The sequence below is a fragment of the Bacteroides stercoris ATCC 43183 genome (assembly GCF_025147325.1).
Classification (GTDB): Bacteria; Bacteroidota; Bacteroidia; order Bacteroidales; family Bacteroidaceae; genus Bacteroides; species Bacteroides stercoris.
This window is the reverse complement of sequence record NZ_CP102262.1, coordinates 1,613,995-1,671,665: the sequence shown is the minus strand read 5'-3', so window position 1 is coordinate 1,671,665 and position 57,671 is coordinate 1,613,995. Positions and strand designations below refer to the sequence as shown.

General features: G+C 44.6%; 49 protein-coding genes, 2 tRNA genes and 1 pseudogene (2 of these 52 only partly in view). 29 read left to right on the top strand and 23 right to left on the bottom strand.

All coding sequences use genetic code 11. The features are described 5' to 3' along the window. On the bottom strand, nt 1–757 hold the 5' portion of the coding sequence (locus tag NQ565_RS06860; protein ID WP_005657889.1) for a FecR family protein. 254 nt of this gene lie to the left of the window's left edge; the window shows 757 of its 1,011 coding nt (coding positions 1–757); its start codon is at nt 755–757; its stop codon lies beyond the left edge, outside the window. A gap of 101 nt (nt 758–858) precedes the next feature. Continuing rightward, on the bottom strand, nt 859–2,283 hold the full coding sequence (locus NQ565_RS06855) for a BT_3987 domain-containing protein (protein ID WP_016661502.1): 1,425 nt from the start codon (nt 2,281–2,283) through the stop codon (nt 859–861). 125 nt (nt 2,284–2,408) lie between these two features. On the opposite strand from NQ565_RS06855, the gene NQ565_RS06850 reads away from it, so the two are divergent. Further along, a complete protein-coding gene (locus tag NQ565_RS06850) occupies nt 2,409–3,572 on the top strand; it encodes an IS4 family transposase (protein ID WP_016660807.1) in 1,164 nt (387 codons plus the stop codon). A 171-nt stretch (nt 3,573–3,743) separates the two neighbouring features. Here NQ565_RS06850 and NQ565_RS06845 read toward each other — a convergent pair whose 3' ends face one another. From NQ565_RS06845 to NQ565_RS06830, 4 genes are all read right to left on the bottom strand, one after another. Beyond that, a complete protein-coding gene (locus NQ565_RS06845) occupies nt 3,744–5,576 on the bottom strand; it encodes a SusD/RagB family nutrient-binding outer membrane lipoprotein (protein ID WP_005657891.1) in 1,833 nt (610 codons plus the stop codon). A gap of 47 nt (nt 5,577–5,623) precedes the next feature. Then, complete coding sequence (locus NQ565_RS06840) at nt 5,624–9,025, bottom strand: SusC/RagA family TonB-linked outer membrane protein (RefSeq protein ID WP_005657892.1); 3,402 nt, start codon at nt 9,023–9,025, stop codon at nt 5,624–5,626. A gap of 147 nt (nt 9,026–9,172) precedes the next feature. Next, on the bottom strand, nt 9,173–9,709 hold the full coding sequence (locus tag NQ565_RS06835; protein ID WP_005657893.1) for an RNA polymerase sigma-70 factor: 537 nt from the start codon (nt 9,707–9,709) through the stop codon (nt 9,173–9,175). A gap of 19 nt (nt 9,710–9,728) precedes the next feature. Next, complete coding sequence (locus NQ565_RS06830; RefSeq protein WP_040316311.1) at nt 9,729–11,954, bottom strand: GH92 family glycosyl hydrolase; 2,226 nt, start codon at nt 11,952–11,954, stop codon at nt 9,729–9,731. A 225-nt stretch (nt 11,955–12,179) separates the two neighbouring features. On the opposite strand from NQ565_RS06830, the pseudogene NQ565_RS06825 reads away from it, so the two are divergent. The 5 genes and pseudogenes from NQ565_RS06825 to NQ565_RS06805 all read left to right on the top strand — a co-directional run. Next, nucleotides 12,180–12,890, top strand: a pseudogene (locus NQ565_RS06825) (HAD family hydrolase); the annotation flags it as partial. Between the two features lie 394 nt (nt 12,891–13,284). Then, nucleotides 13,285–13,602: a 50S ribosomal protein L21 gene (rplU, locus tag NQ565_RS06820; RefSeq protein WP_005657896.1), complete on the top strand. Its 318-nt coding sequence runs from the start codon at nt 13,285–13,287 to the stop codon at nt 13,600–13,602. Between the two features lie 23 nt (nt 13,603–13,625). After that, nucleotides 13,626–13,895 (top strand): 50S ribosomal protein L27, encoded by a 270-nt coding sequence (gene rpmA, locus NQ565_RS06815; RefSeq protein ID WP_005657898.1) that lies wholly within the window; start codon nt 13,626–13,628, stop codon nt 13,893–13,895. A 158-nt stretch (nt 13,896–14,053) separates the two neighbouring features. Then, complete coding sequence (gene serS / locus NQ565_RS06810) at nt 14,054–15,328, top strand: serine--tRNA ligase (RefSeq protein ID WP_005657900.1); 1,275 nt, start codon at nt 14,054–14,056, stop codon at nt 15,326–15,328. A gap of 332 nt (nt 15,329–15,660) precedes the next feature. Beyond that, nucleotides 15,661–17,967, top strand: a complete 2,307-nt coding sequence (locus NQ565_RS06805) for a bifunctional dihydroorotate dehydrogenase B NAD binding subunit/NADPH-dependent glutamate synthase (RefSeq protein WP_005657902.1) — start codon at nt 15,661–15,663, stop codon at nt 17,965–17,967. A gap of 79 nt (nt 17,968–18,046) precedes the next feature. Here the strand turns inward: NQ565_RS06805 and panD are convergent, their stop codons facing one another. Together panD and panC are read right to left on the bottom strand one after the other, a co-directional pair. Continuing rightward, on the bottom strand, nt 18,047–18,400 hold the full coding sequence (gene panD, locus NQ565_RS06800) for an aspartate 1-decarboxylase (RefSeq protein ID WP_005657904.1): 354 nt from the start codon (nt 18,398–18,400) through the stop codon (nt 18,047–18,049). A 22-nt stretch (nt 18,401–18,422) separates the two neighbouring features. Continuing rightward, on the bottom strand, nt 18,423–19,268 hold the full coding sequence (gene panC, locus NQ565_RS06795) for a pantoate--beta-alanine ligase (RefSeq protein WP_005657906.1): 846 nt from the start codon (nt 19,266–19,268) through the stop codon (nt 18,423–18,425). A gap of 245 nt (nt 19,269–19,513) precedes the next feature. Between panC and NQ565_RS06790 the strand changes: the two genes are divergently transcribed. The 3 genes from NQ565_RS06790 (at nt 19,514) to NQ565_RS06780 (ending at nt 23,735) form a co-directional block, all read left to right on the top strand. Next, the gene (locus NQ565_RS06790; protein WP_005657908.1) at nt 19,514–20,332 is read left to right on the top strand and encodes a glycogen/starch synthase; all 819 of its coding nucleotides are present in this window, start codon (nt 19,514–19,516) and stop codon (nt 20,330–20,332) included. 25 nt (nt 20,333–20,357) lie between these two features. Then, on the top strand, nt 20,358–21,932 hold the full coding sequence (locus NQ565_RS06785; RefSeq protein WP_005657910.1) for a DUF4270 domain-containing protein: 1,575 nt from the start codon (nt 20,358–20,360) through the stop codon (nt 21,930–21,932). Between the two features lie 147 nt (nt 21,933–22,079). Next, nucleotides 22,080–23,735: an IS1182 family transposase gene (locus NQ565_RS06780; RefSeq protein WP_005656266.1), complete on the top strand. Its 1,656-nt coding sequence runs from the start codon at nt 22,080–22,082 to the stop codon at nt 23,733–23,735. 194 nt (nt 23,736–23,929) lie between these two features. Here the strand turns inward: NQ565_RS06780 and NQ565_RS06775 are convergent, their stop codons facing one another. The 4 genes from NQ565_RS06775 to NQ565_RS06760 form a co-directional block, all read right to left on the bottom strand. Then, nucleotides 23,930–25,330 carry a glycoside hydrolase family 57 protein gene (locus NQ565_RS06775; RefSeq protein ID WP_005657911.1) on the bottom strand — a complete coding sequence of 467 codons (1,401 nt, stop codon included), beginning with the start codon at nt 25,328–25,330 and terminating at the stop codon, nt 23,930–23,932. Nucleotides 25,331–25,347: 17 nt separating this feature from the next. Beyond that, a complete protein-coding gene (locus tag NQ565_RS06770; protein WP_005657914.1) occupies nt 25,348–26,613 on the bottom strand; it encodes a glycosyltransferase family 4 protein in 1,266 nt (421 codons plus the stop codon). A 14-nt stretch (nt 26,614–26,627) separates the two neighbouring features. Next, on the bottom strand, nt 26,628–28,568 hold the full coding sequence (locus tag NQ565_RS06765; protein ID WP_005657916.1) for a glycogen debranching enzyme N-terminal domain-containing protein: 1,941 nt from the start codon (nt 28,566–28,568) through the stop codon (nt 26,628–26,630). A 375-nt stretch (nt 28,569–28,943) separates the two neighbouring features. After that, entirely contained in the window at nt 28,944–29,540 is a 597-nt protein-coding gene (locus NQ565_RS06760; protein WP_005657918.1) for a MarC family protein, read from the bottom strand. A 176-nt stretch (nt 29,541–29,716) separates the two neighbouring features. Here NQ565_RS06760 and NQ565_RS06755 point away from each other — a divergent pair, with 176 nt between their 5' ends. Beyond that, nucleotides 29,717–30,382: a Crp/Fnr family transcriptional regulator gene (locus NQ565_RS06755; protein WP_005657919.1), complete on the top strand. Its 666-nt coding sequence runs from the start codon at nt 29,717–29,719 to the stop codon at nt 30,380–30,382. Nucleotides 30,383–30,504: 122 nt separating this feature from the next. Here the strand turns inward: NQ565_RS06755 and guaA are convergent, their stop codons facing one another. Beyond that, nucleotides 30,505–32,058, bottom strand: a complete 1,554-nt coding sequence (gene guaA, locus NQ565_RS06750) for a glutamine-hydrolyzing GMP synthase (RefSeq protein WP_005657920.1) — start codon at nt 32,056–32,058, stop codon at nt 30,505–30,507. A 224-nt stretch (nt 32,059–32,282) separates the two neighbouring features. Here guaA and NQ565_RS06745 point away from each other — a divergent pair, with 224 nt between their 5' ends. Beyond that, nucleotides 32,283–32,996 (top strand): DUF5039 family protein, encoded by a 714-nt coding sequence (locus tag NQ565_RS06745; protein ID WP_005657924.1) that lies wholly within the window; start codon nt 32,283–32,285, stop codon nt 32,994–32,996. A gap of 111 nt (nt 32,997–33,107) precedes the next feature. Here the strand turns inward: NQ565_RS06745 and mscL are convergent, their stop codons facing one another. Beyond that, nucleotides 33,108–33,542 carry a large-conductance mechanosensitive channel protein MscL gene (gene mscL, locus NQ565_RS06740; protein ID WP_005657926.1) on the bottom strand — a complete coding sequence of 145 codons (435 nt, stop codon included), beginning with the start codon at nt 33,540–33,542 and terminating at the stop codon, nt 33,108–33,110. 141 nt (nt 33,543–33,683) lie between these two features. Between mscL and gap the strand changes: the two genes are divergently transcribed. The 7 genes from gap (at nt 33,684) to NQ565_RS06705 (ending at nt 40,886) form a co-directional block, all read left to right on the top strand. Beyond that, nucleotides 33,684–34,694 carry a type I glyceraldehyde-3-phosphate dehydrogenase gene (gap, locus tag NQ565_RS06735; protein WP_005657928.1) on the top strand — a complete coding sequence of 337 codons (1,011 nt, stop codon included), beginning with the start codon at nt 33,684–33,686 and terminating at the stop codon, nt 34,692–34,694. 141 nt (nt 34,695–34,835) lie between these two features. Further along, complete coding sequence (locus tag NQ565_RS06730; protein WP_005657932.1) at nt 34,836–36,893, top strand: M3 family metallopeptidase; 2,058 nt, start codon at nt 34,836–34,838, stop codon at nt 36,891–36,893. Beyond that, nucleotides 36,890–37,414 (top strand): DUF4847 family protein, encoded by a 525-nt coding sequence (locus NQ565_RS06725; RefSeq protein ID WP_005657934.1) that lies wholly within the window; start codon nt 36,890–36,892, stop codon nt 37,412–37,414. Before NQ565_RS06730 ends, NQ565_RS06725 begins: the two co-directional genes overlap by 4 nt. Before the next feature lie 13 nt (nt 37,415–37,427). Next, nucleotides 37,428–37,865, top strand: a complete 438-nt coding sequence (locus tag NQ565_RS06720; RefSeq protein WP_005657936.1) for a dCMP deaminase family protein — start codon at nt 37,428–37,430, stop codon at nt 37,863–37,865. A gap of 51 nt (nt 37,866–37,916) precedes the next feature. Beyond that, nucleotides 37,917–39,653 (top strand): S41 family peptidase, encoded by a 1,737-nt coding sequence (locus NQ565_RS06715; RefSeq protein WP_005657938.1) that lies wholly within the window; start codon nt 37,917–37,919, stop codon nt 39,651–39,653. Then, nucleotides 39,571–40,104 carry a 5-formyltetrahydrofolate cyclo-ligase gene (locus NQ565_RS06710; RefSeq protein ID WP_050759569.1) on the top strand — a complete coding sequence of 178 codons (534 nt, stop codon included), beginning with the start codon at nt 39,571–39,573 and terminating at the stop codon, nt 40,102–40,104. The genes NQ565_RS06715 and NQ565_RS06710 overlap by 83 nt, the downstream gene beginning before the upstream one ends. Continuing rightward, on the top strand, nt 40,101–40,886 hold the full coding sequence (locus tag NQ565_RS06705) for a histidinol-phosphatase (RefSeq protein WP_040316314.1): 786 nt from the start codon (nt 40,101–40,103) through the stop codon (nt 40,884–40,886). The genes NQ565_RS06710 and NQ565_RS06705 overlap by 4 nt, the downstream gene beginning before the upstream one ends. A gap of 23 nt (nt 40,887–40,909) precedes the next feature. On the opposite strand, the gene NQ565_RS06700 is transcribed toward NQ565_RS06705, so the two are convergent. Beyond that, nucleotides 40,910–41,200: a DciA family protein gene (locus tag NQ565_RS06700; RefSeq protein ID WP_005657944.1), complete on the bottom strand. Its 291-nt coding sequence runs from the start codon at nt 41,198–41,200 to the stop codon at nt 40,910–40,912. Continuing rightward, the gene (gene recF, locus NQ565_RS06695) at nt 41,197–42,333 is read right to left on the bottom strand and encodes a DNA replication/repair protein RecF (protein ID WP_005657946.1); all 1,137 of its coding nucleotides are present in this window, start codon (nt 42,331–42,333) and stop codon (nt 41,197–41,199) included. Before recF ends, NQ565_RS06700 begins: the two co-directional genes overlap by 4 nt. A gap of 259 nt (nt 42,334–42,592) precedes the next feature. On the opposite strand from recF, the gene NQ565_RS06690 reads away from it, so the two are divergent. From NQ565_RS06690 to NQ565_RS06675, 4 genes are all read left to right on the top strand, one after another. Beyond that, the gene (locus NQ565_RS06690) at nt 42,593–43,276 is read left to right on the top strand and encodes a tetratricopeptide repeat protein (RefSeq protein ID WP_005657948.1); all 684 of its coding nucleotides are present in this window, start codon (nt 42,593–42,595) and stop codon (nt 43,274–43,276) included. A gap of 135 nt (nt 43,277–43,411) precedes the next feature. Continuing rightward, nucleotides 43,412–43,906, top strand: coding sequence for a 6,7-dimethyl-8-ribityllumazine synthase (gene ribH, locus NQ565_RS06685; protein WP_005657950.1), 495 nt, complete (start codon nt 43,412–43,414; stop codon nt 43,904–43,906). A gap of 72 nt (nt 43,907–43,978) precedes the next feature. Beyond that, nucleotides 43,979–44,061, top strand: a tRNA-Tyr gene (locus NQ565_RS06680). Nucleotides 44,062–44,069: 8 nt separating this feature from the next. After that, nucleotides 44,070–44,142 (top strand) — tRNA-Gly (locus NQ565_RS06675). Nucleotides 44,143–44,652: 510 nt separating this feature from the next. Here NQ565_RS06675 and NQ565_RS06670 read toward each other — a convergent pair. Beyond that, nucleotides 44,653–45,804 (bottom strand): IS110 family RNA-guided transposase, encoded by a 1,152-nt coding sequence (locus NQ565_RS06670; protein ID WP_005654610.1) that lies wholly within the window; start codon nt 45,802–45,804, stop codon nt 44,653–44,655. A 169-nt stretch (nt 45,805–45,973) separates the two neighbouring features. Between NQ565_RS06670 and NQ565_RS06665 the strand changes: the two genes are divergently transcribed. Then, on the top strand, nt 45,974–46,858 hold the full coding sequence (locus NQ565_RS06665; RefSeq protein WP_005657952.1) for a YitT family protein: 885 nt from the start codon (nt 45,974–45,976) through the stop codon (nt 46,856–46,858). 108 nt (nt 46,859–46,966) lie between these two features. Here the strand turns inward: NQ565_RS06665 and NQ565_RS06660 are convergent, their stop codons facing one another. The 4 genes from NQ565_RS06660 to truA all read right to left on the bottom strand — a co-directional run bounded on the left by NQ565_RS06660 (nt 46,967) and on the right by truA (nt 49,895). Then, entirely contained in the window at nt 46,967–47,611 is a 645-nt protein-coding gene (locus NQ565_RS06660; RefSeq protein WP_005657954.1) for a DUF3256 family protein, read from the bottom strand. A gap of 51 nt (nt 47,612–47,662) precedes the next feature. Beyond that, nucleotides 47,663–48,133, bottom strand: a complete 471-nt coding sequence (locus NQ565_RS06655) for a GAF domain-containing protein (RefSeq protein WP_005657955.1) — start codon at nt 48,131–48,133, stop codon at nt 47,663–47,665. Between the two features lie 16 nt (nt 48,134–48,149). Beyond that, a complete protein-coding gene (locus NQ565_RS06650; protein ID WP_005657957.1) occupies nt 48,150–49,049 on the bottom strand; it encodes a DMT family transporter in 900 nt (299 codons plus the stop codon). A gap of 90 nt (nt 49,050–49,139) precedes the next feature. Then, nucleotides 49,140–49,895, bottom strand: a complete 756-nt coding sequence (gene truA, locus NQ565_RS06645) for a tRNA pseudouridine(38-40) synthase TruA (RefSeq protein ID WP_005657959.1) — start codon at nt 49,893–49,895, stop codon at nt 49,140–49,142. Nucleotides 49,896–50,042: 147 nt separating this feature from the next. On the opposite strand from truA, the gene NQ565_RS06640 reads away from it, so the two are divergent. Further along, nucleotides 50,043–50,723: a DUF5715 family protein gene (locus NQ565_RS06640; RefSeq protein WP_005657961.1), complete on the top strand. Its 681-nt coding sequence runs from the start codon at nt 50,043–50,045 to the stop codon at nt 50,721–50,723. A 62-nt stretch (nt 50,724–50,785) separates the two neighbouring features. Here NQ565_RS06640 and NQ565_RS06635 read toward each other — a convergent pair whose 3' ends face one another. Next, the gene (locus NQ565_RS06635; protein ID WP_040316362.1) at nt 50,786–52,303 is read right to left on the bottom strand and encodes a bifunctional ADP-dependent NAD(P)H-hydrate dehydratase/NAD(P)H-hydrate epimerase; all 1,518 of its coding nucleotides are present in this window, start codon (nt 52,301–52,303) and stop codon (nt 50,786–50,788) included. A 96-nt stretch (nt 52,304–52,399) separates the two neighbouring features. Between NQ565_RS06635 and NQ565_RS06630 the strand changes: the two genes are divergently transcribed. From NQ565_RS06630 to NQ565_RS06620, 3 genes are all read left to right on the top strand, one after another. Beyond that, nucleotides 52,400–53,938, top strand: a complete 1,539-nt coding sequence (locus NQ565_RS06630) for a peptide MFS transporter (protein WP_005657965.1) — start codon at nt 52,400–52,402, stop codon at nt 53,936–53,938. Nucleotides 53,939–53,978: 40 nt separating this feature from the next. Then, the gene (hpt, locus tag NQ565_RS06625; RefSeq protein ID WP_005657966.1) at nt 53,979–54,515 is read left to right on the top strand and encodes a hypoxanthine phosphoribosyltransferase; all 537 of its coding nucleotides are present in this window, start codon (nt 53,979–53,981) and stop codon (nt 54,513–54,515) included. A 62-nt stretch (nt 54,516–54,577) separates the two neighbouring features. Then, nucleotides 54,578–55,150 (top strand): adenylate kinase, encoded by a 573-nt coding sequence (locus NQ565_RS06620; RefSeq protein ID WP_005657968.1) that lies wholly within the window; start codon nt 54,578–54,580, stop codon nt 55,148–55,150. Between the two features lie 57 nt (nt 55,151–55,207). On the opposite strand, the gene NQ565_RS06615 is transcribed toward NQ565_RS06620, so the two are convergent. After that, the gene (locus tag NQ565_RS06615) at nt 55,208–55,771 is read right to left on the bottom strand and encodes a helix-hairpin-helix domain-containing protein (protein ID WP_005657970.1); all 564 of its coding nucleotides are present in this window, start codon (nt 55,769–55,771) and stop codon (nt 55,208–55,210) included. 164 nt (nt 55,772–55,935) lie between these two features. Here NQ565_RS06615 and obgE point away from each other — a divergent pair, with 164 nt between their 5' ends. Then, nucleotides 55,936–57,117: a GTPase ObgE gene (gene obgE / locus NQ565_RS06610; protein WP_005657972.1), complete on the top strand. Its 1,182-nt coding sequence runs from the start codon at nt 55,936–55,938 to the stop codon at nt 57,115–57,117. Then, nucleotides 57,114–57,671, top strand: partial view of a peptidoglycan editing factor PgeF gene (gene pgeF / locus NQ565_RS06605; protein ID WP_005657974.1) — the 5' portion only. 276 nt of this gene lie beyond the right edge of the window; 558 of the gene's 834 nt are visible here — the first part of the coding sequence; it begins with the start codon at nt 57,114–57,116; the stop codon falls past the right edge of the window. Before obgE ends, pgeF begins: the two co-directional genes overlap by 4 nt.

Genomic DNA, 57,671 nt, shown 5'->3' with positions numbered 1-57,671 from the left:
CCGGTTCTGCAGGTTTCACCGTCAGTCGTCGGGTCATTCCGTCCAATTCGGCCTGTTGCCCCGGCGAAAGCACTATCATGCCTTCACCATGATTGCCCTTTACTTCTACCTCACCTTTCAATAAGGTGGCTACCGCCCTTTGTCCGTTTTCCCCGGACTTCAAATTAAAGGTTGTTCCCAATACCCTCACTTGCATGGCATGGCTTTGTACGATAAAAGGCTTGGCTGTATTTCTCTTCACATCAAAGAAACCTTCTCCGTTCAGATACACATGTCTCTCGCCACCTTCAAAATTACGGGGATATTGCAAAATCGTGTTTTTATTCAACCATACTTTGGTTCCATCCGGAAGCATCAGCTCCTTTATGGTTTCATTGGCCGTAACAGTGACCAAAGATTCGGAACTACGGCTACCCGCCTGATAGAACCAGTAGCCCATACCTCCTATAAAAAAAGCACCGACTGCAATAGCTGCATATTGCATCCACCGGTGAAACAGTTTACGCTTCAACTTACGCTTCCGCTCCTCTCCGAGCCTCTGCGACAATTGTTTTTCAGCCTTCGCAAGAAGTGCTTCCTCAGAAACCACATCGGATTTTCCCAAATGGTACAGTTCCTCTAATGTAAATAATTCATGAGCATTCTCTTCCGACTCCTCCAACCAGACATTCAACGAGCGAAGTTCCTCTTCCGAACATTCACCCGCTAAAAACTTTACTATTATTTTTTCATCCAATTTGCCCATTTTCCTGTTCATGTTACAATATTAGAACAATCCTATCTTTAAAAACACTTACTAATCCGACCGATAATTAAAGAGAAAATGCCTATTTGCACATCGGAGTGGCAACCTTTCGGTTACCACCCGGTACGTTCATACTGCTTTCCGCTCCACTCTACTTCATCGTCGTACAACAATCGGGATATACGGCTGAATTCTTTTTCATACGAACGTTCGTTGTTCAAATCGTAAACAGCAAAATAGCCCCAACCGTTCTGACGGATGTTTTTCAAGCAGTCATCATCTATCTTTACATCTCCTCTGGCTGTGGTGACTTCAATAGCATACGGGCATTGTTTGGCTATGCTTACCGTATCGGCAGGAATGGCCTTCCACTTACCGTAATATCCGTAAATGGAATAATCGATCAATTCATCCACTGTTTTTCCTTCTACCGTACCGACCGGATAGTCGTATCCTGCATACCAGTAAATCCCTATTGTCTTGTCCGGCATTAACTTACGGCTTTCATACACCAAATCGGCATAACGCTGCGAAGTACATTCTTCAATACTTGGCGCTACTGCATCCGAAGGAATATAGGGCTCCACAGCCTGGTCGGTGGCATAGGTGGAATACTCATCATCAAAGTCTATGCCGTCAAATCCATAAATATCGATATACGCTTTCAAATCCTTTGCAAAGGCGCGGGCGGCATCTTTCGAAAGACTACGCATACCGGCAGCAGTGTGGTCTCCCAAGATGGAGAGATGAACTCTTATGCCTTTTGCCTGTAACGGGCGTACAGTCTGCTCGATATTATCAAGTACAAATCTGGTTTGCTCGTTACACGAAACATAAGGAACATCATCCGCGCTCAAACGGATATTGGCTGCAAATACACTGGCTATGTCAAAGAAAGGAGACTTATCGCTCTTCATCGTGTACTCACCCGCATTCAACATACTTTCACGATTGACTTCCACATAACATAAATTCTTTACCTTGCGTCCCGCATTGACTTCCGGCATGGCTGCAAGCGGTTTTACCAAATAAATAAAAGCCTTGTTGTCCGTATGTTTTTCCGTTCCCGCAGTAGCTACCGCCGATACAGCCACAGCATAGGTAGCCCCTTCCGTTCCACCCGGCAGTATATCCAGTGCAAGTGTGGCAGACTTACTTTTACCGGCTTCAACAACCACGTTGCCATTGTTTTCCAGCAACAGTTTGTCTGCCGGATACATCGTATACCCCGTACCATTCAACTGGTTATAAGCATCCAATATCCTGGAATCCAGTTTGAAAGTAACGGCAACCTCCTGTTCTGCCGGTTCACTCAATTCAAAAAACAAATGTCCCGTAGCTTTTTTATCTCCTCTGAGCGCAATGGGAGTCAACATTTTTGCACCGGCGGCAGACTTCACTTCCCCGAAAATCGCTCCGGGATTTTCCGTAGTCTGTTTTCTGCCATTACCCACTTCGGAGCAACCGGAATTCAATATCATTGATGACAGCATTAAAACACCTGCCGATATAAGCGTTCCTATTTTCATATATCTCATCACTACTGTCCCGTAAAAGTGGATAAATAGTTCTTTGAAATTATTGAAATATAGTCAATTACACGGTTTTTTGAAATGAAACGGACTTGATTTTGCAACTTTGCAGTCTAATACAAATGGCTGCTATGTTCCAAGACAAATACGTATTCTCTCAATTAACCGCTTTTCTGAACAGGACTCAGTTCAACAACTATGTTCGCAAGTATGATGGCAACAGATATGTGAAACATTTCACTTGCTGGAATCAGATGCTCGCGATGATGTTTGGACAACTGAGTAACCGTGAGAGCCTGCGAGACTTAGTCGTTGCTTTCGAGGCGCATAGGGCCAAGCAATATCATCTTGGTTTAGGTCGTGAACCGATAGCCAAGACAACTCTTGCGACAGCGAACCAGAACCGTGATTACAGAATCTTCGAAGACTTTGCATTCTATATGATGAAGGAAGCCTGCGAGAAGCGGACGACCAACATCCTTGACATTTCCGGAAAGAAATATGCGTTTGATTCAACAACGATTCCGTTGTGTCTTGCAACATTCCCATGGGCAAAGTTCCGAAGCAAGAAAGGAGGGGTGAAAGCTCATGTCTTATACGACATTGAAGCACAAGTTCCTGCCTTCTATACTGTAACTACTGCATCAAAGCATGATTCCACAGCAATGTCTTCAATCCATTATGAACCAAATGCTTATTATATATTCGACAGGGCTTATGACTCCTTTAAAGAACTCTATAGGATACATCTTACAGACTCTTTCTTTGTTGTCAGAGCCAAGACGAACTTAAAGTATAAGACAGTCAGATGGAAGCGAAGAATGCCAAAGAACATAATGACAGATGCGGAAGTGAAACTGACCGGATATCTCTCCGAGAAAAAATATCCTGAGTCATTCAGACTCGTCCGATATTACGACGAAGAGGATGACCGTGAGTTCACTTTTTTGACGAATGCAAAACAACTTTCTGCACTGGATGTCGCCGATCTTTATAAGAAAAGATGGTTAATCGAGCTGTTCTTCAAATGGCTCAAGCAGCATCTCAAGATAAAGAAATTCTGGGGCACAACAGAGAACGCTGTTCGCATACAAATCAGTGTGGCTATTATCACGTACTGTCTTGTGGCTATTGTCCAACATGATATGAAGTTGAAACGTTCAACCTATGAAGTTTTACAAATTCTCAGCATATCATTGACTGACAAAACCCACTTGCGTGACCTGTTCGACAAGACTAATTTCAATGATGTCAAAGATCTAAATGATCCCCTGATTCCGGGGCTTTTTGATTAATTGTTTAACTCGTCCCATTTTAACGGGACACTAATGATATCTCATATATTATTATTCATTTAGATTAAAAACAAAAACTAACCTAAGAGAGATATCCGCAATCATACTTAGGTTAGTTTTCCATATAGGAAAACGGCAATGCACCGTTTTCCTATCATAACTTAAAACGGATTATCTGAAGTTATCCGGTGTTTTCCATTTACCGGTTTCATCCATCGTATCTGCCACATCCCACCATACTTTAGTACCTTGCGTATAAGCAGGCTTGTTCGGATTTCTGGATTCACTGTTCGGATAGCTTACACGCTTAATCAGTTTGGTATTCTCTACCTCACCGCTTGAGTTGTTGCCATAACGCGGCAGCAACAAATAACGGGGATAATCTGTGCGGCGAACCTCAGCCCAACCTTCGTTACCGTTAGGATAGACAGCCAGCCATTTTTGTGTAATGATTTGTTCCAGTTGTTCTTCTCTTGAACCACCTGCTTCGAAAGCCTCTTTACCTTTCAAATGGTCGATATATTCCTCTGCTTTATCTGAAGCAATACCATAATAGTTCATAGAAGCACGTACACCATCTTCATACAATCTTCCGGCAACCGCAGTTCCTGTTTCATTGCCCCAACCACGCAATGCAGCCTCAGCTCTCAGGAAAAGAGATTCAGAGTAACCGAGCCAAATAATTTCACGAGCCTGATTCCACCAACAATCGGGAAGCATTTCATCGCTCTTCAGATTAGTCTTCATAGGTGAATACTTCACTGTATACTTAGAACCGACTTCTTTTGCTCCATTTCTGTATCCGCCGTATTCAGCATTGGGGTCCTCTGCTTTATAATCGTCCTTGATTCCCGGATCATAGGGTGAAGGACGGAAGAACAGTATCTTGCAACGGGGATCCAAATAGCAATTCGCTTCTTTTTCATTATACTTGGTAGCGTCCAATCCAAAGATAGTACCTTCCTCATCTGCATTTCGGGCAACCTTTTCAACAAAGCCACTGACATTGGCATCTACACCCTCTTTAAGAGCCTGATTTTTATAAGCCCACTCCATCTCTTTCGGTAAAACGCAACTTGCACCCCAGCTGAACATCAATGCAAAGATATTCTCATTGCCACCGGTTATCCACTGACGTTTAGGAATCAGTTTCATATTATCTTCCTGGCCTTTCATCAAGCCCGAAGGATCTGACAAAGCTTTTTCTCCTTGCTCCCGAGCAACTTCCGGAGCAACATTGCTTACACGTAAAGCCAGACGTAAGCGCAAGGTATTGGCGAAACGAATCCACGGCTCTACCTTACCTCCATAGATGCGGTCGTCCTCAGCACTGAAAGAGTATTGATCTACAGCAGGCGGATTATGCAATCCCGTAATGGCTTGGTCGAGCAATTTAAAGATAATGTCATACACTTCTTTCTGCGGAGTATAAGTAACATTTTCCGTAGGCGGCATCGCACCTTTCACATAATACTGGATAGGAATATCACCATACGTATCGGTTTGTGCCGAAAGCAGGAAAGCGTAATAGATACGGGTTATATAGAACGCATTGTGATAATACTCCTTGTTGCAGAACCAGAAAGTCTTGATAAGCTGGCTGTACTCGGCAATCGTACGGTCGTCATAAAAATGCTTCCAACGGGCAGCAGACCAACCGTCATTATAAGCATACGCCGGTGAATTGTTCAAGAAACCGTTCGAGCCATTATATGCCGCATAGACATCATGCGTCAGATTGGTAGCAGTCTGGTAATCGTTATACAGACCTTCATAAGTAAAGTTGAAGAAAATAGAGCCTAGCGCACTTTCTGTTGCCTTCAAACTTTCCAAAGCGCTCTCCGAAATGGTATAATCGATATCAATACCCTCCGGACCGCAATCCATAACCGACGGGTCATAGACAGGTGCGTTCGGATTGGTATTCATTTCTTCAAAATCATGGCATCCGGCCAATGCCAGCAATGAGCAGAGAGCAACGGATTTATATAAATTAAGTTTCATATAATTTTAATATTTGAGTTTTTAAGTTTCCTACTGCATTATCAAGTTTAAAAACCTAAGCTGACAGACAGACCGAATGTACGGGTATAAGGCAGTGCCGCATAGTCGATGGCCTGTGAGAACATGGTTGTATCATAACCACCCTCCGGACTTGTACCCGGTGTATGTTTCAGCAGGTAACAAAGGTTACGTGCCACGAATGATACGCTGAGCGACTGAATCGGAGTCTTTTTCAACAGTTTAGTCGGGAAATTGTAACCGATTGACAACTCTTTCAATTTGATGAATGAAGCATCGTACAAGAAATCTTCCGCCAACAACGCACCGTAATACTGGCTTGCCGTAATCTTGGTAGTATTGGGTTGTCCGCTTTCGGTTACGCCGGGGAACACCATCATATAATTATCCTTCTCACCGCGATTCTCGGTACGCTTTGCCAAACCGTTACCGGCTGCCACCATCTCGGAATAAGAAAGGATGTCGCCACCGAATTTCATATCGAACATTGCCGACAAGGTAATTCCCTTATAAGTAAAGGTAGGAGATACGGACATAGTCAAATCAGGCTGAATATTGCCGATAGGATTGTTTACGCGTTCCTTCTCATCGTTGATTGTCTGAGGCAAACCGTTCTCACCGATAATGATATTACCGCTGTCATCGCGTTTGTACAGTTTCTGAGCATAGATTTCACCCAGTTTTTCTCCGGCACGTGCACCTACGTTAACGGGGAAGTTGTTGTCACCGTTAAAGAACAGGTAGTTCACATTAGCATCCGGTGCCAATTCTTTCACCTTAGATACGTTATGAGCAATATTCACATTCAAATCGAACGTAAAGTCTTTGGTATCCACAATTGTAGAATAAAGCATCAACTCCACACCCTGATTGGTAATCAAACCGGCATTTACCCATTGTCCGCCACTCCAGGGAGCCGCTGCGGGCACTTTCATAATCTGGTTCTTAGTCTTGCTATAATAGTAAGTGAAGTCAAAACCCAAACGGTTATTAAAGAATTTCATATCAAGACCAGCCTCGTAAGAGGTAGCGATTTCCGGTTTCAGATTGTCATTCATCTTCACATTGCTCTTATCCGGAACCAGAATACCGTTGTCGAACTTATAACCATAGGTATTTATCAACTGATAGGGTTCCGTATCCTTACCCACCTGAGCAGCAGAAAGACGCAACTTGGCAAAGGTAACCCACGACGGCAACGGTTTGTCGATGCTCTTCATAAAGTCGGAGATAACAAAACTCAAGTTGGCGCTGGGATAGAAGAACGAGTTGTGTGCCTTTGGCAAAGTAGATGACCAGTCGTTACGGGCCGTAATATCGAGTGACAGATATTCCTTCCATGACATCTGTACCGAACCGAATACGGAATTCATGGCACGTTCACGTTCCACATTAGCAGCGGTACGAAGCAGATTGGAAGCATTGAACATCCACAATCCTTTAGTGTGCATATTACCCACACCGGCAGTAAGGTTCTCGAATTTCTGATACATGAAGTTAGCGCCGGCAGTAAAGCCCAGACGGAAGTTATCAGTCAACTGGCGATCGCCCATCAATACAAATTCGGCATTGCTTTCAAAGAAGTTCTCTTCACCGCGATCCATCTTGTCATCCTTAATCTGGCTGGGGAAAGATTCTCCGCTGATACCGTCACCGCCATTGGTATTCTCCACACGGGTACGATAGTAGTCGAACGCATATTTGGCTGAAAGATGCAACCAATCGGTAAAGTTGATTTTAGCTCCATAATAACCGAAGGCACGCCAGCGCTCGTCGCTGTTGTGACGTTGGTTCAGTACATAATAAGGATTACGGATGCCGGCTGTAGGACCATACCAGTTGCTGTGTACACGGTTCTCCGTAGAATATTGTTTCAAATCGTCCAGACGGACATTATGAGGAATACCCATCAACTGATTGATTGCACCGTAGTTACCATACTCCGGACGGTCTGTTGCCTTCGTGCGGCTCAAAGAGATTTTACCGTCCATAGACATCCACTTATTCAGTTCCGTACCGGCATTAAGGTCGATATTCACACGATTCAGTTTTTCATTGGGGAATACGCCCTTGCTGTCCGAAATACCGACAGAAGCACGATAATGAGAAGTTTCCGTACCGTTGCTCACAGATACGTTATGATTTTGAGAGAAACCGGTATCGAAATAATCCTCCAGTTTATTGCCATACTTGGAGTAAGCGTATGTCTCACCGTTCCAAGCCTTTTGCTGGCTGCCGTCAAGAACAGGTCCCCAACTGCCCGATGCCGATGTAGTATATTCAGCACCGCCATTCGCACCGATTTGTCCTTGTCCGTAACGGGTTTGCTGTTCCAGCGTTTCCGCTACACTGCTCCAGGTGAAATTACCGTTATAACGCACACCGAAACCGGTTTTCTTGGAACCTTTCTTGGTTGTAACAAGGATAACACCGTTACCGGCACGCGATCCGTAAAGAGCTGCCGCATTAGGTCCTTTCAACACGGAAATACTTTCAATGTCATCCGGATTAATGTCGAGTGCTGCGCCACCACGGTCTACACCACCATAGAAGGAAGCATCGCTGTTATTGTTATCGCTGAACGGTACACCGTCTACAATCCACAACGGCTGGTTGTTGTCGCTCAAGGAAGAGTTACCGCGGATGGTGATTTTGGTAGAACCGCCCAAGCCGGTAGCCGAGGTGTTCATTTGAAGACCTGCCACCTTACCTTGCAGTGCGCTGGTTACCGACGGGTCGCCGGTTTTATTCAGTTCATCGCTCTTCAGTTCCTGAACCGCATAACCCAGCATCTTCTTCTCGCGCTTGATACCGAGGGCAGTAACCACAACCTCCTGCAATAACTGCGAGTCGTCTTTCATCGTTACATTAATGGCGGCTTGTCCGTTTACATCAATGTCTACCGCTTCATAGCCAATGTAAGAGAAACGTAATTTGGCCGACGGAGTCGAAACATTCAGCGTATAATTACCGTCAATATCCGTAATCGCACCGTTGGAAGTCCCCACTTCCTGAATACTTACGCCAATCAACGGTTCGCCCGTAGTATCCGTAACGGTTCCCGTTACCTTGTGAGTTGCCTGCTGGGCTACCTGGGCAACTGCCGTCCGCGTTTCTTTTTTAGAAAGATACACCACGCCGTCTTCAATGCGATAGCTGACACCCTTTCCCTCGAGCGCCTTGTCCAAAACGGTTTCCAACGAAGCATTCTTCAAATTCACTGCATGTACAGGAATGGAAGCCAGATTGTCATCATAAAAAAATTGGTACTTGGACTGCGCCTTGATCTGCTTTATCATAGTCCCTAAACGGGCATTTGACAAAGCAACATTCAGTTGAGCTGCCGCAATCTGAGAAGAGGTTGCAAACATGGCAAAAATAAGAAATGCACGAAGCAGTTTCTGAAAATTGCACAAATACTTGTTTTTCATACTTGTCTCTTTTAAGATTAAACTAATTACTTTATATTAGATTTTTTCACTACGATAATATAACAACCACACCTATGGAAAACACTTACGCGAGCAAACACTTTTTTTTCAACAAAAAATATTTATCTTACAATCAAAACCTTACAGCTATTTGTTCCGGATATAACCTTCCAGCCGGCTACGCAAAAATTTCAATGCCTTATACATATGAGCCTCTACCGTACGGAGCGATACATCCATGGCTTCGGCAATATCCTTATTCTTCATATTGTGCAAATAGCTGAGCTTAAATACCAGCTTGCATTTTTCCGGCAATTCGTCGATGGCGCTGATGATATGCTTCCTTAATTCCCGGTCTTCTATCCGTTTCAGCACATCGTTATCATCCGGCTGGTAAAACAGGGCGCGTTTATTGTACACTTCCTGCATGGCTGCTTCATAGCTGTTCTTGATGTCGCGATGTTTCAACACATTCAGTGCACGGGTATAAACCGCCCGGTACAGAAAAGCTTGTATCTGCTCGCCCACTGTCACACTGTCTTTTCTGTGCCAGAGCTCCACAAACACTTCCTGCACCACATCCTCGGCATCTTCCTCCCCTACCATGCGCGCTGCATAAAACAGCAGATTCGCATAGTATTTCCGGAAAAGTTGCCTGTACACTATGTCAAACTCATCTTCCATATATTATTTCAAGGTAAGCTCAATACCATGCTTTTCCGGGTTCACTTCCCATTTCGAACTCCAGAATACTGCCGTTCATTATCTGCTCATGCATAATATAACTTTTGTCATAAGGCTTTCCGTCGAGCTTCACCGACCGGATATACCTATTCTTCCCGCTCACCCCATGAGCAAGAACCGTAAAGGTTTTGCCATTGGACAACCGCATCCTTACCTCCGGATACAGCGGCGTACCTATTTCATACTCACCGCCAACCGGATTTACAGGATAGAATCCCATGGCGCTGAATACATACCAGGCAGACATCTGCCCGCAATCCTCATTACCGCACAAGCCGGCGGGCGTATTCTTATACAGCTCACGCATCACCTCCGACGCATACTTCTGGGTTTTCCAGGGTTGCCCCACTTTGTTGAACAGATAAATAACATGATGGCTCGGTTCATTGCCATGCGCATACTGCCCTATCATACCGGTACTGAAAATTGGAAGCTCCTCATCATCGGCAGGGCGGTACGTGAACATACTGTCAAGCTTCTGCGCAAAGCGCTCCTTCCCGCCGGTCAGGGCTATCAGCCCATCAATATCCTGCTGCACCGACCAGAAATACTGCCAACCGTTGCTTTCGCAAATATGCGGCGTATAATCATCCGGCGAGAAACCGTCTATAAAAGCTCCCTTGTCATCACGCGGCTGCATGAAAGATGTCTGCGGATTATATACATTCTTATAATTCTGCGAACGTTTGTAGAATTCATCCGCTACCTGCCGCTCACCCAGCTTCTCGGCCAAGCGGGCTATACAGTAATCATCGTAAGCATACTCCAGGGTTTTGGAGAGCGACCAGTTCTCTGCATTATAGCTATCCGTCACGTTGTAAGGCACATATCCATGCTTCTTATAAAGGCCGATACCCCGATAATCATCCATATTGGCTGTAGCCACGCAAGCCTCCAAAGCCTTCTTAGCATCAAAATCCCCTATACCTTTCAGACAGGCATCCACAATGACCGGTACGGAGTGATAGCCTATCATCATATCCGTTTCACTGCCATAAAAATTCCATACCGGCAGGCGACCGTTCTGCTCATAAAAGGCAAGGAAGGATTTCACCATGTCGTTCACACGCGCCGGTTCTATATAAGTATAAAGCGGATGAGAGGCACGGTACGCATCCCATAAGGAGAAAGTGCTGTAATTCGTCCATCCGTCGGCTTTATGTACCTGCCTGTCGGGCCCGTAATAAGAACCGTCCACATCGGCATAGATGGTAGGAGCCAGCATCGAGTGGTAAAGGGCCGTGTAAAACTTCACCTTTTCATCGCGATTGCCGCACTCGATTTCTATCCGTGACAAATGCCCGTTCCAGTTTTTGCGTGCGGCAGCAAGGTATTTATCGAAATCATCATCAGGTACTTCCGCCGCCAGATTACGTGCTGCCCCTTCCATGCTTACCCCCGAAATGGCCGTGCTCACAAGGAGCTGTTCTCCCTTTGTTGTCTTAAAGTCAAAACGTGCCATGACCGAAGTCCCGATTCTTTTTCCATCTTTCAGGACTGCTGCCGAATCCAGCCGCATCGTCTCAAAGGGGCGGGAAAAGCGTGTACGGAAAAAGATGCGCTGACCGCGCGCCCATCCGTCAGAAAAACGATAGCCCTGAATAGTAACGGAATCCACTTTCTCTACATAAGAATCTTCCGTAAAGTCCCAGTTCATGGCTTTCCTCAAATTCAGGATAACGGCTGCATCAGCCTGAGGAAAGGTATAGCGCTGAATGCCGCAACGCTCGGTTGCGGTAAGCTCTACGTTGATATCGTAATCTTTCAGGAGCACGCGATAGTAACCTGCGCTTGCGGACTCATCGGCATGCGAGAACCGGGAATGGATGCCCAACGGTTCTTCAGCCTCCTTATAAGGAAGAGTTACCGGCATGAAGGAAATGTCATACAAATCGCCCGCCCCTGTACCCGAAAGATGGGTGTGACTGAAACCGGCAATCGTACTGTCGGGATAAAAATATCCCGAAATGCGGTCCCAACCGGGAAGCCCGTTGTCGGGACTGAGTTGCACCATGCCGAAGGGAACCTGTGCACCGGGATATGTATTCCCGGTAAAATCTGTACCGATAAACGGATTTACATAGTCTGCATAACATTCGTCTGCGACTTTCAAAGCGTCCCGCTGCATACAAGAGGATAGCAACAGGACAGGCAAGACTGTACAAATGGATCTCAATATTTTCATAATATGATACGGTTAACATATTCAAACTGCCTATTAAAACAACTCAACATGAAATAACACTTATTTCCATAAGTATGTCCGAATACAAATATAAGAAAAACATGTATGTTTTCACACTTTTTGCATATTTTTTCGTCCGCACCCCCAAAACGGATAAAGAAAGTTTTCTACAAGATAAAGCATTCGGAACTCATGTTTTTTATTTATGTTTGCGTAAAAAAACAAATGAACTATACAACTTACCTCTTTGACTTCGATTACACGCTTGCCGATTCTTCACGCGGCATCGTCACCTGTTTCCGCAACGTGCTGAACCGCCACGGCTATACCCACCCGACCGACAACGACATCAAACGCACCATCGGCAAAACGCTGGAAGAATCTTTTTCCATTCTTTCCGGCGTAACCGATACCCGCCAGTTGGCTGAGTTCAAAAAAGAATATATAAAAGAGGCAGATACGCACATGACCGTCAATACCGTGCTTTTCCTTGAAACCAAGTCGGTACTGGCAGCCTTGAAAGATTCAGGCGCCCGCATCGGAATTATATCCACCAAATTCCGTTACCGCATCAAGGAGTTGCTGGACCAGCATTTTCCCGAAGACTTTCTTGACATCATCATCGGCGGAGAAGATGTGCAAACGCCCAAACCATCGCCGGAAGGTCTGCTGCTTGCCATCAGGCAACTCCATGTCACCAAGGCCGAAACACTGTACATCGGTGACAGTACGGTAGATGCAGAAACCGCACAAAAGGCCGGAGTGGATTTTGCAGGTATCACGCACGGCATGACCACCGCCGAAGAACTGAAGAAATACCCGCACAAGAAAATAATGAGCAGCCTGGAAGAATTGTTAGAACGGGAACCATTGCCCGCCGCTGCATCCCCAAGGAACATCAGTGTACGTCGCATTGCGCTTCTGCTGCTCCTCTTTGCTGCATTCGCCGCTTTCTTTTGCTTTCTCATCTTTATATAATGCTTAAGGAAATACCTTGCCACAATTAAATCGTTCCGCTATGGAGAAAGTTTTGTTCTGCCATGGTGGAACAAAATTTCCTCCACGGTGGAACAGAATGTTCTCCACGATGGAACGAATAAGCCTTCGCATCTCCACCGCTTAACGGCACTCCCGGAACATCCCGGCTTATGGAGAAGCATTTGTTTAAGCACGAAATATTAATTGTCTAAAAAAAGAGAAAGAAAGATTTGTCCGTTCCAAATAAAAGAGGTAATTTTGTGCCCGATTATTCCGCACCGGGTTTAATTAAGTGTATTCTAAGTGATTAGAGACCACCCGACGGAGCTAACTTATACATTATATATAAGAAATGTACGCAATTGTAGAAATCAACGGCCAGCAATTCAAAGCAGAAGTTGGCAAGAAACTGTTTGTACACCACATGCAAAACGCTGAAGCCGGTGCAACAGTAGAATTCGAGAAAGTTCTTTTGGTAGACAAAGACGGCAACATCACTGTAGGTGCTCCTACTGTAGAAGGCGCAAAGATAGTTTGCGAAGTTGTTTCCGGTTTGGTAAAAGGTGACAAGGTTCTTGTTTTCCACAAGAAAAGAAGAAAAGGATATCGCAAACTGAACGGTCACCGTCAGCAATTCACAGAGTTAACAATTAAGGAAGTAGTAGCTTAATCAAATTAAAACAGTAAGAAGAAATGGCACATAAAAAAGGTGTCGGTAGTTCTAAGAACGGCCGCGAATCACAGAGCAAGAGATTAGGCGTTAAGATATTTGGTGGCGAAGCTTGCAAGGCAGGTAACATCATCGTTCGTCAAAGAGGTACTGAATTCCATCCGGGTAACAACATCGGTATGGGTAAAGACCACACTCTTTTCGCCTTGGTAGACGGAACTGTACAGTTCAAAGTAGGTAGAGAAGACAGAAGATTCGTTTCTGTTATTCCTGCCGAAAATGCAGAAGCATAAGTTTCCGGACAAAAAATAAAGCGAAGGGATGCAATCTGTCTGATTGCATCCCTTTCTTTTTAAGCGCAAAAATAAGCAAGTTTCTTTTTTGTAATACTTTTGATTTGCACTATCTTTGCCCTCACAAATCCGGAATATCATAAAAACAAGTATAAGATATGCTTACCATTAAACAAATTACAGACAATACCGACGCGGTAATCCGCGGACTGGAGAAAAAGCACTTCAAAAACGCCAAAGAAACCATTGAGCAAGTGCTGGAAACCAACAACAAACGACGCAATACCCAAACAATCTTAGATAAGAACCTGTCGGAAGTCAATTCCCTGTCCAAATCTATCGGAATGCTGATGAAAGAGGGCAAGAAAGACGAGGCAGAGACTGCCAAAAACCGTGTAGCCGAATTGAAAGAAGCCAACAAGGCATTGCAGGAAGAAATGGACCAAGCTGCAACCGACCTGCAGAACCTGCTCTATACAATTCCCAATGTTCCTTACGACAGCGTACCCGAAGGTGTAGGCGCCGACGACAATGTGGTTGAAAAAATGGGCGGCATGGAAACCGAACTTCCCAAAGATGCGCTTCCACACTGGGAACTGGCCAAGAAATACGATCTGATAGACTTTGACCTGGGTGTTAAAATCACGGGTGCGGGCTTTCCTGTATATAAAGGAAAAGGCGCACAGCTCCAACGTGCGCTCATCAACTTCTTCCTGGACGAGGCACGCAAGTCGGGCTATACGGAAATAATGCCGCCGACAGTGGTCAATGCGGCTTCCGGTTACGGAACAGGCCAGTTGCCCGACAAAGAGGGTCAGATGTATCATTGCGAAGTGGACGATTTGTATCTGATTCCGACTGCCGAAGTTCCCGTAACGAATATCTATCGCGATGTAATCCTTGACGAGAAGCAGCTTCCTATCAAAAACTGCGCTTATACGCAATGTTTCCGTCGCGAAGCAGGCTCATACGGTAAAGACGTACGCGGCTTGAACCGTCTGCACGAATTCTCCAAAGTAGAATTGGTGCGCATCGACAAGCCGGAACATTCCAAAGAGTCTCACCAAGAGATGTTGGACCATGTGGAAGGATTGCTCCAGAAACTGGAACTGCCTTATCGCATCCTGCGTCTGTGTGGTGGCGACATGAGTTTTACAGCTGCCCTTTGCTTCGACTTCGAGGTGTACTCCGAAGCACAGAAACGCTGGCTGGAAGTAAGTTCGGTATCCAACTTCGACACTTATCAGGCCAACCGCCTGAAATGCCGCTACCGTACAGCGGAAAAGAAAACAGAGCTTTGCCATACACTGAACGGTTCTGCGCTGGCATTGCCGCGTATCGTAGCAGCGCTATTGGAAAACAACCAGACACCGGAAGGTATCCGCATTCCGAAAGCACTGGTTCCCTATACAGGATTTGAGATGATTGACTAAGGAAACATCATTTCCTCATTCAAAATAATAAAAGGTGCGTCAGAATATAAAATTCCTATTATTCTGACGCACCTTTCATACAGAGCAGAAGGCTGAAAGCCTTATATCTTACAGGAATGTGTGTCAAAACTAAAATCCCCATAATTGCCCCCTCACTCCTCAAGTCCCTCTTCCTTTAAAAGGTCATTCTCTATCCTCAAAACCCTTTCATCCCTTCCCTCTGACTCTTTTTTCCCCTGCACATTCTTTGTTATTAACAAATAACCCGTATCTTTGCATAATCTATCATTCTGAAAGAAATCGCGTAATTACACCAACAAAATTATAAGATAATGAATAAAATCATTAGCAAAGAACATTTCTCTGAAAAGGTCTTCAAATTAGTAATTGAAGCACCGTTAATTGCTAAATCGCGCAAGGCAGGACACTTTGTAATAGTACGTGTAGGCGAAAAAGGCGAGCGCATGCCGCTGACCATTGCCGCTGCCGACCCTGTAAAGGGAACTATCACTTTGGTTGTACAGGAAGTAGGTCTCTCATCTACCCGCTTGTGTGAGCTGAATGAAGGTGATTATATAACCGATGTTGTCGGTCCGCTGGGACAAGCCACCCATATCGAGAACTTCGGAACTGTTGTTTGCGCCGGTGGCGGTGTGGGTGTAGCCCCGATGCTTCCCATCGTGCAGGCATTGAAAGCTGCCGGTAACCGTGTGATTACAGTGCTGGCAGGACGCACCAAAGAGCTGATTATCCTTGAAAAAGAGATGCGCGAAAGCTCCGACGAGGTCATTATCATGACGGACGACGGTTCATACGGCCGTAAAGGTTTGGTTACGGAAGGTGTGGAAGATGTTATCAAACGCGAGAAAGTAGACAAATGCTTCTGTATCGGCCCGGCCATTATGATGAAATTCGTTTGTTTGCTGACGAAGAAATACGAAATACCCACCGATGTATCCTTGAATACCATCATGGTAGACGGAACCGGAATGTGCGGCGCCTGCCGTATCACCATCGGCGGTAAAACCAAATTTGTATGCGTAGACGGCCCGGAATTCGACGGTCACCAGGTAGATTTCGACGAAATGCTGAAACGCATGGGTGCATTCAAAAATATCGAACGCGAAGAAATGCATAAACTGGAAGAACCGCAAACTTGTCAGGCAACCGGCGAGAACACTCAGGCAGAAGATGAAAAAAACCGCAATGCCGCCTGGCGTCAAGAACTGCGCAAGTCCATGAAAGCCAAAGAGCGTACTGCCATTCCCCGCGTGGAAATGAACGAGTTGGATGCGGAATACCGTTCGCACAGCCGCAAGGAAGAAGTGAACCGGGGATTGACCGAGGAACAGGCCCTGACAGAAGCCAAACGTTGTTTGGACTGCGCCAATCCGGGGTGCATGGAGGGTTGCCCCGTAGGTATAGACATACCCCGTTTCATCAAGAATATAGAACGCGGCGAGTTTCTGGAAGCAGCCAAAACATTGAAAGAAACCAGCGCATTGCCCGCTGTCTGCGGTCGTGTGTGTCCGCAGGAAAAACAATGCGAATCCAAGTGTATCCACTTAAAGATGAACGAAAAGCCGGTTGCCATCGGTTATCTGGAACGCTTCGCTGCAGATTACGAGCGGGAAAGCGGACAAATCTCCGTGCCGGAAATCAAAGAAAAGAACGGCATTAAGATTGCTGTAATCGGTTCGGGACCCGCCGGTCTGTCTTTCGCCGGAGATATGGCGAAATATGGTTACGATGTTACCGTATTCGAGGCACTGCACGAAATCGGCGGCGTATTGAAATACGGTATCCCCGAGTTCCGTCTGCCCAACAAGATTGTGGATGTAGAAATCGAGAACCTTGCCCAAATGGGTGTGAAGTTTATCAAGGACTGCATCATCGGCAAGACATTAAGCGTAGAACAACTGGAAGAAGAAGGGTTCAAAGGCATATTCGTCGCTTCCGGTGCCGGACTGCCGAACTTCATGAACATCCCCGGTGAAAACTCCATCAATATCCTATCGTCCAACGAATACCTGACGCGCGTCAACCTGATGGACGCCGCCAGCGAAGATTCCGATACGCCTGTGCCTTTCGGTAAATGCGTAGCCGTTATCGGTGGCGGTAACACGGCTATGGACTCCGTCCGCACAGCCCGCCGCCTGGGCGCCGAACGCGCTATGATTATCTACCGCCGCTCGGAAGAAGAGATGCCCGCACGTATCGAGGAAGTGAAACATGCCAAGGAAGAAGGTGTAGAATTCCTGACACTCCACAACCCGATAGAATACATTGCCGACGAGCAAGGAAAAGTAAAACAGGTGGTTCTTCAAAAAATGGAACTGGGCGAACCCGATGCTTCCGGACGCCGCAGTCCTGTCCCCATTCCGGGAGCTACCGAAACGATTGACATTGACCTTGCCATTGTCAGCGTGGGTGTTTCTCCTAATCCGATTGTTCCGAGTTCTATCAAAGGACTTGAATTGGGGCGCAAAGGTACGATTGCCGTAAACGACAACATGCAGTCGTCCATACCGACCATTTATGCCGGTGGCGACATTGTCCGCGGCGGCGCTACCGTAATCCTTGCTATGGGCGACGGGCGGAAAGCTGCCGCAGCAATGAATGAACAACTGAAGAACTAAAGAAACTTCACCATAAAAAGAAAGAAAGCGTATCGCAATGAACGATACGCTTTCTTTTTCTTTCTATCTGATACAGAACTTATTTCACCACCTTGTTTGTCACCGGATCAGGAAAAATCACCGTCGGCTTAAACGTCTTGGCCTCTTCAAAGTCCATCAATGCATACGACATGATAATAACAATGTCATCCGGTTGAACCCTACGGGCTGCCGCGCCGTTCAAACAGATTTTGCCCGAACCGCGCTCGCCTTTAATAATGTAAGTTTCAAAACGTTCACCGTTATTATTGTCGGCAATATAAACCTTCTCGCCGGCAATCATGTTAGCGGCATCCATCAAATCCTCGTCAATCGTGATGCTCCCCATATAATTGAGGTTGGCTTCCGTAACACGGGCGCAATGGATTTTAGACTTCAACACTTCAATCATCATAAGATTGGCTTTTTTATGTTTATTATTCCTTATACTTGATATTGTCAATCAGGCGGACTTCTCCGCAGAACACCGTAATGCAACCCACGGCATACGAAGTATCTTCCCAATCGGCAATCTTCTGCAACGTGTTGCCGTCCACCAGTTCAAAGTATTCCAAACGCAAGCCGGGAGCGGCTGCAATGGCATCTTCCACAAACTTCTGTGTCTCAGCAACCGTATGCGAAGCCGCAAAGGTACGACTTTCAAATAAAGTCTGCGAAATTTTCAAGGCATTTTTGCGTTCCTCGTCAGACAGACGGGCATTGCGGCTACTCAGCGCCAAGCCGTCTTCCTCACGTACGATAGGACAACCTACAATCTCCAACGGATACTTCATCTGACGCACCATTTCACGGATAATGGCCAATTGCTGAAAGTCCTTTTCTCCGAAATAGGCGCGATCCGGCTGCACCGCATCAAACAACTTGCTCACAATCTGGCACACACCGTTAAAGTGTCCCGGACGAAAGGCTCCCTCCATTACCGTATCCAAAGGTGCGTAGCTGAATTGGCGCGTATCCGGTTCCGGATACATCTCCTCCACTGCCGGAGCAAAAACAAACGCAGCCCCACATTCTTCCAGCAAACGACAATCAGCTTCCGGCGTACGGGGATATTTGATTAAATCATTTTGGTCATTAAACTGAGTAGGATTTACAAAAACACTTACTACAGCGGCATCATTCTCCGCCACACAACGTTTTACCAATGAAGCATGACCGGCATGCAAGGCCCCCATCGTAGGTACCAGACCGACCTTCTTACCCTGGGCTCTCATAGCCGAAAGTCCGGCCTGCAAGTCCTTGATAGTATGTACTATTTCCATTTTTATTGGTTATATAATAACTTAGTTGTTCGCAAAACGATGCAAAATAAGCTATTATTTACCACATAAAGAAGAAATATCATAAATTAATGCAAAAGTCATTCCATATCCAAAGCTGTATCCGACCCTTTTTATCACTGATATACAAACAGTTAACAATTCATAAGGAATTATAGATGAGCTCGTCTTGCTTTATTGCCCGATTTTTTTTATATCTTTGCAGAATAATTGAGAACATCGTTATTATGACAAAAGCGAACAAGGTTTTATTTATAACACAAGAAATTACCCCTTACGTTTCAGAATCCGAAATGTCCCTTGTTGGCAGAAACCTGCCGCAAGCAATCCAAGAAAAAGGCAGAGAAATCAGAACGTTTATGCCCAAATGGGGAAACATCAACGAGCGCAGAAACCAATTGCACGAAGTGATACGTCTCTCCGGCATGAACCTTATCATTGACGATACCGACCATCCGCTTATCATTAAAGTAGCTTCCATACAGTCTGCCCGCATGCAAGTTTACTTTATCGACAACGACGATTACTTTCAGAACCGCCTGCAAGTGGTTGATGAGAACGGCGTTGAATATGAAGACAACGATGCACGCGCTATTTTCTATGCACGCGGTGTATTGGAAACAGTCAAGAAACTGCGTTGGTGTCCGGACGTCATCCACTGCCACGGTTGGATGACTGCATTAGCACCGCTGTATATCAAGAAAGCGTATAAAGACGAACCGTCATTCAGAGATGCAAAAGTTGTCTTTTCACTTTATGACAATGACTTCAAGGAACCGTTCCATCCCGATTTTGCCAGCAAGCTTCTTCTGAAGGGTATCAGTAAGAAAGACGTTGCCGATTTGAAAGAGCCGGTGGACTATACAGCTCTCTGCAAACTGGCGGTGGACTATTCCGACGGTGTCATCCAGCAAAGCGAACACGTGAATGAGGAAGTGATAGCATATGCCCGCCAAATCGGCAAGCCTGTCTTAGGCTATCAATCTCCCGAAATCTTTGCAGATGCCTGCAACGACTTCTACGACCAGGTTTGGGGAGCAGAATAAAAATAAAGTATCAATACGAAGAATTATGAAAGTAAAATATTTAGGGATATTGCTTTTTGCAATTCTGGCTTTCTACGGATGCGATGACAATACCGGCACATTGGGCATGAGCATGTTACCTGATTCTGACGGTATTTCAGCCACAACTACGACTTTTGATGTCACCACCAAATCTCTCCTTGCAGAAAAAGTTTATGCCAAGACAAGTACGGGATATGTAGGTAAATTCACAGATCCTGCTCCCGAAGGTTTTGGAAGCTACGAAGCCAGCTTCCTGACTGAGCTGAACTGTACGGACGACTTCAAATTCCCCGCAGTATACGACCCGGAAAAGCATGTGGGAACAATGGCGGGTGATACCGTCGTTTCAGCACAGTTAACAATATACTACTCTTCATGGTTCGGAGATTCCTTAAATCCATGCAGAATGTCGGTATATGAGCTGGACAAAAGATTAGAAAACAAGCACTATACCGATATTAATCCGAAAGAATATTACGGAAATGAAACTGACAAGCCGCATTTTGAAGAAACCGGTTATTTTGAGTTGCACAAAGCATATACTGCTTATGACACCTCTGTTCCCGACTCTGTAAGAAATGCTACCGACTCTAATGGAAACAGTCTTTTTTATCCCAATGTAACTCTGCCTCTAAGCAAGCAGTTTGGAAATGAACTCCTGCAGTTGAACAGAGCCTACCAAAGAGGAGAAAACGATTTCTTCAAAAACTCGGAGAAGTTTATTGACAATGTATTGAAAGGAGTCTATATTAAGACGGATTACGGAGACGGAACAATTCTATACGTTGACCGTGTGGACCTGCAAATGCAATTCCGCTTTCATTACGTAGACAGTTTAGGAGTAAAGCTCACCAAAAAAGACGGTAAAGACTCTTTATATTATAGTACGGCAACAGTGTTTGCCTCCACCAAAGAAGTTATTCAAGCCAATAAGTTTGAAAGCTCCGAGGAATTAATCAAGAAAGCGAATGAAACCGGTTGGAGTTATCTCAAATCGCCTGCAGGTATTTTTACAGAGGCAACCTTGCCCTATGATAAAATACATGAAGAGTTGTCAAACGACACACTGAATGCTGTCAAGCTGACTTTCACAAACTATAATCAGGAAAGTAACAAGTATAAATTCAGCATGAGTGCACCGGAAACCGTACTGTTGCTGCGTAAAAAAGACATGGACTCTTTCTTTGTCAACAATGAGCTTGCAAACAATGTAACCTCTTTTGTCGCAACTCACAACAGTATCGAAACCAACCAATACACCTTTATGAATATAGCCCGTCTGGTTTCTGCTTGCATCAATGAAAAAAAGACCGCCAAACAGAAAGCCAAAGAAGCGGCAGGTACATCGTGGAATGAAACTGCATGGGAAACAGAATGGAGCGAAGGCGAAGGAAAGGATTGGGATAAAGTAGTAATAATCCCCGTAGTTGTGACCTACGATACAAACAGCACTACTCCTTCCATAATTGGTATTCAGCATGACTTGAAGCCTACGTATGCCAAGCTGAAAGGTGGAGACCCGGAACAGGGTGGAACCAAATTGCAAATAGAGGTTACATATACTTCTTTCAATAAGTAAAAAAAGCAGGAACTTAGATTCTATATCTTTATGAAGGTGTGTCAAAATGCACACCTTCTGTTTTTTACGCACAAAGCCCCGACTTTCACAAGCTGGGGCTTTGTTATTACCTAAAGATTTTGTATCTTTAAGCATAAGTTCTTTACTATGACAAAGATACATTTTCGTCCTTACAATCCCAACCAAACCGTTCTTTTTCCTCAAAGAATTGATGAGGATATTGCAGAAAACGATCCGGTGCGCATGGTTGACGCCCTGGTTGAGGGCTTGAATCTTGAAAGTTTCAGAAAACTGTATAAGGAATGCGGTCGCAGCCCTTACCACCCCAAGATGATGCTCAAGGTCATTCTGTATGCCTATATGAACAACATCTACTCCTGCCGGAAAATTGAAAAACTCCTTCACCGTGACATCCATTATATCTGGCTGGCCGGATATGAGAAACCGGATTTCATTACCATCAACCGTTTCCGCAACCGGGTGAAGAAGGAAATTAACGAAGTGTTTACGCAAACCGTACTTCTTCTCTCTTCCAAAGGCTTCATCAGCCTGAATGTGGAATATATTGACGGGACAAAGCTCGAATCCAAAGCCAACAAGTACACTTTCGTCTGGCGAAAAACGGTTGAGCGGAACCGTGAACGCCTGATGAAGAAGATACATGTCCTGTTAGGGCAGATAGACGATGTCATTGCTCAGGAGAAGTCATCAGAGAACAATGAGGAAGTTGAGTTCACTCCGGCCATGCTGACTGAAATGGCAGGAGAATTGCGTCATGCACTGGAACAGGTTTCCGAGCCATCCGCGAAAGAGGAAAAGACTGAACTGAAAAAGAAACGCAAACAGCTGAAGGAACTGGAAGAACACAGGGACAAACTGCAGGAATACGACTGCCATCTGGAAACACTGCAAGAGAGGAATTCCTATTCCAAGACGGACAAGGACGCTACTTTTATGAGAATGAAGGAGGATGCCATGCGCAACGGACAGACGAAGCCCGGTTACAACCTTCAAATCGGCACCGAAAATCAGTTCATCACCGATTTTGCACTCTTCCCGAACCCTACGGATACACTGACCCTGATTCCTTTCCTGCAATCTTTTTCAAACAGGTATGAACGGATGGCCCATACGGTGGTTGCTGATTCCGGCTATGGCTCCGAAGAGAATTACCGCTTCATGTCCGAAAACGGCATGGAAGCCTACGTAAAGTACAACTATTTCCACATGGAGCAGCGGCCGAGATTCAAACCGGCCCCGTTCAAGGCCGAAAACTTCTACTACAATGAAGAACATGACTTCTGCATCTGCCCTATGGGGCAAAGGATGCGGAGGATAGGCACCAGGAATGTGAAAACCGCATCCGGATATGTCAGCGAAAATGCACGGTACAGAGCTGTCAGGTGTGAAGGTTGTCCCCTGCGATGCCGCTGTTTTAAAGCAAAAGGAAACAGGACGATAGAACTGAATCATAGGCTTAGACAATACAAGCGGAGAGCCAAAGAACTGCTCTGCTCTGAGAAAGGACTGAAACACAGAGGGCAGAGATGCATAGAACCGGAGGCCGTGTTCGGACAAATTAAAAACAATATGAACTACAAACGTTTCCGACATTTTGGAAAGGACAAGGTCTTCATGGACTTTGCCTTCCTAGCCATTGCCTTCAATATAAAAAAAATGTGTGCAAAACTGACAAAAGAAGATACGAAATGGCTGATTGGATGGTTTTATGAACTTACTGTCGCTTTATTTAGATGCTGGAGACACATAAATCAAAGAAATCTTCGAATTATCGCAGCTTAAAGAAAATGAACAGATTTGTATAGTGATGAACAAAAAAGAGGTGCATCGTGCATTACGACACACCTTCATAGTTTACTTTAAAGAAAGAGAAGGTTCTGACATAAGCAGAATAGAATTAATCCAAGCTACAAAAAAAGTCCTCCATACTCTCAAATAAAGCATGGAGGACTAACATTATCTAAAGCCGGATAGTGCTATTTGGCAGACTTGGCAGCAGGCTTCTTTGCCGTAACTTTCTTTGCAGTAGACTTTGTAGCAGGCTTAGAAGCATCTTTCGGTTCTTTTTTCTTCTCAGCGGCTTTTTCCTTTTCCAACTTTTTCTGCGCTTTTTCCAACTCTTTATGAAGTTCTTCTATTTCATCCCCCTGATTCTTGATTGTAGTAAGCAAAGCATTCAGCTCCTCGTTATCAATATCCACCGGATAAAGAGAATCAACACGCTTGATAAAGTCTCCCAAAATATTCATATAGTTAGTAAAAGCATCATACGGTGATTCATAGATACCGCGGTTCAACCCTACTCCACTATTCTTGGTCGTCATAAAGCGGAAGTTGTTGCTGGCCTGCAAATAATCCCAATCCTGCTTGATGCGGCGGTCATCACAGATATGTACACGCTCGGCCACACTATACAGTTTATTGAAAGCCTCACGCTGCATTACATTACCCAACCAGCAACTTGTATCTCTTTCTTCATCCACCCACGACATAGGATAAGGTACATCCAATTGTGAAACGGATTTCAACTTGGTAACAATTTCGGTAGGAGTTGAGAAAGTAATGCCTTTTTCCTTAGCACATGCAGGCAATGCCTTCAGGAATTCCAGAATATTGGAGGATAAAGGCTGTGACATCCCTAATGAACAAAGCTCCATAAATATGTTGATAACCTGCTCCTCTTGCGGGAATGCATCGATCCAACTGATATACTTATCGGCAAACAACGGATATTCGTTCCACTCGGAATTCGAGAAACGCAAACTAATATCATCCGACAGTTTAAAATCGCGCAACAGCAACTTTAAGTTCGGATTCATATTACAATGGTACACATAGTGCGGACTCTTCCAGCCAAGCACATGTTTTGCCCCTTCAGTCAGCATTCCCTTAAAACCCATACTTGCCACCATGGCACCAATTTCGTCATTGTAAATCAGACTGGAGTTACGGAACACCTTGGGCGCTTTGCCAAACATTTGTTTCATTTTAGCACTCTGACGCATCACCTCTTCCTTGAAGCAATCTTCATTAGCTAAAGAAGAAAGTCCATGAGAGTACGGTTCAGCCAAGAACTCACAGCATCCCGTATCATTGAGCTGGTGCAACAGGTCGATTACAGCAGGTGCATGGATTTCCAGTTGCTCCAATGCCACACCTGAGATGGATAAAGCCACTTTAAACGCACCACCCGAATCCTTCACCATTCCAATAAGCGTATTCAGTGCAGGAATATACGAACGTTCGGCAACTTCATTAATACTTGTTTCATTGGCATAATCATCATAGTAGTAATGGTTTGTACCAATATCAAAGAAACGATAACGTTTCAGATGTATAATTTGATGTATCTCAAAATAAAGACAGATAGTTCTCATTAGTATTTGTTGTTTTATTATTTACCATAGTTTCTTAACACATCCTCGTAAAGAGCACGGATTCTCAAGCCCACCTTTTCCCAGGTAATTCCGTCCACTTCTTTCTTTCCTTCTTCCTGAAGATAATGGAATAAAGACGGATTCATACAGATGGAATAAATGGCATCCGCCATAGCATGAATATCCCAATAATCGGTCTTAATTACCTTATCGAGGATTTCACCACATCCGGACTGCTTGGAAATGATAGAGGGAGTTCCGCACTGCATGGCTTCCAACGGGGCGATACCGAAAGGCTCGGAAACGGAAGGCATAACGAATACATCACTATTCTTATAAACTTCGTACACTTGCTTACCTTTCATAAAGCCGGGAAAATGGAAACGGTCTGCAATGCCACGTTCGGCAGCCATATTAATCATGGCATTCAGCATATCACCCGAACCGGCCATCACAAAGCGGATGTTGCGGGTACGTTGCAACACCAGTGCAGCAGCTTCCACAAAATATTCCGGACCTTTCTGCATAGTGATACGTCCGAGGAAAGTCACGACCTTCTCTTTCGAATGTTCAGGACGCGGAATATCCTGGTATTCTTGCGAAAGCGGGTACACCGCATTATGCATGGCAAATACCTTTCTCGGATCTTGATGATACTCGTTGATAACAGTACGACGGGTAAGTTCCGACACACACATAATGCAGTCGGCATAATCCATTCCGTTTTTTTCCATGGAATAGACCGTGGGGTTAACTTTACCCCGCGAACGGTCAAAATCTGTTGCATGCACATGGATACAGAGCGGTTTGCCACTCACCATCTTCGCATGTACACCAGCCGGATATGTCAGCCAATCGTGCGCATGAATAATGTCGAATTCCTGTTGACGTGCCACAACTCCGGCTATAATCGAGAAGTTATTGATTTCTTCGTGCAAATTTCCGGGATAACCGCCGGCAAAGTCCATACAGCCAAGATCATTGACGTGCATATAGGAGAAATCCGAGTAAATATGGTCGCGCAAAGCATAATATTGCTCCGGACTCATTGTCGACAAACGAGACTTCAAATAATCGTAATCAACATCACGCCACACGATAGGCACCTGGTTCATACCGATTATATTCAAGAATTTCTCTTCTTCACCTGTAGGCTTAGGCATACAGAAAGTAGTCTCCACATCTCCCTGCTGACTCAAACCCTTCGTGATTCCGTATGATGCAACTGCAAGGCCACCATATATTTTGGGAGGAAATTCCCAACCAAACATTAAAACTTTCATCTTCGTTCCTCCTCCTATAAATTATACTTAGACAACAATTTCAAGATACGCAGAATCTCCGCCACATTCATGGCGAACGATACCGCGCCTCTTCCTTTAAACGGCGGGTTTCCATCGAATAACTCGGGCAGAGAACCTATGCAATGGCTCGTCATCTCATCTTCAAAACCGATCAGATACCGCTCTACAAACGAAATACCACTCATCTTATATATACGCAGGTACGCTTCCATATAAAAGCCCATAAGCCACGGCCAGGCTGTGCCTTGGTGGTATGCGTAATCTCTCTGAATCTGAGGACCGACATAATTGGGATTATATCCCCCACTTTTAGGACTCAATGTACGCAGACCTTTCGGAGTCAGCAATTCTTTTGTCACAATATCAAGTACCTGCTTCTTCTGTGCCCTATCCAATGGAGAATAGTCAAAAGCAACAGCAAATATCATATTGGGACGAACGCTCCAATCCATCATATAACCGTCTACATAATCAAACAGATAACCGTATTCATTACGAAAAACTTCCACAAACGATTTTCCTGTTATTTCTGCCTGAGCATCCAATTTGTCTGCAAGAATGTCATTTCCACCCTCACGCACAATGTCTGAAACAAAACGCAATGCATTATACCACAGCGAATTCACCTCAACAATATATCCGGTGCGAGGGATTACAGGATGCCCGTTAACCGTAGAGTTCATCCAGGTAACTGCCTTTTCCTTGCCATTTGCGTAAAGCAAACCGTTTTCATGCAAGAAAAGATTATCATGCTTACGAGCGCAGATATAATTCATAATATCCTCCAATAACCTGCCGTATTTCAAACGGCATTGTTCGCGCGATGTATCCTTGGCATACTGCTGTAAAGCCCATACTGCCCATAAAAGCACGTCAGGATGTTCCATCTCATATATTTTATAACCAACCGGTTTATCCTCAATGAAAGCATAGATAGCCTTTTCCGCCGTTCTCATAACATCCTCGAATTCATCTTGTTCGTCCACGGCCAAAGTTAAGCCCGGTAAAGAGATAAACAAGTCGCGCGCACGGCATTTAAACCAGGGATAGCCTGCAAGTACATAATGTTCTTCTCCTTGTTTATTGTGGAACTGGTGAGCCGAATTTTTCAAACAGTGATAAAAGCTGTCACGCGGAGTACGGTCTTCTGCCTCAGCCTCAAAAGTCTGCTTTAGCTTACGCGGTGAAATTTCGGAGATACCCGCAGAGAAAACGATACTTTCACCCTTCTTTATATCTACTTCAAAATAACCGGGTACATACAGGTCTTCATTAAAATCGTAACCGCGTTCCTGTTCTTTCGGGTATTCAATGCCACGATACCAATCCGGCTGATAATGAAATTCGTTTTTTTTGTTCAACTGCATATAAAGTTCCGGATAGCCGGGATACATACAGGTTTTAATACCGTTTTCCACCGGTTGGTAATCACGGCTTGCCTGTGCATTTTCGTGCGTGTATTCGCGTACGCTGCGGAATGCCAAAAAGGGACGGAACCGAAGTGTTGTTGCCGAATGGGCATCGACCAAGGTGTAACGAATCAGTATCCGGTTCTCATGATGTACAAAAATTTTCTCTTTGCGGAGAATAACGCCTCCCACACGGTAAGTAGTTGCCGGGATATGCTCGCAATCAAACTCACGGATATACTTATGTCCGTTCGGACTAAAATTATTTCCCTGATACTTGTGCAATCCCAAGTTAAACTCTGCACCGTGCTGAATCACTGTTTCATCCAAAGAAGACAGCAGCACATGGTTTTCATCATCCAGGTTGGGAACGGGAATTACCAACAAGCCGTGATATTTGCGTGTGTTACAATCTACAATCGTTGTACAATGATAGGCTCCTGATTTGTTAGTCCGAAGTATCTCCCTTGGCAAAGATTCTTGCAGATTAACCATCAAGGTCTTGTCAAATCGTAAATAACTCATAGTTGTGCATTATTTAAAGGTTAATTATTTCAGGTATATGCGCTACAAAGCTTGTAGCAATGCCCAAAAATACGAATTAAAGCCTACACGCAAAATAAAAAGTCTTTTTTTTTTCGCTTTTCAAGCAAATAATCCAAAGCATTGTACGAAAATGATAAATCCCTGTACAATATAGGAAGCATGACGGGCTACAAATAGTTCTGGCGATGGTATACCACTATTTTTATTTATTCGCTTCATCCACGCTTGGATTCTTAGAAGCAGGGATAGACCGGGAATTTCAACACACGGCAAGTTGCCCTATGATGCCTTTCAATATCTTTCTTTATGGAAAGCTGTTACAATTCCTTCTACACAGGAAAAAGAAAAGAAGAACTAATGACGAAAGCTGTCCAACAGCAATGAAATATTTGCCATAAACAAACGCACTGAAATTGCTAACAGGATAATGCCAAAAAATTTACGGATAATATAAATGCCACCTTTACCCAAAAAACGTTCTACCCTCCCGGTCATGCTGACAACAAAATATACCCATATCATATTCAAGACTAATGCAATGATAATATTGATACTGGCATATTCTGCACGCAAAGAGAGTAAAGTTGTAAAGGCTCCCGCTCCTGCCAATAGCGGAAAGACCAGCGGAACCAGCGTTGCTTCTTTAATCGGCCCCTGGTTTTTAAAGATTTCAATATCAAGAATCATTTCCAGCGACATCAGAAAAATAACAAACGCACCGGCCACCGCAAATGACTCAATGTCCACATGAAACAATTTCAGCATCATATCACCCGCATAAAAGAAACCTATCAGCAAGGCAAACGATATTAATGTAGCTTTCAGCGCATTTACATCTTTCCCCTTTTCTTTCAAATTGATAATAATAGGAATAGAGCCTATAATATCTATCACGGCAAACAGCACGATAAAAGCACTTGTCATCTGCTGCCAATTAAATGCTGAAAACATATGTCCCTCCTTTTTTCTACAAAAATAATCTATTTTTATGTATTTCGCAAAATTTCTTAAAAGTGAATGAGTAGCACGTTTAAGAAATAATAAAAAAAACAAAAAGAAAGGGCAAGTGTTTACGGCAGAGTTCGATTATATCTACTTTTGTTCTTAAACCAGAAGATGAGAATGATATGGAAACAATGTTTGATACGTTATTACAATTACCCCTGTTTCAGGGACTTGCCCAAGAAGACTTCACCCGTATTTTGGAAAAGGTCAAATTGCACTTCACAAAATATAAGCCAGGTGAGCTTCTTTTAAAAGAGGGGGGCGCCTGTCATGAACTGGTCTTCGTCCTAAAAGGAGAAATTGCATCTTCCACATCATCCGCCGATTCTTCTTACTGCTTCACCGAATATTTTCCAGCCCCTTTCCTGATTGAGGCTCACTCCATATTCGGCATGAAAACGCATTATGCTTCTACATATCGGGCAAGAACCGAAGTGCATACGGTCAGCATCAGCAAAGCATTTGTAGTGAAAGAGCTCTTCAACTACGAAATATTCCGCTTGAATTACATGAATATCATCAGTAACCGCACTCAAATGCTGCACAACCGCTTATGGGCTGTATTCGGCAATAGTCCCGAAAGCCGCATTATCCATTTCATCCTCAGTCATACAGAACGGCTGTCGGGCGAAAAAATATTGAAAATAAAAATGGAGGATTTGGCTCAAATCATCAACGAAACCCGAACAGGAGTGTCAAAAGCCCTCAATACTATGCAAACAAAAGGATTGGTTGAATTACACCGCGGGGAAATCATACTGCCTAATGTTGAAAATTTGATAAACTGACCAAGTACATAAAATGCAAATATCTTCAAGAAGATTATTAAAATGAAATGAACCCCGAAAATTAAATAACTTTCGGGGTTCACTTCATAATCTTTGCTTTAATATATCTTCAGCAACCGTTTTTACTCCCATTCAATTGTGGAAGGCGGTTTTGACGATATATCATAGGTTACACGGTTTACACCTTTCACCTTATTAATAATGTCATTGGAAACCTTGCCCAAAAATTCGTAAGGCAAATGCGCCCAGTCTGCAGTCATTGCGTCTGTGGAAGTAACAGCACGTAAAGCGACCGCACGTTCATATGTACGTTCATCACCCATTACGCCTACAGACTGCACAGGAAGTAAAATAACCCCTGCCTGCCATACCTGATGATAAAGAGTTGTCTCATTTCCTCCGGCATCTTTCACTTTCCAATTGCGCAATCCCTGAATAAAAATATCATCCGCATCTTGCAGAATACTCACCTTTTCCGGAGTTATATCACCCAAAATACGAACAGCCAATCCCGGACCGGGGAAAGGATGACGGGTAATCAAATGCTCCGGCATGCCCAACTCACGTCCTACACGGCGAACCTCATCTTTAAACAACAGTCGCAAGGGTTCGCACAATTTCAGATTCATTTTTTCAGGAAGTCCACCTACATTATGATGACTCTTGATTACAGTTCCGGTAATAGAAAGCGACTCGATGCAGTCTGGATAGATCGTTCCTTGAGCCAGCCATTTCACATCTTTAATCTTATGAGCCTCTTCATCGAATACATCAATGAAACCCTTACCTATAATCTTACGCTTCTTTTCAGGTTCGGTCACTCCTGCCAATTCCGCAAAGAATTTAGCGCTTGCATCCACTCCGATAACATTCAGACCAAGACATTCATAATCGTGCAATACATTTTTAAATTCATCTTTGCGCAGCATGCCATGATCCACAAAAATACAAGTTAAATTCTTTCCGATAGCACGATTCAGCAATACAGCAGCAACAGAAGAGTCAACGCCACCGCTCAAACCGAGCACGACTTTATCATCCCCCAATTGTTCCTTCAACTGGGCAACCGTAGTTTCGATAAACGAAGCTGCGCTCCAGTCCTGCCTGCAACCGCAGACTTCCACTACAAAGTTTTTCAGCATCTGTGTACCGTCCTCGCTATGGAATACTTCCGGATGGAATTGTACACCCCACATTTTCTCTCCTTCCACCTGATAAGCGGCAATCTTCACTTTATCCGTAGAAGCTATAGTCTTGAAGCTTTCAGGAATGGCAGTAATAGTATCGCCATGACTCATCCACACTTGAGTATTTTCCTTTACTCCCTTAAAAAGCACATTGTTTTTATCAAAAGAAGCTAAATGCGCCCGTCCATATTCACGGCTACCCGCAGGTTCAACCTTACCGCCGTTGGTATAGGCTATAAACTGTGCACCGTAGCAGATTCCCAATATAGGATATTTACCACGGATTTCGTTTAAATCTATCTTAAACGCACTTTCGTCATATACGGAAAATGGACTACCTGAAAGAATAACTCCTTTTACACTCGCATCTCCCTGAGGAAATTTGTTGTAAGGCACAATTTCACAATATACATTCAACTCGCGAACACGGCGACCGATAAGCTGCGTGGTCTGTGAGCCGAAATCAAGAATAATAATCTTTTCTTGCATAGAAACAGAGGTGTTAGTAATTTGGAGCACAAAGATACGAATTTGTTTAGAGCAGAAAGCAAAATATGGCAAAATTTGTTCAGAGCAAAAAACAAAATACGGCAATATACAGAGAACGGAAAACACCTGCACCGCTTATCTTTCAAGAAACTAAAGGATTTGTTGGATTTATAAAATAAAGAATTTATATTTGTCTCTGTTACTAAACCAAATATCTAAGTATCATGAAAAGAAACATCCTATCAGCGGTCCTTACACTTTACTGCCTATTGCCGATAGCAGCACAGCCCCTTTCCAAAGCAGATTCGCTACAAATTGAAATTGCTCAATTAGAAAATGCACTGACAAGCATACAGACTGATTTGCAAGAAAAAACTTTGCAGTACAATTGGGAAATAACAGAAAAATACATTGAATATTGCAAGAAACTCTACAAAATCACCAACTTCAACCGCGAACCCCGGTTGATACAACTTGCCACTACCATAAAACCGGAAGAACTGGAACCTCAGAGATTAGCCTATGAAAAGGCTAAAAAAGAACTTGAAGCACTATTGACATCCTACCCGGAGTATATCACCCTCGATTCTTTATATAAAAGAGCCATCAATACGGAACAGAAAAAAGACCGCAAAATTGCCTTGGACGGTTTCTATCAACGCATATACAATAAAGATAAGACTTACCGTCCGCTGCTCGAAAAAAAACGCAAAGCCTTCAAAGAGCATTATATAGCCTGTGCTTCCTATCTACTGGACGAATGTAAAAGAAACCGGGAAGTTGTACCGGAAATCTATGATTATAAAACAGCACGAATTCTCAAAGAGACCGATCCCAAGCTCCACCAACTATCCATAGAGATCAGTACACTTGAAAGTCTTCAACGGGAGACAATTCGTAAATATCAGAGATTGAAGTACAACCTGAAAGAAGACTAGGCAATAATCCTTTTTTAATCCTATAAAATCAAATATCCTCGAAAGAAGCATTACCATCTTCCGAGGATATTTATATATGAATTTCTTTATTATTTAAATAAAAAAACGTGATTATTTTTCTTTCAATATATCGCGAATTTCCGTCAACAACACTTCTTCCTTACTTGGTGCGGGCGGTGCAGGAGGAGCAGCAGGCGTTTCCGCTTTTTTCTTTTCCGTCAGCTTGGTTATCAACTTAATAAACATAAAGATAGAAAAAGCGATAATGAGAAAGTCGAAAGTGGCCTGCAGGAAATTTCCGTAATTCAACGTTACAGCGGCTATCTCCTTGCCATCCACTACTTCGGCAGGCTTCATCACCCATTTTAAATCGGTAAAGTTTACACCGCCTATCAGCAAGCCCAAAGGAGGCATTATCACATCAGCCACAACTGAAGATACAATCTTGCCAAACGCACCTCCAATGATAACACCGACAGCCATATCGACCACATTGCCTTTCATGGCAAAAGCCTTAAATTCCTGTAAAAATGAACTTTTTCCCATCTTTTCAATTATTTAATTATGATTTTGGATACGAATATAAAAACATTTTCTTACTTTTGCAGCGCAATTCGTAAAAGAAATGCTGTAAAAGTTTGAAAGTTTAATTTTAAACATTATAAAACCCTTAAAAGTTTAAACAAAATGATTAAAGTAGGTATTAATGGATTCGGACGTATCGGACGTTTCGTATTCCGCGCTGCTCAGAAAAGAAACGATATTCAAATCGTTGGTATTAACGACCTTTGCCCGGTAGATTACTTGGCTTACATGCTGAAGTATGATACTATGCACGGTCAATTCGACGGTACTATCGAAGCTGATGTTGAAAACAGCAAACTGATCGTTAACGGTCAATCTATCCGTATCACTGCTGAAAAGAACCCGGCTGACCTGAAATGGAACGAAGTAGGTGCTGAATACGTAGTTGAATCTACCGGTTTGTTCCTGACTAAGGAAAAAGCTCAGGCTCACATCGAAGCTGGTGCAAAATACGTTGTAATGTCTGCTCCTTCTAAGGATGACACTCCGATGTTCGTTTGCGGTGTTAACGAAAAGACTTATGTTAAGGGTACTCAATTCGTATCTAACGCTTCTTGTACTACTAACTGCTTGGCTCCTATCGCTAAAGTATTGAACGATAAATGGGGTATCACTGACGGTTTGATGACTACAGTTCACTCTACAACTGCTACTCAGAAAACAGTTGACGGTCCTTCTATGAAAGACTGGAGAGGTGGTCGTGCTGCTGCAGGCAACATCATTCCTTCTTCTACTGGTGCTGCTAAGGCTGTAGGTAAAGTTATTCCGGCTTTGAACGGTAAACTGACTGGTATGTCTATGCGTGTTCCGACTTTGGACGTTTCTGTAGTTGACTTGACTGTTAACTTGGCTAAACCGGCTACTTACGCTGAAATCTGCGCTGCCATGAAAGAAGCTTCTGAAGGCGAACTGAAAGGTGTTCTGGGTTACACTGAAGATGCAGTTGTTTCTTCTGATTTCTTGGGTGACACTCGCACTTCTATCTTCGATGCTAAGGCAGGTATCGCTTTGACTGATACTTTCGTTAAAGTTGTATCTTGGTACGACAACGAAATCGGTTATTCTAACAAGGTTCTTGACCTGATTGCTCACATGGCATCTGTTAACTGCTAATATACAGTTAGAAAATAATAAAAAATAGGCGGCTTCTTTTATGAAGTCGCCTATTTTTTTTGCACATTTGCAATTAATTTATTTTCTTCAAGAGATAGGTATATGACAAGACTTAAACTTACACTAATATTACTTTGTTTTATGACTATGATACAAGCCTCAAATCCTTTCTTTGAAAAGTATTCAACTCCACATGGAACTGTTCCTTTTAATCTGATAAAGACTGAACATTACGCACCTGCCATACATGAAGGCATCCGCCGGCAAAATGCAGAAATAGATGCGATCATCAATAACCCTGCTGCTCCGACTTTTGAAAACACGATAGTGCCCTACGAGAAGTCCGGAGAACTGTTGCATCGTGTCACTACCGTATTCGGCAATCTGCTCAGCGCCGAAACCAGCGATGAATTGCAGGAACTTGCCCGGGAAATCATGCCACTGATGAGCGAACATGAAAACAACATCAGCCTCAACGAAAAGCTATTTGCCCGCATCAAAGCCGCATATGAGCTGACAGACAAGAATAAACTTACTCCGGAACAGTCCAAGCTACTGGAAGACATCTACACCGGCTTTGTCCGCAACGGAGCAAACCTGCAAGGAGATGCCAAGGAAAAGTACCGTAAATTGTGCAAAGAATTAAGCTTGTTGACACTGCAGTTCAGTGAAAATGCCCTGAAAGAGACAAACGACTACCAATTGGTGCTGACCAATAAGTCACAGTTGTCCGGTCTGCCTGAAAGCGCCGTTGATGCCGCCGCAGAGACAGCGCAGGAAAAAGGTGTGAAAGGTTGGGTATTCACCCTGCATGCCCCAAGTTACAGCCCTTTCATGACGTATGCCGACAACCGCGACCTGCGCCAAGAACTTTACATGGCATATAATACCAAATGCACGCATGACAATGCCTGCAACAATCTGGAAATCGTAAAGAAAATTGCCAACGTCCGCATGGAAATCGCCCAACTGCTGGGTTACGACAACTTTGCCGAATACAACCTGAAAGAACGAATGGCACAAAACAGCGACGCTGTATACAAACTGCTGAACCAACTGTTAGAAGCATATACACCCACCGCACAAAAAGAATATGCTGAAGTGCAGGCACTGGCACGCAACGAAGAAGGAGAAAGCTTCAATCTCATGCCATGGGACTGGAGTTACTATTCCCAAAAGCTGAAAGACCGGAAGTTCAGTGTTAATGATGAAATGCTTCGTCCCTACTTTGAGCTAAGCAAAGTTAAAGAAGGAGTATTCGGACTGGCAAGCAGGCTGTACGGCATCACATTCAAGAAGAATCCCGGCATTCCTGTTTATCACAAGGATGTGGAAGCCTACGAAGTATTTGATAAAGACGGCACATATCTTGCTGTACTCTATACAGACTTTCATCCCAGAGCCGGAAAACGCTCCGGTGCATGGATGACGAGCTACAAAGGGCAGTGGACAGATGAGAAAAGCGGCGAAAACAGCCGTCCGCACGTATCTATCGTGATGAATTTTACCAAACCCACACAAAACAAGCCCGCCCTACTAACTTTCGATGAAGTGGAAACTTTCCTGCACGAGTTCGGGCACAGCTTGCACGAGATATTTGCCAACTCCACTTACGAAAGTTTAAGCGGCACAAATGTTTATTGGGACTTTGTAGAACTGCCTTCTCAGTTCATGGAAAACTTTGCCATTGAAAAAGAGTTCCTGCACACCTTTGCCCGCCACTACCAAACCGGCGAACTCATCCCCGACGAACTGGTGCAGCGCATTGTAGACTCATCGAATTTCAACGTGGCTTATGCCTGCCTGCGCCAAGTAAGTTTCGGATTGCTGGATATGGCATGGTATACACGCAATCCCCCTTTCGAAGGGGATGTTAAAGCTTATGAGAAGAAGGCTTGGGATAAAGCACAAATACTCCCTGTTGTAGAGGAAACCTGTATGAGCACCCAGTTCTCACACATTTTTGCGGGCGGATATTCTGCCGGGTATTACAGCTATAAATGGGCGGAAGTGCTGGATGCGGATGCTTTCTCGCTGTTCAAGCAATGCGGCATTTTCAATCCGGAAGTAGCCAACTCTTTCCGCCGGAATATCCTGTCGAAAGGAGGTACGGAACATCCCATGACGCTCTACAAGCGTTTCCGCGGACAAGAACCTACCATAGATGCGCTATTAATCAGAAACGGAATAAAAAGATGAAAGAAAAAATCAAAATAAAGACAATAGTCTGTTGCCTGATGATTACATCCATGCTTCTCGGCTTGGGCGCTTGCAACAATGAGGATGATGTAATGGAAATCTTCAACAACAAAACCTGGAAATTGGTTCGTATCGCCACCGAAAAAGGAAAAGAACAATTCTATCAAGGCTTGTGGAGCAACGAAAGTAAAGAAGAAATCGACCGTGAACTCAATACTTTCAGGGCAGAAGGAAACTACACTCTAAACTTTAACTGTGCCGAAGTGAACGGAGAAGTTACCGGTACGGTTAATGTCCATGCCGTCAACTCGAGTATCAATGATGCAGTTCTGAAAATAGACGGAAAGGAACATACCATAAGCATCAAAGGAAAAGTTATCGGTACAGAAAGCGATAAGTTGGCTAAAGTATTCATCAACGGTATACAGAATGTGTTCAAATACGAAGGGGATATACATAATATTACTCTTTACTTCAAAGACGGAAATACAACAAAAGTCATGGGATTTACAGCCCGCTAAATACAACTGAAATATGGATGAAACCAAGAGAAGTAAACAAGAAGCCTTAGACAAACGTTATATACGCATGGCAAGCATATGGGCGGAAAACTCATACTGTCAACGTCGTCAGGTGGGTGCACTCATCGTAAAGGATAAAATGATTATCTCGGACGGATATAACGGCACGCCATCCGGTTTTGAGAATGTATGTGAAGATGAAAACAATCTCACCAAACCCTATGTGCTCCATGCCGAAGCCAATGCCATTACCAAGATAGCACGCTCCAACAACAGCAGCAACGGTGCCACAATGTACGTCACTGCCTCTCCCTGTATAGAATGTGCCAAACTTATCATCCAGGCAGGAATCAAGCGTGTCGTATACTCTGAAAAATATCGTTTGGAAGACGGCATCGAACTGCTGAAACGTGCAGGTATCGAAGTAATATATATGTCAATTGAGAGTTGATAACTTCGTGCACAGCCAAATAGTAAATCGTAAAATATAGTACATATCATTATGGGTACAAAAAACTCTTCCCGTTTCACACCTCTCATTATTGCAATCAGTGTAGTAGCGGGCATACTTATCGGAACTTTTTATGCCAAACATTTCGCAGGAAACCGTTTGGGGATTATCAACGGCTCGTCCAACAAGCTGAATGCGTTACTGCGGGTGGTAGACGACCAGTATGTGGACAGCGTCAACATGACCGATCTGGTAGAAAAAGCAATGCCGCAGATATTGGCAGAACTTGACCCACACTCCACTTATATTCCCGCACAGAAATTGGAAGCAGTCAATTCTGAACTGGAAGGCAGCTTCAGCGGTATCGGTATCCAGTTTACCATACAAGAAGATACCATACACGTGAACAGCGTAATACAAGGCGGTCCGTCCGAAAAAGTAGGACTCATGGCAGGTGACCGCATTGTCATGGTAAACGACAGCCTGTTCGTTGGCAAAGGGCTGACTAATGAAAAAGCCATGCGCAATCTGAAAGGACCTAAAGGCACACAAGTGAAGTTAGGAGTGAAGCGCGCCACCGAAAAAGAGCTGTTGGATTTCACCATTACACGCGGCGACATTCCCCAGAACACGATTGATGCCGCTTATATGCTCAACGATGATTTCGGCTACATACAAGTCAGCAAGTTCGGACGTACCTCACACGTAGAACTGCTGAATGCCATTGCCCAACTAAGCCATCAAAAATGTAAAGGTTTCATCATCGACCTGCGTGGTAATACCGGCGGTTACATGGAAGCCGCGACCCGTATGGTAAACGAGTTCCTTCCGGAAGGGAAACTCATTGTATATACACAAGGACGTAAATATCCGCGCATGGAAGAGTATGCCAACGGTACGGGTAGCTGCCAAAAGACACCACTCGTTGTATTGGTAGATGAAGGTTCGGCTTCTGCCAGTGAGATCTTTGCAGGTGCTATTCAGGACAACGACCGGGGAACTATCGTTGGACGCCGTTCTTTTGGCAAAGGCTTGGTACAACAACCTATTGATTTCAGTGACGGTTCCGCCATTCGCCTGACTATTGCTCGCTACTATACTCCATCCGGACGTTGCATCCAGCGTCCCTACGAAAGCGGGAAAGACTCTAAATACGAAATGGATTGGCTGACCCGCTATGAACATGGAGAGTTCTTCTCTAAAGACAGCATCAAACTCGACGAAAGCCTGCGCTACTCCACCGGACTGGGACGTCCCGTTTACGGCGGTGGCGGCATTATGCCCGATGTATTCGTACCTCAAGACACAACCGGAGTATCTTCTTATCTGATAGAGGTCAGCAACAGGGGGTTGATTATACAGTTCAGTTTCCAATACACCGACCGTAACCGTGCCAAGTTGAGTGCGTTCGAAAATGAACAGGATTTACTGAAATACCTGCGCCGCCAAGGTATTGTAGAGCAATTCATACGTTTTGCCGATTCCAAAGGAGTGAAAAGACGCAATCTGCTGATACACCGTTCCTATAAATTACTGGAACGGAACCTCTACGGCAATATCATCTACAATACGTTGGGTAAAGAAGCCTATATCCGATATATCAACGAGAGTGACGCTACTGTAAAAAAAGCGTTGGAAATCCTGGAACGTGGCGAAGCTTTCCCGAAAGCTCCGCTACAAGCCGGTCAAGAAGAGGAGAATACCAATGGAAAAGAAAAAAGAACTGCGCAAGCGTATAGCTTTACTGAAGACCCTTCACAAATCTACCGCTACGCATCAATCTGCTGAGATACTTGCCGCTCTCGAAGCACATCCGGTCTTTAGAGCGGCAAGCATTATATTATTATATCACTCATTGCCGGACGAAGTACACACACATGACTTCATCAGAAAATGGAGTACAAAGAAAAAAATACTCCTGCCTGTTGTCATAGGTAACGATTTGGAACTTCGCGTATATACAAGTCCTGCCGACCTTGCTATTGGAGCATATGGTATCGAGGAGCCTACGGGAGCATTGTTCACCGACTATGCCACAATAGACCTTGTCATTGTTCCGGGGGTAGCATTCGACCGTGACGGAAACCGGCTGGGAAGAGGAAAGGGGTACTACGACCGGCTGCTTCCCCGCATACCTTCCGCATACAAAGTCGGCATTTGCTTTCCGTTTCAAATAGTAGAAGAAGTTCCGGCAGAACCATTCGACATCCGTATGGACGAAATCATAACACAACAATGAAAACAAACTATCACACTCATACCACACGTTGCATGCATGCCGTCGGAAGCGATGAAGAATATGTTCTCAGCGCTATCAAAGGCGGTTTCCAGATACTTGGTTTCTCCGACCATACCCCTTGGAAGTACCGTACCAGCTACGTAGCCGATATGCGCATGCTTCCCGAGGAATTGCCGGAGTATATAGAAAGCCTGCAATATTTACGAGAAAAATACCGGGAGCAAATCGACATAAAAATAGGCTTGGAATGCGAATACTTTCCCGAATATATCCCTTGGCTGAAAGAACAGATTAAAAAGTACCAGTTGAACTACATCCTTTTCGGCAACCACCATTTCCACACGGATGAAAAATTCCCTTATTTCGGACATCACACAAACAATCGGGATATGCTCGACTTATACGAAGAGAGTGCTATCGAAGGGATGGAGAGCGGTCTGTATAATTGTCTTGCCCACCCTGACTTATTCATGCGCTCTTATCCCAAATTCGATCATCACTGTGCCACAATCAGCCGACATATCTGTCGGACCGCAGCCCGGCTTAACATTCCGTTGGAATATAACATCGGATATGTGGCATACAATGAGGAACACGGGTTAAACACCTATCCCTGCCCGAATTTCTGGCACATTGCTGCCAATGAAGGGTGCACAGCCATTATCGGTATGGACGCGCACAATAATAACGATTTAGAAGTTCCTATCTATTATGAACGTGCCTTACAAGAACTAAAGGAATTGAAGATTAAAACCACAGATACATTGAAGATGATGTATTAAAATGCCAACAGCAAGTACGCATATCACCGGAATATAATATTAGTAATCACCTGTGCCCCCACATGCCGGTTCAGATTACGTACCAACAAATCTCTTCCCATCATCAGTTCCTGACGAAGGGCAGCAGAAGTAAGATGCACGTACAGCACCTGATTCTTTATATAAAGTTCACGTGTATAAGAAGCAATGACCGGTCCCAAAACTTCTGCCCACGAGTTGATGAGCCGCCGTTCATTCAGCGGAGACTCCAAACTCTCCTGCCTCAGAAAGCTTCGTATCAGTTTTCCTATCTGTTCTGCATCATTCCGTTTCATGCTTCATTTTCCTCACCAACCGCTATCTGGGTCTCTACCATTTCCGAAATGTTACCTTTCTCTACACGGAACATTTTATAATCACTGCCCACCTTATGCAGAATACGATCCAAATGTTCACGATTGGTATCTGTTATAAAGATCTGTCCAAAGTTATCACCTGCCACCAGTTTAATTATCTGCTCTACACGCGACGCATCCAATTTATCGAAAATGTCATCCAGCAGCAGTAACGGAACTGTGGTACCCGTCCGTTTCAGAAAGTCAAACTGTGCCAGCTTTAGAGCTACCAGATACGTTTTATTCTGTCCTTGCGAGCCTTCCCGTTTAATAGGGAAATCCCCCAACAACATATTCAGTTCATCTTTATGTATCCCACGCAGAGAAAATCCCATTATCTGATCCCGCATACGGTTCTCCTTTAATACAGCCAACAAAGAAGCGTCACGAGCATGCGAATCATAAGTTAACCCGACCTTCTCCTTATCCTGTGAAATAAACGAATAAAAAGACTGGAAAATAGGAATAAATTCCCTGATAAACTCTTCCCGCTTATGGAATACCACTTCACCTGCCTGAGCCATCATCTCCTCCCATACCAGAAAAAGCTCTTCCTCCACCGGCATCTCACTCTTAAGCAATGTATTCCGTTGTGCCAATGCTTTATTATAACGAATCAATGCATCCAAATATTCTTTGTCATACTGTGAAATCACTACATCCATAAAGCGGCGACGCTCATCACTGCCTCCACTTATCAAGACCGAATCGGCAGGAGATACCATCACTAACGGCAAGAAACCAATATGATCGGACAAACGTGTATACTCCTTTTTATTCCGCTTGAATTGCTTCTTCTGACGACGCTTCATGCCGCAATAAATTTCTTCCGGCGTACCATCCGCAGCTTCGTAAAATCCTTGTATAACGAAAAAATCCGAATCATGCCTTATATTCTGCGAATCAATAGGATTCCCCGCACTTTTGCAGAAAGAGAGAAAATAAACAGCATCCAGCAAGTTTGTCTTTCCCATTCCGTTCTGTCCGAAGAAAGTATTTAGTTTCGGAGAAAAAGCAAGTTCTACCTGCTCCAGATTTTTATAATTAAGTATGGATATGCGTTTCAGTATCATATGACAGTTTATCGTTACTTTTCCCAGCAAAGATAATACAAACTGGGAGCAGAATAAAACGAATGCATTCATTTTATTCTGCCAAAGTACAACTTATCTTCATTGTATCCTGAAAGACAACGCAAAACAAAATAAATCTATGGTTTTGGAATACAAAATAAAAAAAGATGCCGCTAAATTTCGTTGATAGCTATAAAAAACTTACTTTTGCGGGTCGAATTAGCTATTAATGAATAATAACAAAAAGAATATATAAGAAATGGCAGAACAAAAAAAGACGAACGAAGCCTTAAACGTGGAAGAGGCACTTACACAATCAGAGGCATTTCTCATCAAAAACAAAAAGACAATTATCGGTGCTATTTTAGCTATAATCATCATTATAGCAGGTATAGTAATGTACAAGAACCTCTATGCAGCACCTCGTGAGGAAAAAGCACAGGCAGCCCTTTTTAAAGGACAAGAATATTTTGAAGCTGATGCTTTTGCAGAAGCCCTGAACGGCGATAGCATCGGTTACGTAGGTTTCATCAAGATAGCCGACCAATACAGCGGTACAGATGCAGCCAATCTTGCCAAGGCATATGCTGGTCTTTGCTATGCACATCTTGGCAAATTCGATGAAGCCGTAAAAGCATTGGAGAGCTTTGACGGAGATGACCAAATGGTAGCTCCTGCAATGAAAGGCGCTATGGGTAATTGCTACGCTCAACTCGGTCAACTAGATAAGGCATCTTCCATGTTGCTGAAAGCAGCTGATGAAGCAGATAATAGTACACTTAGCCCTATCTATCTGAAGCAAGCCGGAGAAATTCTGGTTAAGCAGGGTAAGTATGACGATGCCATCAAAGCATATACTTCTATTAAGGACAAATACTTCCGTTCATATCAAGCTATGGACATTGATAAATACATCGAACAAGCTAAGCTCTTAAAGAAGTAATTCATACCCTATTTATAAGATATTTCGAGCACGGATTACACGGATATACACGGAAGTCAAAACCGTGAGTGCCGTGTAATCCGTGCTCTTCATTTATACTTTCCAATTTATTTAATTTTTAATCTTTAATTTATTATGGCTACAGCTTATCACAACCTTTCGGATTATGATTTCAACTCAGTGCCTAGTGCAGAGAATATGAAATTCGGTATTGTAGTATCCGAATGGAATTACAATATCACCGGCGCTCTTTTAAAAGGAGCAGTTGACACCTTAAAAAAACACGGAGCTAAAGACGAAAATATCATGGTAAAAACCGTTCCCGGAAGTTTTGAACTAACTTTCGGTGCCAATCAACTTATAGAATACAGCGAAGTTGATGCTGTAATTGCAATTGGTTGCGTAGTTCGTGGAGAAACACCGCATTTTGATTATGTTTGCATGGGTGCAACTCAAGGCATCACTCAATTAAATGCAAGTGGCGATGTTCCAGTAATTTACGGATTAATTACCACCAATACAATGGAGCAAGCGGAGGATCGCGCAGGCGGCAAGCTGGGTAATAAAGGTGATGAATGTGCAATTACTGCAATAAAAATGATAGATTTTGCTTGGAGTTTACAAAAATAGTTGTACCTTTGCATCGCAATTGAGAAACAAAGCTGCTTAAAGAGAGATTTAAAGTAGTTCTCAACAGCAAAAGGGCAAATACCAGAGTGGCCAAATGGGGCAGACTGTAAATCTGCTGGCTTACGCCTTCGGTGGTTCGAATCCATCTTTGCCCACTAAAATTGCGGAAGTAGCTCAGTTGATAGAGCATTAGCCTTCCAAGCTGAGGGTCGCGGGTTTGAGCCCCGTCTTCCGCTCTTAATGAAAACCTTGATAGTTAAGCAATTAACTGTCGAGGTTTTCTGCTTTTAAGAGGTTACTACAAGCATAGATTTAGGCGGTTTCAGGGGGTGCATGTAAACCAAGATGTAAACCGAAAAAACATCATGAATGCTTGTCAACCAAAAATTTTATAAATTCAACAATCAACATAGTGTGATTACCACAAGCAAATTTATTTCATCCGAACTAATACAAATAACCGATAACTTATATTTCGAGATTGATAAAATATCTATCTTTCCTCTATGAAAAGATAAAGATTACCCCTGTCTTTATGGCTCCTTTACTTAGTTTATGGTATTAATGAGCATGAATGTATTGACCGTTCTATCAAGAGCAGTCAGATATACAATATAAAAAGTATCATTTTCCTCTTCAGGCTTTATTTCCTAACACTGGCATTCTAAGCCGCTTAAAGCATCAGTCAATTTGCAAAACGGAGTCTATGCTACCACAAAGATACTGGCCTTACAATAAGCGGTATATTATGAGTTGCCTTCTGCAATAGCTTCAGGCTTCTTATAATCATTGTATGGAACACCATCACTCAACACGTGCCAAATGACAACAAGCATTTTCCGCGCTATGGCCACTTTCACTTTCATGGCATTCTTCCTTCTGACGACAGTTTGTGTGTAACTGAAATTCGAGTAAAAACAGTTTTGTGTCCGGCTGGCTCCCCATGCGCATTCAATCATAGTCTTTCTGATGTACTTGTTACCATGTGTGATTCTTCGTGATTTGATTTTTCCTGCGCTTTCTTCATTCCGTGGTTTGAGCCCGCACCACGACACCAATGCAGCCGCTGTAATAAACATCTTCATGTCGGCCCCTAATTCAGAGAGTATGGAGGTTGCCGAGCGTTCCTTTACACCGGGTATCGTCTGAAGATTATCGAACTCCCTGGGGAACTCTTTCCTGCAGATTTCCGTCAGTTTTTCCTGGCACTCTTTCAGATGCTTGTCATCCATAAGGATTTCCTCCCGGTACTGGCGTATCAGGTCTATGTCCACTTCATTGACAACTCCTGTCAGAGCGGCTGTAATTACTTCTTTTCCGACACGGTTCACCGTCCGTCCATGGATGGCCTCCGTCAGCTTTTCCGCATTGACAATTCCTTCGGAAAGCAATTTCACCACATCTTTGTAGCTCTTACTGTCTGTAGAAGATACGTAGTTGCTGATACGGATATTGCAACGTTGAAGCAAGGCATCCAGTTTGGTCAGTTTATAGACCTTCTCCTTGTTCAAGTCAAAAATGCGTCGGTTATACTGACGCATGCGCTGCACTATCTCATCCGGCACGAAACTGCCACGGATGAGATCCTTCATGGTACATTCGGCTATCCAGGCAGCGTCACGGACATCACTTTTTCTGCCGGGAAGCTGCTTGATGAAGTAGGGGTTGACCAACTTCAGACATTCTATGTCACTGAGAATGCGCCAGATGGGATACCAGTAAATACTGGTGCTTTCCATAGTAACTTCCTTAACTTCATGAGTAAGGAGAAGTTGATGCAGCTCTTCCAGTTCAGGTGTCAAAACACCGTACTTGGCTTCAAATTTCTCACCTTTTTCGTTGAGAATACAAACAAATACACTATCTTTGTGTACGTCAAGACCACATACTATCCGCATAGGCTATTACATTTTGAGACTAAGAGCTCGTGAAACATTTATTTTGAGGCTCACACACTGAGACCTCCACGCCATAAAGATAGGGGTGGTCTTGATTTTTTCATATCCCACTGGCATATAAATCGTGATTTATATCTAAATTTGCCGCAAATCTAACTGCAAACTACAAATGAACATGCACATTCCTTCCCGGCAGAACATATTTCGTGAAATGCGGGATTATTTAATGATTGCTTTAGGCATGATTATGTATGGTATCGGGTGGACAGTATTCCTGCTTCCCAACGATATTACCACAGGCGGAGTACCAGGTATTGCCTCACTGGTATATTTTGCAACAGGACTGCCGGTACAATATGTTTATTTCGGCATCAACTTCCTACTGTTATTGCTTGCTATCCGTATTTTAGGATGGAAGTTCAGCATCAAGACAATTTTTGCCGTTTTTACCCTGACTTCCTTTCTGCCAATCATTCAGCAACTGACAGACGGCGTTCACCTACTGAACGACCAGCCTTTCATGGCATGTGTCATCGGAGCATCTTTCTGTGGCGGCGGCATCGGCATTGCTTTCTCTTCGAACGGAAGTACGGGCGGAACGGATATTATCGCCGCTATCATCAACAAATACAGGGACATTACACTGGGGCGGGTCATGCTGTTTTGTGACCTTATCATCATCTCTTCCAGCTACTTCGTGCTGAAAGACTGGGAAAAAGTAGTATACGGCTACGTCACCCTATACATCTGTAGTTTCGTTCTGGATCAAGTAGTAAACAGTGCACGCCAATCCGTGCAGTTTTTCATCATCAGCGAAAAGTATGAGGAGATAGCCAGACATATCAATGTGTATCCTCACCGCGGCGCGACAGTTATAAATGCTTCCGGATTCTATACCGGCAAGGAAATAAAAATGCTGTTTGTACTTGCCAAAAAACGGGAATCAACCATTATCTTTCGGCTGATAAAAGACATAGACCCGAATGCTTTCGTGTCACAAAGTCAGGTAATCGGAGTATACGGAGAAGGATTCGACAAAATCAAAGTAAAATAAAAATCAAACATGAAGAATTAAGTATAAGAAATAAGGAAATCTACACTGTTCCTCTGATATTCTACATTAGCTTAGCTTCTGTAAGCCTTATTACTTTATACCTTATACTTAATTATTGAACTTCCCTTCTTTCCACGTATAGATTATAGGATCGCGGAGAAACGGTTTCAGTTTTTCCGCTGTTTCTTTTTCCATATAGTCGGGAGTGGTAAAAGTAAAAGTCAGCGTAGCGTCCTTGCCCGAAAGGTCGGCTTTCATTAAAAGCATATCAGCCTGAAGGCGAGCATCCTGATAGCGGTACACATCTACCGTATCGGAAGCAGGCACAATAAAATCATCCATATTAGGTAATGATGCCAGATAGGATGCAGCGGGTAACTCTTCCCAACCGGTAGTATAAAACTTGATATGACTGTCACAAGCCGGAGCACAAACTGTAGAAACAGTACAGATAAGACGGGTACTGTCGTTCACTGACAAAAGTTTCATCTGCCAGGTACTTTGAGGTGTTACCTGCACACGGATATAATCGGGAGTAAGCTCAGTCATTTCCGACTTACCGCCAAAACGATTGGTTACTTCCGCTTTCATCTTGCTCTCCAAGAAGTCAATGAAGTCGGCACGATTCACAGCCGTAAGCAACGGACTCAGAGAATCGGGCATATTGGTAAAACAAGTTTTTGCCAGTTGCGCCGACAAAGAACCAATGCCCATACCTACTACAAATAAAAAGACTATCAACTTCTTCACCATATCCCTATAATATTTTATCAATACTAAAATCTTATTATTATAAAAATCACCTTACAGATAAGAACACAACTCCTGCAAAAAACGCGCATCCACCTCATCAAAACTATTCAAGTTTTCACTGTCCACATCCAGCACACCCCAAACTTCTCCCTTTGCACGAAGAAGCGGAAGCACTATTTCCGAACGCGACAAAGAACTGCATGCTATATGACCAGGAAAAGCATCCACATCCGGTACAACCAATATTTCAGCCCTCTCCCAGGCCTTTCCGCAAACGCCACGCCCTTTCTTTATTCTGGTACAAGCCACCGGACCCTGAAAAGGGGCAAGCACCAGCTCCTCACCTTTCACCAGATAAAATCCCACCCAGAAAAAGTGAAAAGTCTCTTTCAGTGCAGCCGCAACATTAGCCAGATTGGCGATAAGGTCATCCTCTCCTTCAATCAGACACTTAATTTGCGGAAGCAACATACGATACTTCTCTTCTTTGCCGCCATTACTGATACACAAATCTTCTGCCATACGCGCTATTGAAATTCTATTTGCTCCCCAAATATAGGAAGAACATTCCAATCAGCACCAAAATGAGGTCTACCGCCTTGCTTTTTAAATTCTTTTCACGGAAGAAAAGGGCGCCGAACAGGAAAGAAACAACCACACTGCCACGTCGTACCATAGATACGATAGAAATCATGGAATCCTCATAACTCAAGGCATAGAAATACACAAAGTCTGCCGCACAAAGAAAGACGGATATACCGATGATAGTCCAATCCCAACGGAACGGTGTACTTTCCTTTCTCTTGGGATACCACAGCAACAGGATAATGGGACACATGATAAACACCTGATAGATGTTGTACCATGACTGCACCACCATAGGCGGCAGCTGCTTCATCAGATACTTGTCGTATAATCCGCTGACAGCACCCGTCACGGCCGCCAGTACAATAAAGAGAATCCATTTATTGTGCTTGAAGTCGATACCCTCTTTCTTACCGGAACGGCTTAACATAAAGAACGACAGGACTGCCAACATCACACCTATCCATTGATACAGATTGAGCCGCTCGCCGAATACAAGCATGGCTCCCACAAGTACCATTACCGGACGCGTTGCATTAATCGGGCCTACAATGGTAAGCGGCAAGTGCTTCATTCCGAAATATCCGAATATCCACGAGGAAAGAACGATGAAAGATTTGATGATGATAAATTTATGCACACCCCATCCCACTACAGGAACATCAAACATCGTACCTCCCAACACAGCAGGAGCAAAACACGATACCAGAATAAACGGAAGAAATATTAAACTGGAAAATACCGTATTCAAAAACAAAACCGGAAGCACGGCATTGTCTTTGAGCGCCTGCTTCTTGAAAGCATCATAAAATCCCAACAAGGCTGCCGAGAGAAAGGCTAATAATAACCACATTGATTTTAGCTATGAATTATGAGTTATAAGTTATGAATTAGCTATATTACAAGAAGAGAAAGAGTAAAAGTAATCACTTATCACTAACCACTAACCGCTAATAAAAGTTTCTTCAGGATAGGCAACATCTACAAGGAACAAAGCGTTACCGGGAACGGAAGTTCCTGCACGGCACCGGTCTTTTTGTTCGATAACCCGGCGAAAGCCCCCGATGGTAAGTTTACCCCTGCCGACTTCGAGCAATGTACCCACTACAGCACGTACCATGTTCCGCAGAAAACGGTCGGCCTGAATGGTAAATACCCAGGTCACTTCATCTACCTGCGTCCAGGCAGCGTGCATTATCTTGCAATTATTGGTTTTGACATCGGTATGCAACTTGCTGAAACTGGTAAAATCCGTATATTCAAACAAAGTCCGGGCAGCTTCGTTCATCCGTTCAAAGTCCGGAGTCTGGAACAGACGGCAACGATACTGACGATTGAAAGGCATCTTGGCCGTAGTAACATAGTATTTGTATGTACGTGCCGTGGCATCAAAGCGCGCATGAGCATCGGGACGTACGGCACGCAGACGGTAAACGGAAATATCCGGGGGAAGCAGGCGGTTCAGCTTATCCATCATGAATATCACATCCAACGGAGTTTCACTGTCAAAATGTGCCACCATTAGGGAAGCATGTACACCGGCATCGGTGCGTCCGGCACCCACCACCTCCACTTCACGCCGCAACAAGGTAGAGAGTGCTTTCATCAAACACTCCTGCACACTTGCACCGTTGGGCTGAATCTGCCAGCCATGATAAGCTGTGCCGTCGTAGGCCAAATAGATAAAATATCGCTGCACGTTTCTTTTTATTCCTGAATTTGGCTGCAAAGGTACAAAAAGAGGGGAAAAAAGCAGCAAACTCTTCCAATTGTTCTATAGGATTACACTATCTTTGCAGGAGTTTTCACCACAAATTACACAATTCTACAAAGTTCAGAATTAATTATGTATAATAAAAGCCGTTTCATTTCCCTGTTTTTATTGGCAGGCATGGCAATAACTTGCTGCCTGGCTGGATGTAAGAAAAAAGACATGTCCCTCAAGCTGAATGAGCCGCACAACATACGGGGTGTTATCAGTTACAAACGTTCTTTCGGCGATTTGAATGAAAAGCATTTGAATGTAGCGCAGGCTATCGGCATCCGTCCTTTAGCATCGCGCGAGGAAGCGGAAAAGATGAAAGAAAAGTTGCAGTATATCGCTACAAATGATTTGTACGCGGTTGATTCTTTGACGCATTCCGTCCCGTATCTCATTCCGGGAGCGGCTGCCCTGCTCGATACAATCGGTTATAACTTTCTCGATTCCCTGGCTGCCAAAGGCCTGAATCCGAACAAGATTACAGTAACTTCCGTACTGCGTACAAAAGACGATGTCAAGCGTTTGCGCCGTCGCAACGGCAATGCATCCGAAAATTCCGCTCATTGCTACGGCACGACATTCGATGTCAGTTGGAAACGCTTCCAGAAGGTAGAGGATGAAGACGGACGTCCGTTACAGGATGTCAGTTCGGATACATTGAAGCTGGTGCTGTCCGAGGTATTGCGCGACTTGAAGAGAGCAGAAAAGTGCTACATTAAATATGAACTGAGGCAAGGTTGTTTCCATATTACTACAAGAATGTAAAAAAACGAATCTATTAGTTTTTAAAACATCAGAATATTGAAATACCAACATTAACATACAGTTTACAATTTCTCCTCCAGCATCCGCCATGCCAACGGTAAGCAAGTAACAATATCCCCTGCCGTCATACCCATTGCTCCATGCTTCTTGCAAGCAATATCTCCCGCCAGTCCATGGACATAAGCGGCCATACGTGCAGCAGTTTCCGCATCGTATCCCTGCGCCAGCAAGGCCAATACGACACCCGTAAGCACATCACCGCTACCCCCTGTCGCCATGCCGGGATTTCCGGTAGGATTAAACCAGCACTTTCCCGACGGTGCAATAATAACGGAATAAGCACCTTTCAATATAATGTATACTCCGGCGCTTTTTGCCAGTTCACGGGCTTTTGTCAAACGTTCGTACGAGTTCTGACATTTCCCGACCAACCGTTCCAATTCTTTGGGATGCGGAGTGAGAATGCTGCCTTTGGGCAAACGACCGATGTAACTGCGATGTTCGCCCAACAGGTTCAACGCATCGGCATCCACTATCATGGGCGTCTGGCAAGAATCTATCTGATCCAGTAAAGCTGCTTCGGTATCTTCCGCCCTGCCTAATCCCGGACCGATACCCACCGCCTGATAATCGTCAGTATCAGTGGCACAAGAAAAACGGACATCGTTTATATCTATTTCCGTCATGGCCTCCGGTACGGCAGTCTGCACGATAAAATTATTGCAAAAAGGAATATGAACCGTAAGCAATCCCACTCCGGAGCGCAGGCAAGCACGTGTCGCAAGCACCGACGCTCCCGCCATTCCTTGCGAACCTGCTATCAACAAGGCGCGTCCGAAGCTTCCTTTATGTGCAAACTTGCCGCGTGGCTTCAGCACCGATGCCATATCCTCGTGTTCCGTCAACGCAAAATCCGTTTCCTTTTCTGTAATGGCTTCCTCACTCAAACCGATATCCAGCAACTGCCACTCACCCACAAACGGTTCGTTCTCGGCAAAGAGAAAAGCCAGCTTCGGCAGTTGCAAGCTTAGCGTCAGGTCTGCACGGATGATATTAGCCTGAATATTATAGGTATTATCCTCTCCCATTAAACCGGAAGGCACATCAATGGCAACTACCGTAGCCGGCGAGGAGTTGATGTACTTCACTACCGCAGCGAAACCACCGCTCAAGGGTTTGTTCAGTCCGCTGCCGAACAGTCCGTCTACAACTACATGCTCCGCTGTCAGCACTGGTGGCACGAATTGCGTGGTTATCTCATGAAAATCAATTCCGGAAACCCTTGCCAAACGTTCCTTGTTCGTTTCGCAATCCGGAGACAAAGTACCTTTCGTATTAAAGAGATATACCTCCACCCGATATCCCTGCTCTGCCAGCAGACGCGAAACAGCCAGCGCGTCTCCCCCATTGTTGCCGGGGCCGGCAAATACCGTAAAAGGGGTTTCAGCTCCCCAGCGCTCGGATATGGCTTTTGCCAAAGCCTGCGAAGCGCGCTCCATAAGGTCTATGGAAGCAATCGGCTCATTCTCTATCGTATAGGCATCCAGTTCTTTTATCTGAATGGTAGGAAATATTTTTATCATTGCAGTTTATTCGTTTAAGTTACGAGCAAAGGTACAAAAAATAATAACTACTTTTGCGGCTCAAAACATATAAAGACAATTAACACATAACCAATGAGCACATCCAAACACCCTAAAGGACTTTACCTGATTTTCGCCACCAGTACCGCAGAACGTTTCAGCTACTATGGCATGCGGGCTATTTTCATTCTGTTCCTGACACAGGCCTTGCTGTTCGACAAAGAACACGCCGCTTCCATCTACGGCAGCTACACCGGACTGGTCTACCTCACCCCGCTTATCGGCGGATATATTGCCGACAAATACTGGGGCATCCGCCGTTCTGTCTTCTGGGGAGCCATAATGATGGCATTGGGACAGTTTCTGATGTTCTTCAGCGCTTCCATGCTGGACGCTGTCCAACTGTCGCACTGGCTGATGTATGGCGGACTCACCTTCCTTATATTGGGAAACGGATGTTTCAAACCTACGGTATCTTCCCTCGTGGGACAATTGTACGAACCGGGCGACAGACGGTTGGACTCCGCCTATACCATATTCTATATGGGCGTCAACGTAGGCTCTTTCCTTGCCCCGCTGGTATGCGGCTATTTTGGCGAAACCGGTAATCCGAACGACTTCAAATGGGGCTTTCTGATTGCTGCAATTGTCACCGTCTTTACGGTCATATTGTTCGAGACACAGAAGAATAAATACCTTATCGGTCCCGACGGTAAGCAGCTCGGCATCATTCCCGATGCTAAAAAGGAACAACCGCAAGCTACAAAGACAGCCGCCCAATCCACTACGCACAACAGCAAGAAAAAACGTAATTATCTCTTATTGGGAGTATTGACAATAGCGCTTGCCGTTTTCTTCTACTGGTGTTTCGGCAACGACTGGATCAGCATCGGCATCTTCACCGCCTGTATCGTCTTTCCTGTCAGCATCCTGTTGGAAGGCTCGCTTACGAAGATTGAGCGCGACCGCATCTTTGTCATCTATATCATCGCCTTCTTCGTAATCTTCTTCTGGGCAGCCTACGAACAGGCAGGCGCTTCACTGACGCTTTTCGCTTCCGAACAGACCGACCGCGTTATCTTCGGCTGGGAAATGCCGGCTTCCTGGATACAGTCATTCAATCCATTCTTCGTAGTGATACTGGCAGCCATCATGCCGGGAGTATGGGGCTTCCTCAATAAACGGGGCATGGAACCCGCCTCTCCCACCAAACAGGCCATCGGCTTGCTGCTTCTCTCCTTGGGTTATCTCGTTATCTGCTTCGCTGTAAAGGATGTGCAACCAGGCGTCAAGGTAAGCCTCATCTGGCTCACAGGACTTTATTTCATCCACACCATGGGCGAAATTGCCCTTTCGCCTATCGGATTGTCCATGGTGAACAAGCTCACTCCTATCCGCTTTGCTTCGCTGATGATGGGTATATGGTACCTCTCCACGGCCACAGCCAACAAGTTTGCGGGTACGCTGAGCGGGCTCTATCCCGAAGCCGGAAAAGTAAAGACACTGCTTGGCTACCGCATAGAAACGATGTACGACTTCTTCATGGTATTTGTCGTAATGTCCGCCACCGCATCGCTTATCCTTTTCCTACTCTCAAAGAAATTGCAGAAGATGATGCACGGAGTGGAATAAAATCACTATTTTTGCGCCAACTTTCTAAAAACTCCCATTTATGGATACCATACAAATAAAAGACAAAATGTTCACCGTTTCCATTAAGGAACAGGACATATTGAAAGAAGTAACCCGTGTAGCGAACGAAATCAACCGCGATTTGGCGGGTAAGAATCCGCTTTTCCTAAGCGTGTTGAACGGCTCGTTCATGTTTACTTCCGACCTGATGAAGCGCATCACCATTCCTTGTGAGATTTCTTTCGTTAAACTTGCCTCTTATCAGGGAGTATCTTCTACGGGAGTAATCAAAGAAGTGATCGGCATCAACGAAGACATCTCCGGACGCACCATTGTCATTGTCGAAGATATCGTAGATACCGGCCTCACCATGCAACGCCTGCTGGAAACCCTCGGCACACGCGGCCCCAAGGAAATTCACATTGCCTCGTTACTGGTGAAACCCGACAAGTTGAAAGTAGACTTGAACATCGAATACGTAGCCATGAACATTCCCAACGACTTCATCGTGGGCTATGGTCTGGACTATGACGGATTCGGACGCAACTATCCCGACATCTATACCGTAGTAGACTGAAACTGGGAAAAGGCAGCAAGGCAAAGGTATTAATTTGTAAATCAAAAATAATAGCTAAACAAATGTTGAACATTGTAATTTTCGGTGCTCCCGGTTCAGGTAAGGGAACACAAAGCGAGAGAATTGTAGAGAAGTACGGTATCAACCACATTTCCACCGGAGACGTGCTCCGCGCAGAAATCAAGAACGGCACTGAGCTGGGCAAGACAGCCAAAGGCTACATCGACCAGGGACAACTGTTGCCGGACGAATTGATTATCGACATCCTGGCAAGCACACTGGACAGCTTCAAGGATAGCAAAGGCGTTATTTTCGACGGCTTCCCCCGTACTATCGCACAGGCAGAGGCATTAAAGAAGATGCTTGCCGAACGCGGACAAAGCGTAAACGTTATGCTGGACCTTGACGTTCCCGAAGACGAACTGATGAAACGCCTCATCAAGCGCGGACAGGAATCAGGCCGTGCCGACGACAACGAAGAGACTATCAAGAAACGTCTTACCGTATATCATTCACAGACAGCTCCGCTTATCGATTGGTATAAGAACGAAAAGCTGTACGCACACATTAAAGGTATAGGCGAACTGGATACTATTACGGCAGATGTTTGCAAAGCAATTGACGCTGCGAAATAATATTTGATATCTAAAGCAGATATTTTTAACGCAAATTACGCGAACCACTACGGATGACTACTCGTCCGTGCGGTTCGCGTAATTTATATTGTTTCCTACATCGGCTCTCAGCCGTTCCACCATTTTACATAGATTCGCCTCGTTCTGTTCATCCGAAACAGTGGGGTCTTTTACAAAATACCCGCAAGGCAAGTCCGGACAATCACCGCAATTCTTTTTCCTCTTGGTGCGGCAACAGTCATAAATGCGGCAGACATCATCACCCGTATACCGCAACCAGAATACTTTTCCTTTTATTTTCCTGCATCCGCCGCATTCCAGCGGAAAAGAAGCACACTCCACGCAAACCGCACCGCAGGGAGAAGGCTCAACAAAGTCATCTTTCCAGAACCACCACTTGCACTTCATCGGATCGGGATTCCCTGTGTTTACAAAGTATTCCACGGCACGGTAAAGATACAACTGACAGCGGTCAAGAGTGCAACCGCGCAACCGGCACTCCTCGGCATAAAGTTCTTCGGCGCTCTTGCCACGCAATGAGGCGATAGTGGTATACCCCATCAGTATCAAGTCCTGCTCCGTGCAGGCACCTATATTGGGAATCGTTCTCAGTTCACTCATTAAGATTATTGTATTAGGATGTAAATCAATGAACAAAAATAACGTTATCAATCCATCCAACCTAACAAATCACAACCCAAATTTGAGCATATCGCTTGAAATCACTAATTTTGCGCCTGTTATCCCGACAGTAACAATAAAGAAACCTAAAAAGTAAAAAGAATATGGCTGAATCGAATTTTGTTGACTACGTAAAAATCTATTGCCGCTCCGGTAAGGGCGGTCGAGGCTCCACGCACATGAGACGTGAAAAATACATTCCCAATGGCGGCCCCGACGGAGGTGACGGAGGACGAGGCGGCCACGTGATTCTCCGCGGCAACCGCAACTACTGGACCCTGCTGCACCTGCGCTACGACCGCCACATCATGGCAGGCCACGGCGAGTCGGGCTCCAAGAACCGCAGTTTCGGCAAGGACGGAGAGGATAAAATCATCGAAGTGCCCTGCGGCACGGTAGTGTACAATGCCGAAACCGGTGAATACATATGCGATGTAACCGAGCACGGTCAGGAAGTCATTCTGCTGAAAGGCGGACGCGGCGGACTGGGTAACTGGCACTTCAAAACCGCCACCCGTCAGGCTCCCCGCTTCGCACAGCCGGGCGAACCGATGCAGGAAATGACGGTTATCATGGAGCTGAAACTGCTGGCGGACGTCGGTCTGGTAGGCTTCCCCAATGCCGGAAAGTCGACACTGCTCTCGGCTGTGTCTTCGGCAAAACCAAAAATCGCCAACTATCCCTTCACAACATTGGAGCCCAATCTGGGTATCGTGTCCTATCGCGACGGAAAGTCATTCGTTATGGCGGACATTCCCGGCATCATCGAAGGGGCAAGTGCGGGCAAAGGTTTGGGACTCCGTTTTCTGCGCCACATCGAACGCAACTCACTGTTGCTGTTCATGGTTCCTGCCGACAGCGACGACATCCGTAAGGAATATGAAATTCTGCTGAACGAATTGCGTACTTTCAATCCCGAAATGCTGGACAAGCAGCGTGTGCTTGCCATCACGAAATGCGATATGCTGGATCAGGAGCTGATGGACGAGATAGAGCCTACACTGCCCGAAAGCATTCCGCACGTATTCATTTCGGCCATTTCCGGTCTGGGCATCTCCACACTGAAAGATATGCTGTGGGAAGAGCTGAACAAGGAAAGCAACAAGATAGAAGGCAAGATTGAAAGCATTGCCCATCGCGCCAAAGACATGAGCCACCTGAAAGAAGAACTGAAAGACGAAGGCGAGGACGAAGACCTCAGCTACGAATACGTTGACGACGAGGACATCGAGGACCTTGAAGACTTTGAATACGAGGAAGAGGATTGGGAGGATGACAGAAAATGATTCCTCTCACAAAAGATAAAAGAATGTTGGGATATGAGGTACTTGCCCCATATCCCGACATTTCTTGTTTTGTAACCACCCGGCATGGCGGATGCAGCACCGGCAACTATGCTTCTTTCAACTGCACTCCTTATACCGGAGACGATGCGGATTGCGTACGCAAAAACCGGGAACTGTTATGTGCCGCCTTGCCTGTGCGCCCTCAGGAACTTATCATCCCCTTTCAGACCCACGGCACCGATTCCCTCATCATCGACGATACCTATCTGAACGCAACGCATAGCGAACGGCAAGCCATGCTGCAAGGCATCGATGCACTCATTACCCGCATGCCCGGCTGCTGCATCTGCATCTCCACTGCCGATTGCATTCCCGTATTATTATATGACAGGCAACGCCGCATTGTTGCCGCAGTCCATGCAGGCTGGCGGGGAACGGTAAACCGCATTCTTACCAAAACCCTTCACCGGATGCAGTCTGCCTACGGAACAGAAGGAACGGATGTCATTGCCTGCATAGGCCCGGGCATCTCCCTTGACTCGTTCGAGGTGGGC

What these genes read in the sequence shown, in the direction of transcription:
- gap (WP_005657928.1), top strand. Translation starts at nt 33,684, where the DNA reads ATGATTAAAGTAGGTATTAATGGATTCGGACGTATCGGACGTTTCGTA.
- NQ565_RS06780 (WP_005656266.1), top strand. Translation starts at nt 22,080, where the DNA reads ATGACAAAGATACATTTTCGTCCTTACAATCCCAACCAAACCGTTCTT.
- NQ565_RS06775 (WP_005657911.1), bottom strand. Translation starts at nt 25,330, where the DNA reads ATGAGAACTATCTGTCTTTATTTTGAGATACATCAAATTATACATCTG.
- NQ565_RS06690 (WP_005657948.1), top strand. Translation starts at nt 42,593, where the DNA reads ATGGCAGAACAAAAAAAGACGAACGAAGCCTTAAACGTGGAAGAGGCA.
- guaA (WP_005657920.1), bottom strand. Translation starts at nt 32,058, where the DNA reads ATGCAAGAAAAGATTATTATTCTTGATTTCGGCTCACAGACCACGCAG.
- NQ565_RS06705 (WP_040316314.1), top strand. Translation starts at nt 40,101, where the DNA reads ATGAAAACAAACTATCACACTCATACCACACGTTGCATGCATGCCGTC.
- NQ565_RS06620 (WP_005657968.1), top strand. Translation starts at nt 54,578, where the DNA reads ATGTTGAACATTGTAATTTTCGGTGCTCCCGGTTCAGGTAAGGGAACA.
- rplU (WP_005657896.1), top strand. Translation starts at nt 13,285, where the DNA reads ATGTACGCAATTGTAGAAATCAACGGCCAGCAATTCAAAGCAGAAGTT.
- NQ565_RS06830 (WP_040316311.1), bottom strand. Translation starts at nt 11,954, where the DNA reads ATGAAAATATTGAGATCCATTTGTACAGTCTTGCCTGTCCTGTTGCTA.
- NQ565_RS06660 (WP_005657954.1), bottom strand. Translation starts at nt 47,611, where the DNA reads ATGGTGAAGAAGTTGATAGTCTTTTTATTTGTAGTAGGTATGGGCATT.
- NQ565_RS06760 (WP_005657918.1), bottom strand. Translation starts at nt 29,540, where the DNA reads ATGTTTTCAGCATTTAATTGGCAGCAGATGACAAGTGCTTTTATCGTG.
- NQ565_RS06835 (WP_005657893.1), bottom strand. Translation starts at nt 9,709, where the DNA reads ATGGAAGATGAGTTTGACATAGTGTACAGGCAACTTTTCCGGAAATAC.
- ribH (WP_005657950.1), top strand. Translation starts at nt 43,412, where the DNA reads ATGGCTACAGCTTATCACAACCTTTCGGATTATGATTTCAACTCAGTG.
- NQ565_RS06650 (WP_005657957.1), bottom strand. Translation starts at nt 49,049, where the DNA reads ATGTGGTTATTATTAGCCTTTCTCTCGGCAGCCTTGTTGGGATTTTAT.
- NQ565_RS06765 (WP_005657916.1), bottom strand. Translation starts at nt 28,568, where the DNA reads ATGAGTTATTTACGATTTGACAAGACCTTGATGGTTAATCTGCAAGAA.
- NQ565_RS06725 (WP_005657934.1), top strand. Translation starts at nt 36,890, where the DNA reads ATGAAAGAAAAAATCAAAATAAAGACAATAGTCTGTTGCCTGATGATT.
- recF (WP_005657946.1), bottom strand. Translation starts at nt 42,333, where the DNA reads ATGATACTGAAACGCATATCCATACTTAATTATAAAAATCTGGAGCAG.
- panD (WP_005657904.1), bottom strand. Translation starts at nt 18,400, where the DNA reads ATGATGATTGAAGTGTTGAAGTCTAAAATCCATTGCGCCCGTGTTACG.
- NQ565_RS06670 (WP_005654610.1), bottom strand. Translation starts at nt 45,804, where the DNA reads ATGCGGATAGTATGTGGTCTTGACGTACACAAAGATAGTGTATTTGTT.
- NQ565_RS06710 (WP_050759569.1), top strand. Translation starts at nt 39,571, where the DNA reads ATGGAAAAGAAAAAAGAACTGCGCAAGCGTATAGCTTTACTGAAGACC.
- NQ565_RS06840 (WP_005657892.1), bottom strand. Translation starts at nt 9,025, where the DNA reads ATGAAAAACAAGTATTTGTGCAATTTTCAGAAACTGCTTCGTGCATTT.
- panC (WP_005657906.1), bottom strand. Translation starts at nt 19,268, where the DNA reads ATGGAAATAGTACATACTATCAAGGACTTGCAGGCCGGACTTTCGGCT.
- NQ565_RS06715 (WP_005657938.1), top strand. Translation starts at nt 37,917, where the DNA reads ATGGGTACAAAAAACTCTTCCCGTTTCACACCTCTCATTATTGCAATC.
- hpt (WP_005657966.1), top strand. Translation starts at nt 53,979, where the DNA reads ATGGATACCATACAAATAAAAGACAAAATGTTCACCGTTTCCATTAAG.
- NQ565_RS06845 (WP_005657891.1), bottom strand. Translation starts at nt 5,576, where the DNA reads ATGAAACTTAATTTATATAAATCCGTTGCTCTCTGCTCATTGCTGGCA.
- NQ565_RS06720 (WP_005657936.1), top strand. Translation starts at nt 37,428, where the DNA reads ATGGATGAAACCAAGAGAAGTAAACAAGAAGCCTTAGACAAACGTTAT.
- NQ565_RS06770 (WP_005657914.1), bottom strand. Translation starts at nt 26,613, where the DNA reads ATGAAAGTTTTAATGTTTGGTTGGGAATTTCCTCCCAAAATATATGGT.
- NQ565_RS06785 (WP_005657910.1), top strand. Translation starts at nt 20,358, where the DNA reads ATGAAAGTAAAATATTTAGGGATATTGCTTTTTGCAATTCTGGCTTTC.
- NQ565_RS06630 (WP_005657965.1), top strand. Translation starts at nt 52,400, where the DNA reads ATGAGCACATCCAAACACCCTAAAGGACTTTACCTGATTTTCGCCACC.
- NQ565_RS06615 (WP_005657970.1), bottom strand. Translation starts at nt 55,771, where the DNA reads ATGAGTGAACTGAGAACGATTCCCAATATAGGTGCCTGCACGGAGCAG.
- NQ565_RS06850 (WP_016660807.1), top strand. Translation starts at nt 2,409, where the DNA reads ATGTTCCAAGACAAATACGTATTCTCTCAATTAACCGCTTTTCTGAAC.
- NQ565_RS06755 (WP_005657919.1), top strand. Translation starts at nt 29,717, where the DNA reads ATGGAAACAATGTTTGATACGTTATTACAATTACCCCTGTTTCAGGGA.
- obgE (WP_005657972.1), top strand. Translation starts at nt 55,936, where the DNA reads ATGGCTGAATCGAATTTTGTTGACTACGTAAAAATCTATTGCCGCTCC.
- serS (WP_005657900.1), top strand. Translation starts at nt 14,054, where the DNA reads ATGCTTACCATTAAACAAATTACAGACAATACCGACGCGGTAATCCGC.
- mscL (WP_005657926.1), bottom strand. Translation starts at nt 33,542, where the DNA reads ATGGGAAAAAGTTCATTTTTACAGGAATTTAAGGCTTTTGCCATGAAA.
- NQ565_RS06855 (WP_016661502.1), bottom strand. Translation starts at nt 2,283, where the DNA reads ATGAGATATATGAAAATAGGAACGCTTATATCGGCAGGTGTTTTAATG.
- rpmA (WP_005657898.1), top strand. Translation starts at nt 13,626, where the DNA reads ATGGCACATAAAAAAGGTGTCGGTAGTTCTAAGAACGGCCGCGAATCA.
- NQ565_RS06665 (WP_005657952.1), top strand. Translation starts at nt 45,974, where the DNA reads ATGAACATGCACATTCCTTCCCGGCAGAACATATTTCGTGAAATGCGG.
- NQ565_RS06745 (WP_005657924.1), top strand. Translation starts at nt 32,283, where the DNA reads ATGAAAAGAAACATCCTATCAGCGGTCCTTACACTTTACTGCCTATTG.
- NQ565_RS06655 (WP_005657955.1), bottom strand. Translation starts at nt 48,133, where the DNA reads ATGGCAGAAGATTTGTGTATCAGTAATGGCGGCAAAGAAGAGAAGTAT.
- NQ565_RS06700 (WP_005657944.1), bottom strand. Translation starts at nt 41,200, where the DNA reads ATGAAACGGAATGATGCAGAACAGATAGGAAAACTGATACGAAGCTTT.
- NQ565_RS06730 (WP_005657932.1), top strand. Translation starts at nt 34,836, where the DNA reads ATGACTATGATACAAGCCTCAAATCCTTTCTTTGAAAAGTATTCAACT.
- NQ565_RS06805 (WP_005657902.1), top strand. Translation starts at nt 15,661, where the DNA reads ATGAATAAAATCATTAGCAAAGAACATTTCTCTGAAAAGGTCTTCAAA.
- NQ565_RS06640 (WP_005657961.1), top strand. Translation starts at nt 50,043, where the DNA reads ATGTATAATAAAAGCCGTTTCATTTCCCTGTTTTTATTGGCAGGCATG.
- NQ565_RS06790 (WP_005657908.1), top strand. Translation starts at nt 19,514, where the DNA reads ATGACAAAAGCGAACAAGGTTTTATTTATAACACAAGAAATTACCCCT.